General features: G+C 60.5%; 54 protein-coding genes, 5 tRNA genes and 2 pseudogenes (2 of these 61 cut by a window edge). 44 read left to right on the plus strand and 17 right to left on the minus strand.

Annotated elements, in window-relative coordinates; genetic code table 11:
* The 6 genes from ACSEXS_RS17940 to ACSEXS_RS17965 all read left to right on the plus strand — a co-directional run.
* Positions 1–357, plus strand: the end of a protein-coding gene (locus ACSEXS_RS17940; RefSeq protein ID WP_438434615.1) for a transglutaminase family protein. The gene continues 510 nt to the left of window position 1, outside the view; only the last 357 of its 867 coding nucleotides appear in the window; its start codon lies off the left edge, out of view; it ends in the stop codon at positions 355–357.
* A 360-nt stretch (positions 358–717) separates the two neighbouring features.
* Complete coding sequence (locus ACSEXS_RS17945) at positions 718–2,073, plus strand: LolA family protein (protein WP_438434616.1); 1,356 nt, start codon at positions 718–720, stop codon at positions 2,071–2,073.
* A gap of 206 nt (positions 2,074–2,279) precedes the next feature.
* A complete protein-coding gene (gene alr / locus ACSEXS_RS17950; protein WP_438434617.1) occupies positions 2,280–3,467 on the plus strand; it encodes an alanine racemase in 1,188 nt (395 codons plus the stop codon).
* A 228-nt stretch (positions 3,468–3,695) separates the two neighbouring features.
* Entirely contained in the window at positions 3,696–3,974 is a 279-nt protein-coding gene (locus ACSEXS_RS17955) for a CopG family ribbon-helix-helix protein (RefSeq protein WP_438434618.1), read from the plus strand.
* A gap of 3 nt (positions 3,975–3,977) precedes the next feature.
* Positions 3,978–4,328, plus strand: coding sequence for a type II toxin-antitoxin system PemK/MazF family toxin (locus tag ACSEXS_RS17960; RefSeq protein ID WP_438434619.1), 351 nt, complete (start codon positions 3,978–3,980; stop codon positions 4,326–4,328).
* Positions 4,329–4,452: 124 nt separating this feature from the next.
* Positions 4,453–6,663 (plus strand): Tex family protein, encoded by a 2,211-nt coding sequence (locus ACSEXS_RS17965; RefSeq protein ID WP_438434620.1) that lies wholly within the window; start codon positions 4,453–4,455, stop codon positions 6,661–6,663.
* A 119-nt stretch (positions 6,664–6,782) separates the two neighbouring features.
* Here the strand turns inward: ACSEXS_RS17965 and cmpA are convergent, their stop codons facing one another.
* Complete coding sequence (cmpA, locus tag ACSEXS_RS17970) at positions 6,783–6,935, minus strand: cortex morphogenetic protein CmpA (protein ID WP_438434621.1); 153 nt, start codon at positions 6,933–6,935, stop codon at positions 6,783–6,785.
* 183 nt (positions 6,936–7,118) lie between these two features.
* Positions 7,119–7,472 carry a hydrolase/acyltransferase gene (locus ACSEXS_RS17975; RefSeq protein ID WP_438434622.1) on the minus strand — a complete coding sequence of 118 codons (354 nt, stop codon included), beginning with the start codon at positions 7,470–7,472 and terminating at the stop codon, positions 7,119–7,121.
* A 125-nt stretch (positions 7,473–7,597) separates the two neighbouring features.
* Here ACSEXS_RS17975 and ACSEXS_RS17980 point away from each other — a divergent pair, with 125 nt between their 5' ends.
* The 12 genes from ACSEXS_RS17980 (at position 7,598) to ACSEXS_RS18035 (ending at position 13,034) form a co-directional block, all read left to right on the plus strand.
* A complete protein-coding gene (locus ACSEXS_RS17980; RefSeq protein ID WP_438434754.1) occupies positions 7,598–8,071 on the plus strand; it encodes a SprT family protein in 474 nt (157 codons plus the stop codon).
* Positions 8,072–8,096: 25 nt separating this feature from the next.
* A tRNA-Asn gene (locus ACSEXS_RS17985) sits at positions 8,097–8,172 on the plus strand.
* 6 nt (positions 8,173–8,178) lie between these two features.
* Positions 8,179–8,267 (plus strand) — tRNA-Ser (locus tag ACSEXS_RS17990).
* 170 nt (positions 8,268–8,437) lie between these two features.
* A tRNA-Glu gene (locus tag ACSEXS_RS17995) sits at positions 8,438–8,512 on the plus strand.
* Between the two features lies 1 nt (position 8,513).
* A tRNA-Lys gene (locus ACSEXS_RS18000) sits at positions 8,514–8,589 on the plus strand.
* A gap of 69 nt (positions 8,590–8,658) precedes the next feature.
* A tRNA-Leu gene (locus ACSEXS_RS18005) sits at positions 8,659–8,741 on the plus strand.
* A 252-nt stretch (positions 8,742–8,993) separates the two neighbouring features.
* Positions 8,994–9,608 (plus strand): DUF4352 domain-containing protein, encoded by a 615-nt coding sequence (locus tag ACSEXS_RS18010; protein WP_438434623.1) that lies wholly within the window; start codon positions 8,994–8,996, stop codon positions 9,606–9,608.
* 41 nt (positions 9,609–9,649) lie between these two features.
* On the plus strand, positions 9,650–9,982 hold the full coding sequence (locus ACSEXS_RS18015; protein ID WP_438434624.1) for a hypothetical protein: 333 nt from the start codon (positions 9,650–9,652) through the stop codon (positions 9,980–9,982).
* 112 nt (positions 9,983–10,094) lie between these two features.
* Complete coding sequence (locus ACSEXS_RS18020) at positions 10,095–10,247, plus strand: hypothetical protein (protein WP_438434625.1); 153 nt, start codon at positions 10,095–10,097, stop codon at positions 10,245–10,247.
* A gap of 168 nt (positions 10,248–10,415) precedes the next feature.
* Entirely contained in the window at positions 10,416–11,684 is a 1,269-nt protein-coding gene (locus ACSEXS_RS18025) for a methyltransferase domain-containing protein (RefSeq protein WP_438434626.1), read from the plus strand.
* The gene (locus ACSEXS_RS18030) at positions 11,681–12,616 is read left to right on the plus strand and encodes an NAD-dependent epimerase/dehydratase family protein (RefSeq protein ID WP_438434627.1); all 936 of its coding nucleotides are present in this window, start codon (positions 11,681–11,683) and stop codon (positions 12,614–12,616) included. The genes ACSEXS_RS18025 and ACSEXS_RS18030 overlap by 4 nt, the downstream gene beginning before the upstream one ends.
* Before the next feature lie 79 nt (positions 12,617–12,695).
* Complete coding sequence (locus ACSEXS_RS18035; RefSeq protein WP_438434628.1) at positions 12,696–13,034, plus strand: DsrE family protein; 339 nt, start codon at positions 12,696–12,698, stop codon at positions 13,032–13,034.
* 73 nt (positions 13,035–13,107) lie between these two features.
* On the opposite strand, the gene ACSEXS_RS18040 is transcribed toward ACSEXS_RS18035, so the two are convergent.
* Positions 13,108–15,459: a glycoside hydrolase family 99-like domain-containing protein gene (locus ACSEXS_RS18040; RefSeq protein WP_438434629.1), complete on the minus strand. Its 2,352-nt coding sequence runs from the start codon at positions 15,457–15,459 to the stop codon at positions 13,108–13,110.
* A 424-nt stretch (positions 15,460–15,883) separates the two neighbouring features.
* Here ACSEXS_RS18040 and ACSEXS_RS18045 point away from each other — a divergent pair, with 424 nt between their 5' ends.
* Entirely contained in the window at positions 15,884–17,215 is a 1,332-nt protein-coding gene (locus tag ACSEXS_RS18045; protein WP_438434630.1) for an N-acetylmuramoyl-L-alanine amidase family protein, read from the plus strand.
* 121 nt (positions 17,216–17,336) lie between these two features.
* Here the strand turns inward: ACSEXS_RS18045 and pdxK are convergent, their stop codons facing one another.
* From pdxK to ACSEXS_RS18065, 4 genes are read right to left on the minus strand one after another with little or no spacing between them, the layout of a single operon-like run.
* Positions 17,337–18,155, minus strand: coding sequence for a pyridoxine/pyridoxal/pyridoxamine kinase (gene pdxK, locus ACSEXS_RS18050; protein ID WP_438434631.1), 819 nt, complete (start codon positions 18,153–18,155; stop codon positions 17,337–17,339).
* A gap of 51 nt (positions 18,156–18,206) precedes the next feature.
* Positions 18,207–18,686 (minus strand): free L-methionine (R)-S-oxide reductase MsrC, encoded by a 480-nt coding sequence (locus tag ACSEXS_RS18055; protein WP_438434632.1) that lies wholly within the window; start codon positions 18,684–18,686, stop codon positions 18,207–18,209.
* 58 nt (positions 18,687–18,744) lie between these two features.
* Positions 18,745–19,443, minus strand: a complete 699-nt coding sequence (locus ACSEXS_RS18060; RefSeq protein ID WP_438434633.1) for a Crp/Fnr family transcriptional regulator — start codon at positions 19,441–19,443, stop codon at positions 18,745–18,747.
* A 51-nt stretch (positions 19,444–19,494) separates the two neighbouring features.
* Positions 19,495–20,178 (minus strand): Crp/Fnr family transcriptional regulator, encoded by a 684-nt coding sequence (locus tag ACSEXS_RS18065; RefSeq protein WP_438434634.1) that lies wholly within the window; start codon positions 20,176–20,178, stop codon positions 19,495–19,497.
* Between the two features lie 134 nt (positions 20,179–20,312).
* Between ACSEXS_RS18065 and ACSEXS_RS18070 the strand changes: the two genes are divergently transcribed.
* The 4 genes from ACSEXS_RS18070 (at position 20,313) to ACSEXS_RS18085 (ending at position 23,475) form a co-directional block, all read left to right on the plus strand.
* On the plus strand, positions 20,313–21,125 hold the full coding sequence (locus ACSEXS_RS18070) for an ATP-binding protein (protein WP_438434635.1): 813 nt from the start codon (positions 20,313–20,315) through the stop codon (positions 21,123–21,125).
* Between the two features lie 25 nt (positions 21,126–21,150).
* A complete protein-coding gene (gene hcp / locus ACSEXS_RS18075) occupies positions 21,151–22,803 on the plus strand; it encodes a hydroxylamine reductase (protein ID WP_438434636.1) in 1,653 nt (550 codons plus the stop codon).
* A gap of 115 nt (positions 22,804–22,918) precedes the next feature.
* The gene (locus tag ACSEXS_RS18080; protein WP_438434637.1) at positions 22,919–23,152 is read left to right on the plus strand and encodes a ferredoxin; all 234 of its coding nucleotides are present in this window, start codon (positions 22,919–22,921) and stop codon (positions 23,150–23,152) included.
* Positions 23,153–23,310: 158 nt separating this feature from the next.
* Complete coding sequence (locus ACSEXS_RS18085; RefSeq protein ID WP_438434638.1) at positions 23,311–23,475, plus strand: hypothetical protein; 165 nt, start codon at positions 23,311–23,313, stop codon at positions 23,473–23,475.
* 105 nt (positions 23,476–23,580) lie between these two features.
* On the opposite strand, the gene ACSEXS_RS18090 is transcribed toward ACSEXS_RS18085, so the two are convergent.
* Positions 23,581–24,726 (minus strand): zinc-dependent alcohol dehydrogenase, encoded by a 1,146-nt coding sequence (locus ACSEXS_RS18090; protein WP_438434639.1) that lies wholly within the window; start codon positions 24,724–24,726, stop codon positions 23,581–23,583.
* A 166-nt stretch (positions 24,727–24,892) separates the two neighbouring features.
* A complete protein-coding gene (add, locus tag ACSEXS_RS18095) occupies positions 24,893–25,954 on the minus strand; it encodes an adenosine deaminase (RefSeq protein WP_438434640.1) in 1,062 nt (353 codons plus the stop codon).
* A 188-nt stretch (positions 25,955–26,142) separates the two neighbouring features.
* Here add and ACSEXS_RS18100 point away from each other — a divergent pair, with 188 nt between their 5' ends.
* From ACSEXS_RS18100 to tkt, 7 genes are all read left to right on the plus strand, one after another.
* Positions 26,143–26,430, plus strand: coding sequence for an alpha/beta-type small acid-soluble spore protein (locus ACSEXS_RS18100; RefSeq protein WP_438434641.1), 288 nt, complete (start codon positions 26,143–26,145; stop codon positions 26,428–26,430).
* A 134-nt stretch (positions 26,431–26,564) separates the two neighbouring features.
* The gene (gene lepB / locus ACSEXS_RS18105; protein WP_438434642.1) at positions 26,565–27,116 is read left to right on the plus strand and encodes a signal peptidase I; all 552 of its coding nucleotides are present in this window, start codon (positions 26,565–26,567) and stop codon (positions 27,114–27,116) included.
* Between the two features lie 147 nt (positions 27,117–27,263).
* Positions 27,264–27,731 (plus strand): hypothetical protein, encoded by a 468-nt coding sequence (locus ACSEXS_RS18110; protein WP_438434643.1) that lies wholly within the window; start codon positions 27,264–27,266, stop codon positions 27,729–27,731.
* A gap of 112 nt (positions 27,732–27,843) precedes the next feature.
* On the plus strand, positions 27,844–28,146 hold the full coding sequence (locus tag ACSEXS_RS18115) for a hypothetical protein (RefSeq protein WP_438434644.1): 303 nt from the start codon (positions 27,844–27,846) through the stop codon (positions 28,144–28,146).
* An 18-nt stretch (positions 28,147–28,164) separates the two neighbouring features.
* Positions 28,165–28,620 carry a type II toxin-antitoxin system VapC family toxin gene (locus ACSEXS_RS18120; RefSeq protein WP_438434645.1) on the plus strand — a complete coding sequence of 152 codons (456 nt, stop codon included), beginning with the start codon at positions 28,165–28,167 and terminating at the stop codon, positions 28,618–28,620.
* A gap of 214 nt (positions 28,621–28,834) precedes the next feature.
* Positions 28,835–29,962 carry a deoxyribonuclease IV gene (locus tag ACSEXS_RS18125; RefSeq protein WP_438434646.1) on the plus strand — a complete coding sequence of 376 codons (1,128 nt, stop codon included), beginning with the start codon at positions 28,835–28,837 and terminating at the stop codon, positions 29,960–29,962.
* An 84-nt stretch (positions 29,963–30,046) separates the two neighbouring features.
* Complete coding sequence (gene tkt, locus ACSEXS_RS18130; RefSeq protein ID WP_438434647.1) at positions 30,047–32,068, plus strand: transketolase; 2,022 nt, start codon at positions 30,047–30,049, stop codon at positions 32,066–32,068.
* Between the two features lie 204 nt (positions 32,069–32,272).
* On the opposite strand, the pseudogene ACSEXS_RS18135 reads toward tkt, so the two are convergent.
* Both ACSEXS_RS18135 and ACSEXS_RS18140 read right to left on the minus strand, forming a co-directional pair.
* Positions 32,273–32,614: pseudogene (locus ACSEXS_RS18135) on the minus strand (PilZ domain-containing protein); the annotation flags it as partial.
* A gap of 42 nt (positions 32,615–32,656) precedes the next feature.
* Positions 32,657–33,550 (minus strand): annotated as a pseudogene (locus ACSEXS_RS18140) (NAD(P)-dependent oxidoreductase); the annotation flags it as partial.
* Between the two features lie 309 nt (positions 33,551–33,859).
* Between ACSEXS_RS18140 and ACSEXS_RS18145 the strand changes: the two are divergent.
* Both ACSEXS_RS18145 and ACSEXS_RS18150 read left to right on the plus strand, forming a co-directional pair.
* Positions 33,860–35,215 (plus strand): glucose-6-phosphate isomerase, encoded by a 1,356-nt coding sequence (locus ACSEXS_RS18145; protein WP_438434648.1) that lies wholly within the window; start codon positions 33,860–33,862, stop codon positions 35,213–35,215.
* A 205-nt stretch (positions 35,216–35,420) separates the two neighbouring features.
* Positions 35,421–36,602, plus strand: coding sequence for a winged helix-turn-helix domain-containing protein (locus ACSEXS_RS18150; protein ID WP_438434649.1), 1,182 nt, complete (start codon positions 35,421–35,423; stop codon positions 36,600–36,602).
* Here the strand turns inward: ACSEXS_RS18150 and ACSEXS_RS18155 are convergent.
* Positions 36,589–36,909: a hypothetical protein gene (locus ACSEXS_RS18155; protein ID WP_438434650.1), complete on the minus strand. Its 321-nt coding sequence runs from the start codon at positions 36,907–36,909 to the stop codon at positions 36,589–36,591. The genes ACSEXS_RS18150 and ACSEXS_RS18155 overlap by 14 nt on opposite strands.
* Before the next feature lie 275 nt (positions 36,910–37,184).
* On the opposite strand from ACSEXS_RS18155, the gene ACSEXS_RS18160 reads away from it, so the two are divergent.
* The 6 genes from ACSEXS_RS18160 (at position 37,185) to ACSEXS_RS18185 (ending at position 43,493) form a co-directional block, all read left to right on the plus strand.
* Complete coding sequence (locus ACSEXS_RS18160; protein ID WP_438434651.1) at positions 37,185–38,885, plus strand: ABC transporter ATP-binding protein; 1,701 nt, start codon at positions 37,185–37,187, stop codon at positions 38,883–38,885.
* A gap of 101 nt (positions 38,886–38,986) precedes the next feature.
* Entirely contained in the window at positions 38,987–39,187 is a 201-nt protein-coding gene (locus ACSEXS_RS18165; protein WP_438434652.1) for a CLI_3235 family bacteriocin precursor, read from the plus strand.
* An 81-nt stretch (positions 39,188–39,268) separates the two neighbouring features.
* Positions 39,269–40,708 (plus strand): Cys-rich peptide radical SAM maturase CcpM, encoded by a 1,440-nt coding sequence (ccpM, locus tag ACSEXS_RS18170; RefSeq protein WP_438434653.1) that lies wholly within the window; start codon positions 39,269–39,271, stop codon positions 40,706–40,708.
* A 23-nt stretch (positions 40,709–40,731) separates the two neighbouring features.
* Complete coding sequence (locus tag ACSEXS_RS18175; RefSeq protein ID WP_438434654.1) at positions 40,732–41,850, plus strand: TIGR04066 family peptide maturation system protein; 1,119 nt, start codon at positions 40,732–40,734, stop codon at positions 41,848–41,850.
* Positions 41,851–41,890: 40 nt separating this feature from the next.
* Positions 41,891–42,187: a hypothetical protein gene (locus ACSEXS_RS18180; RefSeq protein ID WP_438434655.1), complete on the plus strand. Its 297-nt coding sequence runs from the start codon at positions 41,891–41,893 to the stop codon at positions 42,185–42,187.
* Positions 42,177–43,493 carry a S8 family serine peptidase gene (locus ACSEXS_RS18185; protein WP_438434656.1) on the plus strand — a complete coding sequence of 439 codons (1,317 nt, stop codon included), beginning with the start codon at positions 42,177–42,179 and terminating at the stop codon, positions 43,491–43,493. The genes ACSEXS_RS18180 and ACSEXS_RS18185 overlap by 11 nt, the downstream gene beginning before the upstream one ends.
* Positions 43,494–43,613: 120 nt before the next feature.
* Here ACSEXS_RS18185 and ACSEXS_RS18190 read toward each other — a convergent pair whose 3' ends face one another.
* Together ACSEXS_RS18190 and ACSEXS_RS18195 are read right to left on the minus strand one after the other, a co-directional pair.
* Entirely contained in the window at positions 43,614–45,401 is a 1,788-nt protein-coding gene (locus ACSEXS_RS18190; protein WP_438434657.1) for an ABC transporter ATP-binding protein, read from the minus strand.
* The gene (locus tag ACSEXS_RS18195; RefSeq protein WP_438434658.1) at positions 45,398–47,152 is read right to left on the minus strand and encodes an ABC transporter ATP-binding protein; all 1,755 of its coding nucleotides are present in this window, start codon (positions 47,150–47,152) and stop codon (positions 45,398–45,400) included. The genes ACSEXS_RS18190 and ACSEXS_RS18195 overlap by 4 nt, the downstream gene beginning before the upstream one ends.
* Positions 47,153–47,374: 222 nt before the next feature.
* Here ACSEXS_RS18195 and ACSEXS_RS18200 point away from each other — a divergent pair, with 222 nt between their 5' ends.
* The 3 genes from ACSEXS_RS18200 (at position 47,375) to ACSEXS_RS18210 (ending at position 50,355) form a co-directional block, all read left to right on the plus strand.
* The gene (locus ACSEXS_RS18200) at positions 47,375–48,031 is read left to right on the plus strand and encodes a YigZ family protein (RefSeq protein ID WP_438434659.1); all 657 of its coding nucleotides are present in this window, start codon (positions 47,375–47,377) and stop codon (positions 48,029–48,031) included.
* A gap of 372 nt (positions 48,032–48,403) precedes the next feature.
* Positions 48,404–50,092, plus strand: coding sequence for an ATP-binding protein (locus ACSEXS_RS18205; protein ID WP_438434660.1), 1,689 nt, complete (start codon positions 48,404–48,406; stop codon positions 50,090–50,092).
* Between the two features lie 41 nt (positions 50,093–50,133).
* On the plus strand, positions 50,134–50,355 hold the full coding sequence (locus ACSEXS_RS18210) for a DUF1128 domain-containing protein (RefSeq protein ID WP_438434661.1): 222 nt from the start codon (positions 50,134–50,136) through the stop codon (positions 50,353–50,355).
* Here the strand turns inward: ACSEXS_RS18210 and ACSEXS_RS18215 are convergent.
* A complete protein-coding gene (locus ACSEXS_RS18215; RefSeq protein WP_438434662.1) occupies positions 50,328–50,759 on the minus strand; it encodes a hypothetical protein in 432 nt (143 codons plus the stop codon). The two genes, ACSEXS_RS18210 and ACSEXS_RS18215, sit on opposite strands and share 28 nt — an antisense overlap.
* 144 nt (positions 50,760–50,903) lie before the next feature.
* Here ACSEXS_RS18215 and ACSEXS_RS18220 point away from each other — a divergent pair, with 144 nt between their 5' ends.
* A complete protein-coding gene (locus ACSEXS_RS18220) occupies positions 50,904–51,257 on the plus strand; it encodes a helix-turn-helix domain-containing protein (RefSeq protein WP_438434663.1) in 354 nt (117 codons plus the stop codon).
* A gap of 83 nt (positions 51,258–51,340) precedes the next feature.
* On the opposite strand, the gene ACSEXS_RS18225 is transcribed toward ACSEXS_RS18220, so the two are convergent.
* Complete coding sequence (locus ACSEXS_RS18225; protein ID WP_438434664.1) at positions 51,341–52,306, minus strand: hypothetical protein; 966 nt, start codon at positions 52,304–52,306, stop codon at positions 51,341–51,343.
* Positions 52,303–52,485, minus strand: a complete 183-nt coding sequence (locus ACSEXS_RS18230; RefSeq protein ID WP_438434665.1) for a hypothetical protein — start codon at positions 52,483–52,485, stop codon at positions 52,303–52,305. Before ACSEXS_RS18230 ends, ACSEXS_RS18225 begins: the two co-directional genes overlap by 4 nt.
* Before the next feature lie 362 nt (positions 52,486–52,847).
* On the opposite strand from ACSEXS_RS18230, the gene ACSEXS_RS18235 reads away from it, so the two are divergent.
* Entirely contained in the window at positions 52,848–54,635 is a 1,788-nt protein-coding gene (locus ACSEXS_RS18235; protein ID WP_438434666.1) for a VWA domain-containing protein, read from the plus strand.
* Positions 54,636–54,688: 53 nt separating this feature from the next.
* On the plus strand, positions 54,689–55,965 hold the 5' portion of the coding sequence (locus ACSEXS_RS18240; protein WP_438434667.1) for a tubulin-like doman-containing protein. The gene runs 2,113 nt beyond the window's last position; the window shows 1,277 of its 3,390 coding nt (coding positions 1–1,277); its start codon is at positions 54,689–54,691; its stop codon lies beyond the right edge, outside the window.

The following is a 55,965-nucleotide window of genomic DNA, read 5'->3' on the forward strand; positions in this document are numbered from 1 at the left end:
GTCCGCCGTACCCTGCGGCTGAAGCGCGGGGTCTGCCAGGATTACGCCCACCTGATGATCGCCGTCTGCCGCTCGCTCGGCGTGCCGACGCGGTATGTGAGCGGGTACCATTATGTCGGCGACCTGCAAGGGGGCAACGCCGATTTCGAGCAGGCCTCGCACGCCTGGGTCGAGGTTCACATTCCCGGAACCGGCTGGCTCGGCTTCGATCCGACCAACAATACCGAGGTCAACTGGCGCTACATCAAGCTCGGGCATGGGCGGGATTACCAGGATATCGTTCCGGTGAAGGGCGTTTATCGGGGCAGGAGCGGCGAGCTCGACGTGACCGTGGACGTCCGGCGGATGGAGCAGTGAGCTCATGATCTATTGATCCTACAGAAACAGTCTTGCGGCCTCTCGTACGGGAGAACGGCAGGGCTGTTTTTTTGCTGTCGGCGGGGAGATCGGCTCAGGGAATGAACCCGGATGAAGGAAAGGCCACGGAAAAAGCGGGCGGGGTGCGGCACTAATCATTCCGGAAAAGCGAAGACGAACCAAGAACGGTCCGGACGCGGGGCGACGGCTTTTCCAGCGGCTCGCAAGGGGCGATGCAGTTCTTTATCGGTTAACGTTCCGGAGGGAAAAGCGGGGCAGCCCGTCTGCATAATGGGTCAAGTTCTCTCATAGACATGGTATCAAGTTGAATAAGCCTATGCGAAGAGAGGATGGATGGGAATGCGGCGGATGAGGTGGATGGCGGCAATCGTCGTCTTGTGCCTGGCGGTTGCGCTTGGCGGCTGCGGCGGAAAGAAGGATGCGGGGTCGGTCGTACAGGATTTGAGCCAAAAGCTGGGCAAGCTGGACAGCTACAAGACGAGCGGCAAAATGGTGCTGCAGAACGGGCAGCAGCCGCAGGAATATCAGCTCGATGTGTGGTATCAGAATCCGCATTATTACCGGATCGCGCTGACGAATCAGAAGCAGGACATCACCCAGATCGTGCTTCGAAACGATGACGGGGTCTTCGTGCTTACCCCCCACCTGAACAAGAGCTTTCGGTTCCAGAGCGATTGGCCGGAGAATCAGGGGCAGTATTACCTCTATCAGTCCCTCGTGAGCAGCATCGTGTCGGACAAGGAACGCAAGTTCACGGCGGAGGGCAACGACCTGGTCTTCGACGTGGCTGCCAATTACGCCAACACGACGCTGTCGCGCCAGAAGATCTGGCTGAACAAAAAAGACTACAGCCCGAAGCGCGTGGAGGTTCGGGATTCGAACGACACCACGCTGGTCACCGTCGATTTCACCGGCTTCTCCTTCGGAGAGAAGTTCACGGACAATTCCTTCGATACCTCGCTTAACCTGAAGAACGGCGCCGGCAAGGTGGACCCCTCGACGGGCGACCCCGTGTCGCTGCTCGACAGCGCGAAGCAGGAACCGGACACCTTGGAGCAGGCAGCCAACGCCGAGGCGAAGAACGGAGCAGGCGGCGCGGAAGGCCAAAAGGCGGCATCCCCCGACAGCGGCGACGCCAGCAAGCCCGTGACCGGTCAGCCGGCCGGCGAGGACACCGATGCGGCGAAGGCCGGAGATGCAGCCAAGACGGATGGCACGGCCGCCGCGGACAAGGCTGACAAGCCGGACGGCGCTGCGAAGGACGCCAAAACGGGTACGGCAACCGGTGCGGACAGCGGCAAAACGGCACAAGCCGCAACCGGCAGCGAGACGGACGGCCCCCTGGTCGTCGGCGAAAGCGGCATCGAAATCTACCAGCCGCAGCTTCATATCGAAGGCGTGGCGTTTGCCGGGGCGGACGATCTGAAGCTGGGCGAAGACCAGGCGGTGCTGCTCCGCTTCACCGGCGCTTACAATTACACGCTGCTCGAATCGGAGCCGAAGGCGCAGGAGGTCATGCTGCTTCCCGGCGCGAGCGTAAGCCTGGGCTACACGATCGGCACCTTCACCGGCGAAGACAAGCGGACGCTCACCTGGACCTATAACGGGCGGCTGTACCGGCTCTCCAGCTCCGACCTGCCGACCGAGCTGATGGTGCAGGTGGCCCAGAGCTTGCAGGACGAGGCGGAAAAATAACCGATTCGTTCGGGTTCCGCCGAGAGCCTGCCGGAAGCCGCAGCCATGCGCCAAACGGGGTTTGACACCCGTATCCGATCCGTATAACATGATAACGTAGCGGCCGCGACCCGGCCGCTATTCTCCTTATCGGATTGGATGCGCCCGGAGCGCCCGCTCGCGCAAACGCGGGCGCCCGGCAAACTTCAGAAGAAGGTGGACTTTTCGTGGATACGTTTTATCGGTCGACTCGTGTGGAGATTTCCCTGGACGCGCTGCGTCACAACATTGAAGCGTTTCGCCGAGCGCTGCCCGAGCAAATCGCGCTTATGGCCGTCATCAAGGCGGACGCTTACGGACACGGAGCGGTGCAAGTGGCGCAGGAAACGCTGGAGCACGGCGTCAGCTACCTGGCGGTGGCGTTCCTGGATGAGGCCATCGAGCTGCGCCAGGCCGGCATCGAAGCGCCGATCCTCGTGCTCGGGCATACGCCGGTCAAGGGAATCGAGCTGGCGGCGCGCGAAGGCATCACGCTGACCGTGTTCAGCGAGGAGATGCTGGAGGCGCTCGCTCGCCGTCCGCAGGACGCGCCGGAACTGACCGTTCATATAAAGATCGATACCGGCATGGGCCGGCTCGGCCTGCAGACTACCGAGGAGGCCGTTGCCTATATCGAGCGGGCCATGGGGCTATCCGGCGTGCGGGTGGAAGGGCTTTTCACCCACTACGCCTGCGCCGACGAAGCCGACAAGGCGGTCACGCTCGCGCAGTACGACCGGTTCAAAGCGGTCGTGGATTATTTTACGTCGAGGGGTGTCAGCTTCCCGTACCTGCATGCCGGCAATACGGCGGCGGCGATCGATACGCCGGAGCTGTCTTATAACATGGTCCGGCTGGGGATCGGCATGTACGGCCTCTATCCTTCCGAAGAGGTGCGCAAGGACAGCGTCGATCTGCAGCCGGTGATGAGCATCAAGACGGAGATCGTCCATCTCAAGCGGGTGAAGGCGGGGGCGGGCATCAGCTACGGCCACCGCTACCATGTGCGGCGCGACGAGGAAAGCATCGCCACGCTGCCGATCGGCTATGCCGATGGCTATTCGCGGATGCTGACCGGCAAGGCGGAAGCGCTGATCCGCGGCAAGCGCGTGCCGGTGGTCGGCTCGATCTGCATGGACCAGTGCATGGCGGAAGCGACGGACGTTCCCGGCGTATCCGTCGGGGACGAGGCCGTCCTGCTCGGCTGCCAGGGAGAGGACCGGATTTCGGCCGAAGAGCTGGCGGACCGGCTCGGCACGATCAATTACGAGATCACCTGCATGATCTCCCACCGCGTCCCGCGCATCTACATCCGCGGCGGCCGGATCGTCCATATTCTCAATCACCTGCGGCATGAGCAGCATACCCAGGACTAGGTCCGGGCAAGCTGTTGAACACCTCGGCCATTGGCAAACGCCGGAAAAATTGGGCGGAGGACTTGCGCAGGGAAGCAATCCGGTATAACATACTTGATAGATGGAACGCTATCACCAACCCTGTACGGATGCGCCCGGCGGAAACGGGAAATGCTACCTGTTGAAGGAAAAGTTGGGGTTGGATCCGTTTCTCTGGACGGTTGGAATGTCTTTGGGGGTGCGAAGCCTGTGTCGAACATGACCACGAAACGAATCATGATCAGTTTGCCGGACCAACTGCTTCAAGAGGTGGACGGAATCGTCGAGTTGGAGAATTCCAACCGCAGCGAATTCATCCGTCAGGCCATGAAGCTCTATCTCCTGGAGCGGAAGAAACGCTTCTTGCGCGAATCCATGCAGCGCGGCTACATGGAAATGGCCAAGATCAACCTCGGCATCGCGGCGGAGTCGTTTCAGGCCGAGGAAGCTGCAGGCAGCACCGTGGACCGCTTGGTTAGCGGGGTGTAACCGTTGATAGTTAAACGTGGCGATGTTTTTTTTGCCGAGCTGTCTCCCGTCGTCGGATCGGAGCAGGGCGGTCTGCGGCCGGTGCTGGTGATTCAGAACGACATCGGCAACCGGTTCAGCCCCACTGTCATCATCGCGGCCATCACGGCCCAGATTCAGAAGGCCAAGCTGCCTACGCATGTCGAGGTGGAAGCGGCGGCTCACGGTTTTGACCGGGATTCGGTCATTCTGCTGGAGCAGATTCGCACCATCGACAAGCAGCGGCTGACGGACAAGATTACCCATTTGGACGACGAAATGATGAAGCGCGTGGATGAGGCGCTCCAGGTGAGCCTGGGACTCATCGACTTTTAGGAGGCCCATCACGGGGCACTCGGCTTGAAACGCAGGGAACGAAACGAGGGGAAGCCCTCGTTTTTGGTTTTTTGTGGAACCTTAGGCGGCTATTATTCCTGAAATCGAGGTGGACGTTAAGAAGATGGCGGAGCTCGTGAATTCGACGGAAGGCTACATAGAAGAAGCGCCCGGCCAGGTGCTGGAACGGATGCTCAAGCAGCTCTCGGCGGAGCTGGGGCTGGCGGGAACCAAGGTAAGGGCGGCGGTATCGCTCCTCGACGAAGGGAACACGATTCCCTTCATCGCCCGCTACCGCAAGGAAATGACCGGCGAGCTCGACGAGAACGAGCTGCGCGGGATCGAGGAGCGGCTCGGGTACCTGCGCGGTCTGCAGGAGCGCAAGAACGAGGTGCTGCGGCTGATCGGCGAGCAGGGCAAGCTGACCGGCGAGCTGGCTGCGGCTATCCGGCAGGCGGCCAAGCTGCAGGAAGTGGAGGACCTCTACCGGCCATATCGGCAAAAGCGCAAAACCCGTGCAAGCGTCGCGCGGGAGCGGGGGTTGGGCCCGCTCGCCGAGTGGATTCTGCGGGAGCCCCGGCGGGGTTCGCTCTCCGAGGAAGCGGCGAAGTATGTAACGGGCGAGGAAGGGGTTCCGAATGCGGAGGAGGCCATCCAAGGCGCGCTCGATATTGTCGCCGAGCAGATGGCCGACGATGCCAAGATTCGCGCCTGGGTGCGCCGCTTCACGCAGGATCACGGCGTTCTGACCACGGCGGCCAAGAACAAGGACCAGGAATCCGTCTACGAGATGTACTATGCCTACAGCGAGCCGCTTAAGAAGCTGCCTCCGCATCGGACGCTGGCAATCAACCGCGGCGAGCGGGAGGATGTGCTGAAGGTGAATCTGGAGGTGGCGCCGGACCGAATTCACGATTTCATCGCCCGGCAGTACATCCACGGGGAATCGGCGGTGAAGGATGCGCTGCGGCAAGCCGCGGAGGACGCTTACAAGCGGCTGATCGCCCCGGCGATCGAGCGCGAGGTGCGCGGCCTCCTGACGGAGCAGGCGGAGGAGCAGGCGATCCGCATCTTCTCGGAGAACCTGCGCAACCTGCTCCTGCAGCCGCCGGTCAAGGGCAAGGTGGTGTTGGGCCTCGATCCCGCTTACCGCACCGGCTGCAAGCTCGCCGTCGTCGACGAGACCGGGAAGCTGCTGGAGGTGGACGTCATTTACCCGACGCCGCCCCACAACCGGATCGCGGAAGCGAGCGCGAGGGTTTCGGGGCTGATCCGCCAGTACCGGGTCGAGCTGATCGTCATCGGCAACGGCACGGCCTCGCGCGAGACGGAGCAGTTCGTGGCCGACCTGCTGAAGGAGTCCGGCCTCGGATTGCCCTACAGCATCGTGAGCGAGGCCGGAGCGAGCGTGTATTCGGCCTCGAAGCTCGCGCAGGAGGAATTCCCCGACCTCGATGTCGCCGAGCGCAGCGCCATCTCCATCGCCCGCCGGATGCAGGACCCGCTGGCGGAGCTGGTCAAGATCGATCCGAAAGCGATCGGCGTGGGGCAGTATCAGCACGACGTCTCGCAGAAGCGGCTGGAAGAGTCGCTCGGCGGCGTGGTGGAGTCGGCGGTTAATCATGTCGGCGTCGATGTGAACACGGCGTCGCCTTCCCTCCTCGGGTATGTGGCCGGGATCAACGCCACACTGGCGAAGAACATCGTCAAGCACCGCGAGGAGAGCGGCAAATTTGCCCACCGCAAGGAGCTGCAGAAGGTGCCCCGGCTTGGCGCGAAGGCTTACGAGCAGTGCGCCGGCTTCCTGCGCATTCCCGGCGGCTCCGAGCCGCTCGACGCGACGCCGATCCATCCGGAGTCGTACGCGGTGGTGGAGCGGCTGCTCCGGCTCACCGGACTCACCCGCGCGGACATCGGGAGCGCGCGGATGAAGGAGGCACTCTCGGCGGTGAAGCCCGAAGAATTGGCCGAGCGGCTGGAGGTCGGCGTGCCGACCCTGCGCGACATCGTCGAAAGCCTGCTGCGGCCCGGCCGCGACCCGCGTGAAGAGCTGCCGCCGCCGATCTTCCGCACGGACGTGCTGAAGATCGGCGATCTGCGGCCCGGCATGGAGCTGACCGGCACCGTCCGCAACGTGATCGATTTCGGCGCGTTCGTCGACATCGGCATCAAGAACGACGGGCTGGTGCACATCTCCCAGCTCAGCGACCGGTTCGTCAAGCACCCGATGGATGTCGTCTCCGTCGGAGACACGGTGACGGTCTGGGTGCTGTCCGTGGACGAGAAGAAGGGGCGCGTGGGGCTGACCATGCGCAAGCCCGCCGACCAGGAATAATGCGGGAGGAAGACAGGCAGGCCATAGAAAAAGCGGAGTCTTCGCCGGGATGGGCGAATCTCCGCTTTTTTGCACAGGTGAAGGGGAACCTCGATGCGATGCGGTCCCGCAAAAGGCCGTTACCGGTTCTGGCTGGGCGCGTCGGGAGACCGCTGCTCTTGCCCCAGCCCTTGGATGCGGTAAAAATACCAGCAGTCGTTCAACAGCTTGATTTTCCTCACGTTCTTGGTCTGGAAAGCCCTCAATAACTGGTTGCTGAGCCATTGCGGCATCCGGCATCCGCTCCTTCCCTGGTCGGTTTGCTCCATGATATGAAGCGGGCGGGCGGATGGTGCCGGACGGACGAGCGGCCAACCGGCACCGAACCGGCGATAGGGGGCTTGAAATTCGGTAGTCCAGAGGATGTCCCGATTGGAAGCGGGAACCGGCTGAACAGCCGCGGCAGGATCAGCCGATCAGGCGCCTTCCTCCTCGTACCACTGCTCCAGCTGAGCTTGAAGGGCACGAATCTCTGTCAGCAGCGAAATGAGCGGATAGGCCCGTTCGGGTAGCGAGGCGAATTCCTGTTCCAGGCGATTTATGTAGGTGAGACCGTCCATGACGGCAAGGCTGCGGTCGATGAGCTCGAGGTTGTCGAATTCCGCAACCGCGTCGGGGAGCACCGGTTTAGGTTCGGCGGTGAGCTTCTCCGCTTCCTTGTGCAGTCTGCCGAGCAGAGCGGTCAATTGATACAGGTAATCGGCCGGCATGGATACGAATTCGAGCCGGTCTTCCTTACGAAGGAGTGCATAACGCAAAGCGGAGGCCATGGGCGACTATCCCCTCTCTTGCCCCGTAGGGGGCGGTTTCTCTTGACAGTGTAGCGTAGGTTGCGGTAAAAATTCAAGAGAGACGGGCAGGGGAGGGAACCGGAATGAGTCAAGAGGAAATGGGTATGACCGATGCCGAGCTGCAGCGGCGCGTGGAGGAGATTTCGCTCTCGAGCTTCGGTAAACCGTTCCGGCACCGGGCCCGCTTCAACGGGCGGCTGCGCTCGACGGGCGGCCGCTACTTCACCAAGAGCCACCACATCGAGATCAGCCGGCGCCACCTGGAAGCGTTCGGAACGGAGGAAATGGACAAGGTCATCAAGCATGAGCTGTGCCACTACCACCTGCATCTCGCCCGGATGGGCTACCAGCACCGCGACGCCGACTTCAAGTCGCTTCTGCGGCAGGTGGGCGGAACGCGGTTTTGCCAGTCCTTGCCGGAGTCGCGGCGAACAGAGCCGTACCGCTACCGGCTGAGCTGCCAATCCTGCGGGATGGCATACCTGCGCAAGCGCCGGGTCGACCCCAAGCGGTACCGGTGCGGACGCTGCCGCGGCAAGCTAAAGCTGGAAGCGCTTGACTTGTCGGCCAAGCCGTGATACGATACTTTTTGACTTTTGATTTTCCCTGGTAGCTCAGTTGGTAGAGCACTCGACTGTTAATCGAGTTGTCACAGGTTCGAGTCCTGTCCGGGGAGCCAGTTCTTGGAGAGATACCCAAGTGGCTATAAGGGGACCCTCTGCTAAGGGGTTAGACTGAGCAATCGGTGCGAGGGTTCGAATCCCTCTCTCTCCGCTTTCCTGAAGCAAGCCGGACGTTGGCGACAACGTTCGGTTTGTTTTTTTGCTTTTGAGGCGGGTTGGATAGCCCTTTGGAGAAAAATAAAAAAGGGCTTGCCAAAGAGGGGACAAGCGATATATAATAACCCTTGTCGCTTTTGGCGGCACCTGATGAAACAGGCAGCTGGCCCGTTGGTCAAGGGGTTAAGACACCTCCCTTTCACGGAGGTAACAGGGGTTCGAATCCCCTACGGGTCACCAAGAGCCATTAGCTCAGCTGGTAGAGCACCTGACTTTTAATCAGGGTGTCGCAGGTTCGAGTCCTGCATGGCTCACCATTTTGCTTCCCAAGCGCCCCTAAAAAAGTGCTTGCAATTCCCTCGGAAGCAGAGTATAATCTTCAATATGCGGTTGTGGTGGAATGGCAGACACGCTACTTTGAGGGGGTAGTGGCCGAAAGGCCGTGGAGGTTCGAGTCCTCTCAACCGCACTTACAGGAAAGAACGAGAAAGGCCTTGCGCAGCAAGGCCTTTTTTGTTTTGTCTTTTGACCTGCAAGTGATGGGAGACGAAGACTGAAGTGAAACCATCTTATTGAAGAGACTCCTTTTACAAAAAAAGGTTCGGCAAAAAATGACACTGAATATTCATCAACTTTTCCCATATTACCCCTTTATTGAATATCTTGTATATGGTAAGCTCAAGTGAGTTGGGCATAATTACCTATAAGGGAGAGTAGTTTAGTGGAGCAAAAAAGGAAAAAAGCCATCTATAAACGCTGGTGGTTTTGGGTTCTAGTTGTCGTTGTGTTGGGAATCATTGGCGCGAATATGGGTGGCAGCAAAGATAAAACGGTAACAGGCCCTGCCCCTTCTTCTAGCGAAAAAACGAGCTCTGAGGTTGTAAAAGCTTCCACGAGCCCGGTGCCTACCGAAAGTAATCAAGAGGTGGCCATAACGGAAGTTGGACAAACCATTACGACCAAGAACTTTAAACTGACGGTTGAGAGTCTGGAGAAGCCCGAGGGTAATGACTTTGTCAAACCGGCAGAGGGTAATGAGTTTATTGATGTGACCATTCTTATTGAGAATATTTCCAAAAAAGATTATGTCGTTAGTTCAGCTTTAATGTTTGAAGCCTATCAGGATGATTTTTCGATTAATCAGAACATCATGGCCCTCACCCTAAACAAAAAGGTTGGTACGTTGGACGGCGAGCTCGCGGCAGGTAAGAAGTTACGCGGAAGGCTTGCTTACGAGGTTCCAAAGGATTGGAAGCAGCTTGAAATTAAGGTGGACCTGACCAAGCTTAGCTTCAGCAGCGATGGAGAAATTGATATTAAATTACCTAACAAATAAACTTCCGGTTGTATATACCGGTCACATGGGAGGAATAATTGATGTCGGTATCTAAAGTTTTAAAATGGGTTACAGGGGCTCTGGAACTTCTCTTAGGAATTCCTGTTTTGGGAGGACTTATCATCATCGGGACCGCCTATACGCCTTTATTCGTCATGTTGATACTTCATATTATCACACTTATTATCTCTTCCAAGAACAACGAAGTGAAGTATGGTTCCATTCTTGGGATTGTAACATCTATCTTGGCTTGGATTCCTTTCCTCGGCATGGTTCTTCACTTGGTTACGGCCATCCTGCTGATGGTGAGTGCAGCACACAAAGAGCAGCCTCAGCAGGTTATGGTGGTTCCTCCGAGCAACAATTCGTTTTAGTACATGGGCATACCCAGCGCCTCCTGGTGCTGGGTTCTTTTTTTAGAAAAACCTGGACTTTCTGTGCGATTACGCGGGCGGTGAGCTTTGCACCTCCGACGAGACGACCGAGGTGATCTGGTGCCCGCGGGAGAACGTGCTGGAGCGGATCACGAATCCGGTCACCCGAATGAGGGTACAAAACCAATTGGAGTTCTCCGGCCAGATTCATTACCAGGCCTATTCCAGCAAACCGTTCGAGGAGCATCTTCACCGGTTGGTTTAGCCCTGACCTAAGCGACGGATGCCGCGTCCGCGGGTGAGCCCGTTTCGAGAGAAACGGGTTCTTTTTCGTTGGATGAATAAATCCTGCTTGAGGGTGACGTATGGTCATCCTTTACAATGAAGCGGAGAGACATAGGAGTGCACGAAACCGATTCACGGAGGGAACGGGATGGACTCAAGAAAACGGGACGGGATGACGGCCGGGCAGTTTGCCCGCAGAGCGGGGGTGACGATTCGGACTGTCCGCTTCTACGACAAGGTCGGTTTGCTGCCCGCGAGCCGAAGGTCGGAGAACGGCTACCGCTATTACGAGATGCAGGACCTGGCCCGCTTGCAGCGGATTCTCACGCTGAAATATATCGGGCTGACCATCGACGAAATCAAGAAGGTGATCGGCGGCGAGGGACCGGAGGACCTTCGGGAGTCCTTGCGCATTCAGGCCACCATCATCCGCCGCAAGATGGAGCATCTTCGCCTGGTCCGACAGGCCGTGGAGAATACCCTCGTCAGGCTGGATGACCGGGAACAAAGCGACGCGGCGGATAAAGCCGGTGTTCCTCCGGATGAGGGCTTGGAAGAAAGCTGGGGATTGTTTACTTCGATCATCCAGGTGGTTACGCAGGAGGAACGGTGGGTGGACCAATACCGGGATGCCGCCAATCTGCATACGCGAATTCGGCTGCACGACCGGTACAGCGTGAACGCGGGAGGCTGGCACCGCTGGCTGTTCGAGCGGGTTTCGCTGCCCGCGCGGCCTTGCCGGGTCCTGGAGCTGGGCTGCGGAGACGGCAGCCTCTGGGAACGCAACCTCGAACGGATTCCGGATGACTGGGAGATTACCCTCACCGACTTTTCGGAGGGCATGCTCCAGGATGCCCGGGACAAGCTCTCCGGCTCGGCGAAGTTCCGCTTCCTCGCGGCGGATGCCCGGTCGATTCCATTTCCCGCCGATCACTTTGACGCGGTGCTGGCCAATCACATGCTCTACCACGTAAACGAGCGGCCGAAGGCGCTGAGGGAGATGCTCCGGGTGCTGAAGCCCGGCGGACGGCTGTACGCATCCACCATCGGCCAAGATCACCTGCGGGAAATGAAGGAGCTCCTTGCGAAGTTTCATCCCGATCTGGTGCTGTCGGAAAAAGACTTTGCCGCCGAGTTTGGACTGGAAACCGGAGCAGAGCAGCTTGCGGAAGCGGGCTTCAGCGACATGGCGATCACCCGCTACGACGATGCGCTTCGGGTCACGCAGGCGGAGCCGCTCCTCGAGTACATCCTTTCCACGACCGGCAACAGCCGCAGCGCCTTGTCCGAGGCCGATCTGGCCCGATTCCGGCTGATGCTGGAAAGCGAAGTGAAGCGGCGGGGCGCGGTCGATATCCGCAAGGACTCCGGGCTGATCGAGGCCCGAAAACCGATTCAAGAGGAGGAAGGGAAATGAAAATCCTGGTGACGGGGGGAGCCGGCTTCATCGGCTCGCATGTGGCGGAAGCGTATCTTCGGGAAGGACATGAAGTGGTCGTCGTCGACGACCTGAGTGCGGGGAAGCGGGAGCAGGTTCCGGAAGGGGCGGCCTTTTACCGGCTGGATATCCGTTCGGACGGGATGGACACCGTGCTGGAGCGCGAACGGCCGCAGGTCGTCAACCATCACGCCGCGCAAAAATCGGTGCCCCGGTCCGTTCGCGACCCGCTGCTCGATTCGGACGTCAACATCGCCGGCACGCTCAAGCTGCTGAACGGCTGTGTACGGCACGGGGTGAACCGGGTGATCTTCGCCTCCACCGGAGGGGCGCTTGCGTCCGTTACGGCGGCTCTGCCGACGCGGGAGGATGCGCCGCCCGCCATGCTATCTCCTTACGCGGTGAGCAAGTATGCGGTCGAGCAATACTTGCGCCTCTATCGGCAGAACGCCGGGCTCGACTTCGTCGCTTTGCGCTACGCCAATGTCTACGGGCCGCGCCAAGCGCCCGACGGCGAGTGCGGAGCCGTCCCGATCTTCATGGGCAACGCGGCGGCGGGACGCCCATCCCTGCTGTACAGCAGCCCGGATATGCCGAATGGCATGACCCGCGATTATGTCTACATCCGCGACGTCTGCCGGGCCAACCTCGCCGCGCTCGACTGTGCGGGCGGACAGGTGCTGAACATCGGCAGCGGTCGGGAGGTGCCGATCGGCGAGCTGTACGAAGCCGTCTGTGAAGCCATGGAGCGGCATCTGCCGCTCGTGTCCGCAGGCATGCGCGCCGGGGATCTCAAGCGAAGCGTTCTCGATTGCACGCGCGCCGCGGAGCTGCTTCATTGGCGGGCGGAAACGCCGCTTCCCGAGGGGCTGAAGGAGACGGCCGCCTGGTTCGCTTCCTCCGCTTCTTAAGGGAGGGCGGACAAGAGCCGGACGAGCGATACCGGCGGCCGCGCTGCTCCGCTATAATGAAGCGAGGGAGGAATGAGACATGAAGCAAAAAGTAATTCTGCTCAATACGGACCATTGGGGAAAAGAAGACCCCGAGCTGGGGCGGACGCTCCTGGAGACGTTCTTGACGCTGCTGAAGCAGGAGGAGCAGCCGCCGGCGGCCGTGTTCTGCATGCACCGCGGCGTTCTGGCGCTCACGGAGGATTCGCTTCTCTCGCTGCACCTGAAGGAGCTGGAGGACCGGGGCGTGCCGGTGCTGGCCTGCAAGACCTGCGTCGAGTTCTACGGCGTGGAGGACCGGCTGTATGCCGGTCAGGTGTCGAGCATGAAGCGGTTCATCGAATTGGCCGCCGAGTACGAGGTATTCGCCGTCCAATGAGTAAAAAAGCCGAACGCGCTCGGGAAATTCCGGGCGCGTTCGGCTTACCTATATGTCGGCTAGCGGGACGGCATCAATCCGCCAGCCGGAAGACGACATCGTCGATGTAGGCGATGTTCCGCCCTTCGCTCGCCGTCAGGAAGCGGAGGCTGGCCTTGGCCGCGCCGGATTTCGGGCGGACGGTAAAGGACACCTTCCGCCAGTCTCCGGCGGGGATGGTCTCCTTCAGCGAGAAGCCAAGGTTGGTTCGGAAGCCGGCGTCTACGTCCATCTGGGCGATGGACAGGGCTCCGGCTTCCACCTTCACCCAGGCTTCCACGATGTAGCTGCGCCCGGGCAGGAGATCGAGCCATTCCTGGCCGATGCCCCGGTTGCTGCCGTCGGCGGCAATCCGTTCGGCGCTGCCGGTTCCGTCCCGGCCGACGGCCGCGGACAGCGTCTCCTTGCCGGTCAGGCCGAACCAGTACGCCGGTGCCCCGGTCGTGCCGCTTCCGCCGGGCAGCTCGAAGCCGGCGTTCTGCAGCGCATTGCCGACGCGGAGCTGAAGCGTACCGCTGACCGTACGGCCGCCGTCCTTGGCGGCGAGGGTCCAGCGCAGCTCATACTGGCCGGCCGGGGTCCCCCTCGGCACGGTCACGCTGAGCCGCTGCACCGTGGAGCGCGGGTCCGAGCCCGCGGGCAGCGCATAGGCTCCCGCCCCGCCCGTAACGGTCCAGCCGGCCGGCGCCTCGATACGGTATTGGCCGGTCTGGTCGGCGGCGAGCCGGGTGGTCAGCCGCAGGGCGAGCGGCACGGTGTCGCCGGCCTGGACCGTTTGGCTTACCCGTTCCAGCGCGGCGCTTACGGCCGGAGTCTTGACGACGAAGGTAGCTTCGCTCGCGAGGACCGGTGTTCCCGTTCCAGCCGAAGAGGCGGCTTGCACGGTCAGCGCATGCTTCGCATAGTCGGCTCCCGCTCCGGCTTTGACGCGGAAGGTGAAGAGCTTCGTCTCGCCGGGAGCGAGGGTAACGGAAGCGCCTGCGCTGCCTCCGCTCACGCTCCAGTCTGCGGCGTCCAGCTTAACGGAAAGGCCGGCCATCGGCTTCGGGCTGCGGTTGGTGGCGCGGACGGCGACGCCGAAGGACTGGCCGGCCGCCACCGCGGAAGAATCCGGCGCGGCTTCCAAGCGGAGCGCCGGATCGAGGGAGGCGAGGCCGTCGCGGGCGACGCGGGCGGTATAGGCGGCATTGGAGAGGCCGAAGGCCTCCTGCAGCGCGTTCAGGTACCCGAACCCGTACAGCGTCGACGGCTCGATGGCACCGCCTTCGCCCCATTCGTTCCAGGCATAGAAGGTCGCCATGCCGCCCGATTCGGGATGCCGGGCGAGGTACTGCTTGACCGTATCCAGCTGTTTGCGGAATTTCGCCGGAGACGCATTCGAGTAGGCGACGTTCTCCACGGCGGCGGAATCGCCGTAGCCGACTCCCCGCCAGGGACGGGGATCGAAGCCGGACAAGCCGCCGGGAATGAGCAGCCGGCCGGCAAACCGGTCGGCCAGGGTCGGCCAGGCGGAGGTATAGGCGGAATAGTCCGTCATGGCCGAGATGCCGGTCGCCGCCAAGGTACGGGACAGACCGGCGCCGGAATAGTTGAGCGGCAGGTAGCCGTCCGCACCGAACGCCTCATCCGCGGCCGGGGAGGAGGAACCGCTCAGCAAGATGAGCGGCTCGGGCAGTCCGGCCGCCTGCGCCTGAGTGCGCAGCGCGGTCAGGGCGCGCGCCCAGGCGTCTTTGCCGCCGAGCCGGGAAGCGAAATCTCCGTAGAAGCCGATCACCGGCCGACCCTCGGCGTTTCGCTGATAGGCCGGGTCGCGCATGAACTCGATCAGCGACGGGACGATCTTGCTGTTCCAATCGGAAGCCGGCCAGCTGCCGGTGGCAACCATGTAGATATAGAAATCCATCAAGTCCTTGTAGGCCGAGCTTTGAAACCGGCGGACGGTCTGGGCGGGCTTTTCGCCGCCGCCTGCATCCTTCCAGTAGTAATAGAAGGCAAAGTGGCCGAGACCCCGGCTCGAGGCCTGCAGGATATGCGTATCCATGACGGTCTGCTCGCGGTCATCATACCAGCCCAGAAGCGGCTCGCGGTCGGGAAAAGGGCCGTATCCCCACGGACCCGGAGAGGTCAGATGGTCCTTGATGCCGCCAAACGGGTCGCCGGAGCGGCCGTAGACCATTTCGGTATTCTTGACGTAGGGGGCAGCCATCTGCTCGTTCCAGACGGGAAAATAGAACGCGCCAATTTCATAGGCGGGTGCAGAGGCCCGGGAGCCCGGACCCGCATCGGCCAGCGCCGGACGGACAACGGACGAGTTAAACGGCAGGGCAAACAGGGAAGCGAGCAGGATGAAAGCGGCGGCGGCGAAGGAAAGACGGTAGGTTTGCATCGTTGTTGCTCCTCGGTTGTAAGGTAAGACAAGGGGGACGACGGCAGGATAAGAGACTCGGTCGGCAGAAGCAGAGGCATGGACGATTTTTGCGCCGAAGGGCGCAGTTCGGGAACGGATGAGGGAGAAACGGATTAGGTCGATATGAGGAGTTAACGGCAAACGGCGGCGAAAAATGAAGAGCAAACAGGTCCTATTTTTTCCGAGATTCGAGAAAATAGGGACGAAGGCGGAGAAAAAGCCGATGTGGGCGTCATGCGCAGACAGACCTAGGAGCGGACAACAAGGGTTAAGTATACCCGAAAGGGCGCAGGACGAAACAGAATTTTCAAAAAAATTTTGTCGAACGGAGCAACTTTTGCCACGGGGACGAGTCTAACGTAAACGTCAGCCAGACAAGTCCTAAAGATTGGTAGAGGTGAAGATGAAAAAACTGATTTTGTCTTTTCTGTCGCTCGCAGCTCTCCTGTTCCTGTTGCCGACTCTGACCCATGCCGCGGCGGATTCCAAGATCCGTTTGTATCTGAACGAAACCAAGCTTGAACCTGCCGTCGCCCCCTATCTGGCCGGAAACAGCACGATGGTTCCGGCGCGCGTAATTTCCGAGGCGCTCGGAGCCCTGGTCGATTGGAACAACGCGGCCCACAAGATGACGGTGGTCGTGGACGAGAAGAAAATCGAGGTGTTCGAGAATTCGACGCTGGGCTATGTGAACGGAAAGCAGGTGACCCTGCCGGCCGCTCCGGTCGTGAAGGCGGGGACCACGATGCTTCCGGTCCGTTTCATTGCCGAGCAATTCGATTTCAAGGTGCAGTGGGATGCATCGGCCCAGGCCGTCTATCTGATGACGCCGGATGCGGTGGCGGCGGTCGCCGGGCATAACGAGCTCTGGTCGATCAACGTCGCGAGCGATTCGGTGACGATCCAGGCGGCGGAGGGCATGAAGGCCAATGTCTTCAGCCTGAGCGGTCCCGACCGGATCGTGATCGACATCCCGAATGCCGTGGCCATCGGCAGCCTGCCGAGGCTCGGAGAGGGCGATGCAGCGGTGGTGACGCTGGCGTCCGCAAATCCGTCGATCACGAAGATTCGCTACAGCCTGTTCGATCCGGAGACTTCCACCCTGCGGATCGTGCTGGATACGAACGGCAAGGTGCCTTACGAGATCGTCAGCCCGACCGGCGCGAGCAAGCTGGTGCTGTCGCTCAAGAAGCCGGCTAGCGGCAAATTCAAGGTTGTAATCGACGCCGGCCACGGCGGGTACGATTCCGGCGCCGTCTCGGTGACCGGCAAGTACGAGAAGACCTTTAACCTCTCCGTGTCCAAGAAGGTGAAAGCGCTGCTGGACAAGGAGCCGAAGATCGACGCTTACATGACCCGATCAAACGATACTTTCGTGCCCCTGGACGACCGGGCGGCGTTCGCCAATAACCTCGGAGCGGACGTGTTTGTGGCCATTCACGGCAACAACTTCTCGTCCACCTCGAACGGGACGCAGACGTACTATTACAACAGCTACAGCAAGGCCTTTGCCGACACGATGCACAAGTATCTGGTCGCCGCAACCGGCTTCCGCGACGATAAAGTGCGCAAGGAAGATTTCCGCGTCATCCGCAAGACGAACATGCCGGGGGTTCTGCTGGAGATCGGCTACTTGTCCAACAAGAAGGAGGAGGCGCTCATGTTCACCTCCTCCTTCCAGGACAAGGTGGCGGCGGCGATCGTCAAAGGCATCAAAGCCTACCTCGGCCTATAGCGCGGGCATGGTTCCCGCCCCGTAGCCCCAGAGGCTTCGGTGCAAGTGCAAAAAAGCCGTTCGGAGATTCCCTCAAGGGGAACTCCGAACGGCTTTTTCTATGGCTGGAGTTTGATCCGGCTTAGACGCCGGCGGCTTGAATGCGGGCGGCCGAATGACGGGTCGGCCCGACGAAGCCGTTCAGCGGGAAGCCGGCTCCGATGGCGGCCGTGATGAAGGCTTTGGCCGCATGGGTCGCTTCCCGGACGCTCTTGCCGCGGGCCAGCTCGGCGGTCACCGCTGCGGAGAAGGTGCAGCCCGCGCCGTGGGTGTAGGGTGTGGAGATGCGTTCCGACTCGAACCATTCGAAGGTCTTGCCGTCGTACAGCAGGTCGACCGCCTTCGGATGCTCCAGCTTCGCCCCGCCTTTGATGAGGACGTGCTTCGCGCCGCGGTCGAAGATCCGCACGGCGGCGTCCTGCATGTCCTCTACCGTACGAATGGGGGCGCGCTCGGCGAGCTGGGCCGCTTCGAACAGGTTCGGCGTGACCACGTCGGCAAGCGGTACGAGCAGCTCGCGCAGGCCGACGGCAGTCTCGGGGTGGAGCACTTCGTCGGTTCCTTTGCAGACGAGGACGGGGTCGATCACGACGCGCTTCAGGTCGCGCTTCTTGATCTCCGCAGCGACGAGCTCGATCAGCTCGATCGAGCCGAGCATGCCGGTCTTGAGGGCGTCCAGTCCGACGCCGTCGAGGACGGTGGTGAGTTGGTCCTGCACCACCGGCAGGGGAATCGGATGAACCCCGTGCGCCCAGTTGTTGTGGGGGTCCATGGTCACGATGACCGTGAGGACGGTCATGCCGTAGACGTCTTTTTCCTGGAAGGTCTTCAGGTCGGCTTGGATACCGGCCCCGCCGCTCGTATCCGAGCCGGCGATGGTGAGCACTTTGGGTACGCTCATGGGGATCAACTCCTTATAGGGTGAAATCGAAGTAAACTTAGCTTGTCCGCTTTACAGGGCTTCGGCCAAAACGGCACAGAACCATTCCAGCTCGGTTTGGTCGGTCTCGTCGAACCGGCCCTTCAGCGGACTGTCGATATCGAGCACGCCGATCAGCTCGCCGCCCTTCAGCAGCGGGACGACGATCTCCGAGTTGGAGGCGGCGTCGCAGGCGATATGGCCCGGGAACGCATGAACGTCGTCCACCCGGACGGTGGCCTTGTCGCGGGCGGCGCTGCCGCACACGCCGCGTCCGACCGGAATGCGCACGCAGGCGGGTAGCCCCTGGAAGGGGCCCAGCACCAGCTCGCCCTCCTTCAGGAGGTAGAAGCCGACCCAGTTGATATCGGCAAGAAACTGGCCGAGCAGCGCGGAGGCGTTGGCCAGATTGGCAACGCGGTCCGGCTCGTCCAGGACGAGATGCTTGAGCTGCTCCCGGACCAGCCGGTAACCGTCCGTCCTTTCGGCAGCATAGGCAACCTTTTGAAACAAATCGACCCCTCCTTTGCTATTCATCTTATCCGATTATTCCGATCATGGCGAGCGGAATTTAATGCTCTTCCTTGTGAACGCGGATGAACAAGTTCTCCTTGTCGGGAATCCGAAAACCGGTCTTGTCGGTGAGAAGGAGTCCCTCCTTGCGCAGCCCGCTCACGAGGCGGTTGACCGTTTCCCGGGTGGTTCCGACGGCGTTGGCCAGCTCCTGGTTGGTCAAGGGAATGGGAATCCGCACGGCGTCCTGTTCGTCCGGCTTGCCGTAATCCTCGGCCAGCTTGAGCAGGAACAGAACGACCCGTTCGGCGGCGTCGTGGCCGGTGAAGCTATGCAGCCGCTCCTGGAGGTTGATGATGCGCGAGCTCATGACGCGCATGAGCTTGATCGCGATGCCGGGCACGTCGAGAATGAGCTGTTCGAACGGACGCACCGGGATGGAGAGCAGCCGGGAATCTCCGATCGTCTCGGCCGTAGCGGGATAGGGAGCGTCGTCGAAGAAGCCGGTTTGCGGAAACAAATCGCCGGTCTTGAGGATGTTCATGAGCTGCTCGTGGCCGTTCTCGTCCGTCTTGAACGTCTTGACGAGGCCGCGCAGTACGAAGAATACGGCTTCCCGCTCGGCGCCTTCGTTAAAAATGATCGTCTTCTTGCCGTAGTGGCGGATGGAGGAGATGCGTTCGAGCCGAAGCAGTTCCTCCCGGTTCAATTCGCGGAAGAGAGGAACTCGCAGCAGGGCGGCGGACAGGTCGGACATAGGTGCTCCTTTCAACGGGCGCGACGGGTTCGCGTTCGCCGGACTGGGAGTTTATTCGGAAAATAGCAGGTCTTCCAGCCCCTTGCGGTCGGCCAGGGTAAAGGTGTTGCCCGCGAACGAGATCAAGCCTTTGCCCTGCATCAGCGCGAGCTCGCGGGAAAGCGAGGGGCGGGCCGCATTCAAGTGCTCGGCCCAGATTCGCTTGTTGTAGGGAAGCGTCACCACGGAGGACTCCTGCTCCCGGGAGAGCTTCAGGAGATCGTGGGCGACTCTCTGACGCAGGGAGCCGAGCGACAGCACCTCGATCTTGCGGTTCAGAAGGACGAGCCGCTCCGACATGTTCTCCATGAAGCGGGCGAGGATGCCGGTGTCCTCGGCGAACAGCGCGAGCAGCGGGTCTCGGCCGATGAACAGGACGGAGCAGGCATCGCCCGCGACGACCGTCGCCGGAAATACGGCGGAGCGGCTGAACACCACGGCCTCTCCGAAGGTTTCGCCGGGACCGAGCCGGGCGATGGTCATGCTCCGGCCGGTGGGGTGAATCTTCTGCACCTCGACCCGGCCCTCCAGCACGATGCCGACCCGATCGGCGGGATCGCCCTCGGTGGCGATCAGGTCGTTCTTGCGGCAGACGCGCGTCTGGCAGGGGACCCGTCCGAGCAGGGCGGAGATTTCCTCCGCGGTCTTGCCGCGGAAGAACAGGCAGGACTTCAAAGCCTCGAGATTCGGGATCATGTCAGACGTCTCCGGTTCGGATAATTTTCCAAAAAAACGGCAGCGGTAACATCCGTTACCGATTGAATTGACGTCAGTCTACTACAATCCAGGTAGGCTGTAAAGAGAGAAGCAAGAGGAACGGAGGCCCCTGAATGAAACGAAAGATCATCACCATCCACGAAGAGCTTTGCACCGGCTGCGGCATCTGCGTCGACGCCTGCCATGAAGGCGCAATCGAATTGGTCGATGGCGTCGCCCGCCTGGTCAGCGACAGCTATTGCGACGGCTTCGGCGACTGCCTGCCCGAGTGCCCGACGGGGGCCATCGAGATGATCGAGCGCGAAGCGGACGATTACGACGACGAGGCGGTTCGGCGGCGGATGGCGGAGCGGCAAGCGGCGCATGCCGGATCAAGCGGCGCTTCGCACGGAGAAGCAACGCAACCCGGCCACGCGCATGCGCACGGCGGTCACGGGCATGATCACGGCGGCTGTCCGGGCAGCATGGCTCGGATGTTCCGCCGCGAGGAACCCGCATCTGCTCACGCTGCTTCGGCGCCGGCCGTTGACCGCGCAGCCGAGAATGCCACCGCACCCCGGCCGTCGGAGCTTCGGCAATGGCCGATCCAGATTCATCTGGTCAATCCGGCCAACTCCTATTTCGACGGGGCGAATCTTCTGGTCGCGGCGGATTGCACCGCCTTCGCGTACGGAGATTTCCATAAAGATTTCATCAAGAACCACATCACGCTGATCGGCTGCCCGAAGCTGGACGACAATGCCTATTACGCCGAGAAGCTTACGGAGATTCTGCTGCAGCACGAGATTCGCAGCATCACGGTGGCTCGCATGTCGGTGCCGTGCTGCGGCGGCATCGTGCAGGCGGTCAAGCAAGCCATGCTGGCGTCGCAGACGATCGTCCCGTACCGCGAGGTCACGATCAGCTTGGAAGGCGAATTGGTATAACCTTTAACCCCAAGGAGGAGAAGGCATGAGCGAAATGTTTTGTTTTCAATGTCAAGAGGCGGCAAAAGGAACGGGCTGCACGATCCAGGGGGTCTGCGGCAAGACGAGCGAGACGGCGGCGCTGCAGGATCTGATCGTGTATACCCTTAAGGGAATCGCGATCTTCGCCGCTCCGGCGAGAGAGCGGGGCATGGAGATGGCGCCGGTCGACAAGCGCATCCGCGAGGACCTGTTCGCCACGATCACCAACGCCAACTTCGACGATGCCGCCCTGCTCGACCGCATCCGCGCGGGCCTGGCCTGCCGGGATGAACTGAAGAGATGGCTTGCGGAGCGGGAGATCCCCGTATCCCTCGCCTCCCACGACGCCGCGCTCTGGACGGCGGATTCCGCCGAGGCGCTGGCCGCCAAAGCCCGCACCGTAGGCGTGCTGGCCACCGGCAACGAAGACATCCGTTCGCTGCGCGAGCTGCTCACCTACGGCCTCAAGGGCATGGCGGCCTACGCCGAGCACGCCGCCGTTCTGGGCGCCTATGACGCCGGCGTGAACGCCTTTATGGAAAAAGCGCTGGCCGCCACGCTCGACGATTCGCTCGGCGCGGAGGAGCTGACCGCCCTGGTGCTGGAATGCGGCAAGTTCGGCGTCGATGCGATGGCGCTGCTCGACTCGGCCAATACCTCCGCTTACGGCAATCCGGAGATCACCTCCGTCAAGCTCGGCGTGGGCACCCGTCCGGGGATTCTCATCAGCGGCCACGACCTGAAGGACCTGGAGGAGCTGCTGAAGCAGACCGAAGGAACCGGCGTGGACGTCTACACCCACAGCGAGATGCTTCCGGCCCACTATTACCCGGCCTTCAAGAAGTACAGCCACTTCGTCGGCAACTACGGCAACGCCTGGTGGAAACAGACCGAGGAATTTGAAAGCTTCAACGGGGCGATCCTGATGACGACCAATTGCCTGGTGCCGCCGAAGGAGAGCTATGCTTCCCGGATGTTCACCACCGGCAACACCGGCTATCCGGGGCTTACCCACATCCCGGACGGCAAGGACGGCGCGCCCAAGGATTTCAGCGCCGTCATCGCTTGCGCCAAGGCCTGCCCGCCTCCCGTGGAGCTGGAGACCGGCGAGATCGTCGGCGGCTTCGCCCATGCCGCGGTCATGCAGGTGGCCGATCAGGTGGTGGAGGCCGTGAAGAGCGGCGCGATCAAGCGCTTCTTCGTCATGGCGGGCTGCGACGGACGGATGAAGAGCCGCAGCTACTACACGGACTTTGCCGCCGCGCTGCCGCAGGATGCCGTCATCCTGACCGCGGGCTGCGCCAAATACAAATACAACAAGCTGGACCTCGGCGCGATCGGCGGCATTCCCCGGGTTCTCGATGCCGGGCAGTGCAACGATTCCTATTCGCTCGCCGTCATCGCCTTGAAGCTGAAGGAGGTCTTCGGCCTGGACGACATCAACGATCTGCCGATCTCCTACAACATCGCCTGGTATGAACAGAAGGCCGTCATCGTGCTGCTCGCTCTGCTTCACCTGGGCGTGAAGAACATCCACCTGGGCCCGACGCTGCCCGCGTTCCTGTCGCCCAACGTGGCGAAGCTGTTGGTCGAAACCTTCGGCATCGGGGGGATCGGGACGGTCGAGGAGGACCTGCACGCTTTTATGGCGGTCTAAGCAAGCCTGACCGAAAAATTCAGGGAGTTTGTTAAAATTGTCACTTACTTCCCCGCACGTATCGTTTACCTTGTTGGAAGAGGGGCATTACGCATAGGGGAGGAGGAATTTTATCATGGCAAAGTACAGCGTAGTCGATAAAGGAGAATGCATCGCTTGCGGTTCCTGCGGGTCTGCAGCTCCCGAAATCTTCGAATATGACGGCGAAGGACTTGCGGAAGTTATCTACGAAGGCGATAACAACCAGGGGTTGGCCGCCATTCCGGACGATATGGAAGACGAACTGCAGGAAGCATCGGACTCCTGTCCGACCTCTTGCATCAAGATCCAGGACGCTCCGTTCAACTGAGATTCGGATGCAGCCGGAAACCCGGAAGCCTGACGGCTTCCGGGTTTTTCGTTATGGCCCGGCGGCCGGTCCCTCGGCAAGCGTGCTTGGCGAAGGCCGCAATCGGGCATACTGAGAACAGGCCAGAGCGCCGACGTTTGCAGAAAGGACGGCGTCCCATGGGAACGCGCAAGGATCGCGGAGGAACGGTCACCTGCAGCAACTGCCGCAAATGGACGGGTAAAGGACTGACAGGCTGCCACTGGATTTGCCGGGATTGCCAACTGGAGCCAGGAAAGGGAGAGGCCGAGGCGGAGCTTACGGCCCGCACGGACCCGTTCTGAGTCCGCCTGATTGGCCCCATTCAAACGGGAAAAAGGAGCCTGGTCGCAGCCCATTCGGGCGGCTGCGACCAGGCTCCTCCGTTTTAACCGGACCGTCACAACCCGCTACGGTTTCAGCACCACCTTGATGCAGTCCTCCTGCTTCTCGCTGAACACCTCATAGCCGCGCCCCGCTTCGGTCAAGGAGAGCCGGTGGGTTATGATGTCGCGCGGGTCGATGGTTCCGGCCTTTAATTGCCGGTACAGCTCCGGCATAAAGTGAATGACGGGGGCTTGTCCGGTCCGGATGTTGACATTTCGGGAAAAGAGATCGCCGAACGGGAATTGGTTGTAGTTGAGCCCATAGACGCCGGTGACCTGGATGGTGCCGCCTTTGCGGACGACGCGGGAAGCGGTGCGGAAGGCTCCGAGCCCACCGCCTTGCAGCTTGAGCAGAGTCTCGGCCTTCTCCATAAAGGTCTTCTCGGCATCCAAGCCGACGCAGTCGATGACGACATCGGCTCCGCCGCCGGTCGTCTCGAGCAGCTTTCCTTCCAGCTCGTCGCCGAGCTCCTTGAAATCGTAAGTCTCGACTTGGTTGGTCCGCCGGGCGTGCGCCAGCCGATAATCGACGTGATCCACGGCAATGACCCGCTTCGCGCCCATTTGCCAGGCGAACTTTTGCGTCAACAGCCCGACCGGGCCGGCTCCGAGGATGATCACGGTGTCGCCGGGCTTCACGCCTCCGTTCAGGACGCTCCAATACGCCGTGGGAAGGATGTCGGACAAGAAGAGGATATGCTCATCCTCCAGGCCGTCTTCTTCGGGCACGGGGAAGGGGGCGAAATTACCGTAAGGCACGCGCAGCAGCTCGGCCTGCCCCCCGTAATAGCCGCCGAAAGTATCGGAATAGCCGAGGTAGCCGCCGGTATACCCGTCCAGCGCGGCGTTGGCGTTGTCGCATTGGCTCTCTAACTCATGCTGACAGTACCAGCACTGGCCGCATGCGACATTGAAGGGGATGATAACCCGGTCGCCCTTCTTGACGCGGGTAACTTCCGGGCCGACTTCCTCGACGATGCCCATCGGCTCATGGCCGATGACGTATCCGTGGGGAAGGCCGGGGATCTCGCCGTTGTACAGGTGCAGGTCCGAACCGCAAATGGCGGTGGTGCTCACGCGGACGAGGATGTCGTCCGGTTTTTCGAGACGGGCGTCCTCGACCTCGCGAACTTCTACCTTTTTCATACCCTGATAGGTGACTGCTTTCATCGATGGCTCACTCCTTTTCCCGAGTAGTTTGTGCGCTCCTTCTGTTCTTATCCGAACAGACAGGGCTCCAAATAAAAAGAAAACACCGGCGAAAGCGCGGAATCGGCCGCTTTCGCGGTGCGGCGGGAAAAGGCGGGCGGATGGAAGATGCAGCCGAAACGTCGGCTCAGGCGAGCTTTCTCCACTCCTCCAGCTCTTGGCCGAGGCCCGCTTTCAGCTCGGCTTTGTCGCGGTCGTTCAGGAAGGCTGCGTCGGCTGCGTGGAGCACGAGCTGGGAAAGCTCCGGCCGGGTGAAGCCGAAGAGCTCGCTCAAGATCCCGTATTCGCGGCTCAGACTGGTGCCGGAAACGCCGGGGTTATCGGTGTTGACGGTAATCGGGATGCCCGATTCAAAATACTCGCGGATCGGATAGCGGCTCCAGTCGGGCACCGCTTTCGTCTGAATGTTGCTGACCGGGCACATTTCCAGGGGGATGCCCCGGCGGCGGATCAGTTCGCGGATGGCAGGGTCCTCCTTCAGCCGGACCCCGTGTCCGATCCGGGAGGCGCCGAGCTTCATGACGGCGGCGTAAATATTGTCGGGACCAGCCGCTTCGCCCGCGTGGATGGTAACCGGCAACCCCTTGCGGTGGGCCAGAAGGAAGACGTCGCGGAACAGCGATGCGGGGTAGCCGGCCTCGTCGCCGGCGAGATCGACCGCGGCCACTCCGCGTCCGGCATAGACGGCGGCCGCCTCGACGGCCTCCTTGTTGAGCGCAGAGGAGTGATGCCGCATGCAGATCACGATGGCCTGGGCACGGCAGCCGTAAAGCTCCTCGCCCCGCCGGAGCCCGGCAGCGACGTGATGGATCGCTTCCTCGCAGGATAGCCCGCGCTCCCGGTGAAGCTGCGGAGCGAAGCGCACCTCGACGTACCGGCAGCCCTCGGCAGCCGCTTGCTCGACGGCTTCGCACGCGGCCCTCTGCAGCGCTACGGGCGTCTGCAGGAACAAGCAGGTAAAGGCGAACTTGCCCAGGTATTCGGCGAGGCTGGAGCAGCCGCCGTCGACCTGCATATAGGGCAGCAGGCTTTGGGGATCGGCGGCGGGAAGGGGAATCCCCTGTTCCGCCGCCAGCTCCAGCACCGTCTCGGGGCGAAGGCTGCCATCGAGGTGCATGTGCAGCTCCACCTTGGGCATCTGCCGGATCCAGGACCCCATCCCAGGGACTTGCTCGATAGGACGAACCATCTCCATTCCTCCTGTCACATTTATGTTATATAATATAACTCACTCATAGCTTTGTTGAATTTTATGTTATATAATATTACACATAACCGAATGATGGCAATCTTTTTTGGCTTATTTTCAAACGGTGGGACGGATAAAAGAAGGGGGGCGGCGAACGCTAAGGAAAAACGGAAGGGACATGGTGACCGATGAGCGGAAGAAGCCGCAGAAAGCCGCTGGTTTCCGGGGCGGAGCAAGCGCTTGATCGTCTGAAGACGGACGTGATGAGGGAGCAAGGGTACCGGGTCGAAGCCGACAAGCCGGAGCAGGTGAAGTTCGAGGTGGCCCGCGCCCAAGGCATTCCGCTTGGCACGGGCAACAACGGAAGCCTGACGACCTCCGACGCCGGACAAGTGGGCGGGCCGATCGGCGGAGCGATGGTTCGGGAGCTCGTGCGCTTGGCCAAGGAAAGGTTAAACGGCCGGGACTCCGGCTGACTGATCCGCGGCAGGGCGAACAGGCTTAGGATGACTTTTCGGCGGCTTGCCAAGCCGCGAGTTCGTCTTTTGCCTGCATTTCCTGTATAATACAGGAAGAACGAGCTTTTGAACCCTGAGCGGGAGTGAATCCAATGGGACGTATTTGGAGCCGGACCTCCGGCTGGTTGTTTTCGATCTTCGCCGCCTTCGTGCTCAGCCTGCTGATCAGCACCTTCGTGATCCAGCCGACCAAGGTGCTCGGCCATTCCATGGAGCCGACGCTTCAGAATCACGACCGCATTTTCATCGCCAAATGGACCCGTTCCCTCGGGGAGTCGCCGGATTACGGAGACATCGTCATCATCGACAGCCGGGTCGACCGCAAGCGCACGCTGCGCGACGATCTGCTGGATTACCCGCTGTTTCAATGGCTGGGCGGGCGCGGAGGAAAGGATATTTTCTGGGTCAAACGGGTCGTCGGCAAGCCGGGCGACGTCTTGGAAATCCGCGACCATCAGGTTTACCGCAACGGCCTCGCCGTGAACGAGCCTTATCTTAAGGAACGGATGGAAACCGGTGAGGAGCGAATCATCACCGTACCCAAGGGCTGCGTCTACGTCCTGGGAGACAACCGCAACCACAGCCGCGACAGCCGGTTCATCGGCGCCGTTCCCCTCGGGCATGTCATCGGCAAGAAGCTGTAGCTTTCGCGAACGGTTCGATAAGGTTCGGGAATGAGGCTGTCCCTCTTTGTTGATAGCGCTTTCTTTTTTGTTTGAAAGTCTATTGGGCAGGGGTATCTCATAGATATCAGTCTGATTGATGATCTCCGCCAAGAAAGGAAGGATCCTATGGCCATACATGAACCGATCTGCGCGCTTATGGAGCTGTACCTCTCCATCCCCGTCACCTGCCAACGCAAGTCCCAGGCGCTTGCCGCCGCGAACGCCGAGCTGAACGAGCGCAATGTCCGCTTGTCGTTCCTGCAGCTGTACGATCCGGAAGGGGCCGCTTACGGCTTTCAGGTCCGCAAGGTGAAGGATGTTCAATGGCTGCATGTCGTGCCCTCGGATTACAGCCGCATGTTCCGGGCCTTCGGGCGCATGGAGCTGATGCTCGTGGGACTCGGCGGCGACGAATGGGCGGCGGACGCGCCGGTCTACCGGGAGCTCAGCTTTCCTGCGTCGCGGCTCAGCTCCAAGCCTGTCCTGTCCATCCCCACGATCTCCAATCCGGTCAATGCCCGCATCGAGCGGCATCTGATCAAGTGGATGCCGGGGGAATCGAAGAATTCTCAGCCTTTTTCCGCCGAGGCCTAGTCTTTCGGGAGGATAGCCGGGTTGCCCCGCCTGGCAATTCCCGTTATCATGGTAACGGGCCCCGCCGAAACTTCCGGGACTACTTTCGAATCGGAACAGGATGGAATTTTCAGTGGACAACAAGTTGAAGGAGTACATGAATCGACTCAGAGACTCCGCTTCCCACCTCCTGTCGGACAAGCGCGAGGATGAGGCTCTGGTGATCGAGGTGGAATTGGAACCTCGGGAGTACGAACGGCTGCAGGAGCGCGCCGAAGAGTGCCGAACGACGGCAAAGGAGCTGGCGAACGAAGCGGTTCGCGAATTTCTGGACCGGGACGCAGCCTTTTTGCCGGAGGAGGAGCCGATCTCCGAAGAGCGCAAGCGCAGCAATCCGCTGCTCGCCCTCGCCGGGATCGCCCGACACAGCCATTAATCCACTCGGAGGTTCAACATGACGGACAACGCATACGGGAACGCCGTTTTTGTCGACGACACCGCCTTTAAGGCATTCATGGACCCGACCCACGGGCAGCACGGCAGGGCGCGGTCGTTTTTTCTCGATTTGGATGATTTGGAGCGGGATTTCGTCTCCACCAGCTATATTGTGTTCGACACGCATGAGTGGCTGAGCAACCATTATGGTCCGGGCCCGGCGGAAGCGTTCTTGGGCGCCGTCGAACAGGCGATGACGATGGGGAAGCTGTCGCTCATCTCCGGTAACGACCAGTTGGAGCGGGAGGCGAGGAACCTGCTCGCCGGCTGCCCGCAGCTTGGACTGACGTTCGCCGAAGCCGTGACCTCGGTGGTCATACTTGCCTATCGGATCAACCGGCTGTTCACCTTCAACCGAAGCTTCGCGGCGCTCGCCGAGCTGCAGCCGGCACTGCGGCTGCTGCCCTCACGCTAGTAGACGCAAGCCCGCCGCTGCCGGAAAGCAACTGGCGTTCCAATCGCCGGCCGAACTCATTTTTCATTAAGGCTTGCCAAGAGGAGCCCGCTTCGTGCGGCGCTCCTCTTGGCTTTTTGTAAGGGGAACGGGAGAGAGCCCAAACTGGAAAACGGTCGCTTGTCCCTGTACAATGGGAGGCAGAACGCTCGCGAGAAAGGAAGGCTTGGGCTTTATGCTGAAGATCGGATCGCATGTGTCCACCGCGGACAAAGGGCTGCTCTGCGCCGCCCGGGAGGCGGTGTCGTACGGCTCCAGCACTTTTATGCTGTACACGGGGGCTCCCCAGAACACGAAACGCAAAGCCATCGAGGAATTCTATGTGCCGGAAGGGCGTCAGGTGATGGAGGAGAACGGGCTGACCGACATTGTCGTCCATGCCCCGTATATCATCAACCTGGGCTCCTACAAGGATTGGACCTATCAGCTCGCCGTCGATTTTCTGCAATCGGAAATCCGCCGCACCCATTACATGGGCGTACGCAACATCGTCCTCCATCCCGGTGCGTTCACGGAGAAGGATACGCAATATGGCTTGAAACGCGTGGCGGAGGGCTTGAACGAGGTGCTGAACGGCATCCGGGAGACCGATGTCAACATCGCTCTGGAGACGATGGCGGGCAAGGGCTCGGAGCTCGGCCGGACCTTCGAGGAGCTGGCGGTCCTGATCGACAACGTCGAGCTGAACGACCGGCTGACGGTCTGCTTCGATACCTGCCATACGCACGACGCCGGCTACGATCTGGTCAACGACCTGGACGGGGTACTGGAGCAGTTTGACCGCACCGTCGGGCTGGACCGGCTCGCCGTGATTCACATCAACGACAGCAAGAACCCGCGGGGAGCCGCCAAGGACCGCCACGCGCCGATCGGAGCGGGGTATCTCGGCTTCCGGACGATTCAGAAGATGACGCAGCACGAGCAGTTGAAGCACCTGCCGTTCATCCTGGAGACGCCCTGGATCGGCAAAACGGACAAGACCTCCGCCCCCATGTACGAAGCGGAGATCGCGCTCCTCCGGGGCGACGCCGAAGCCCGGCTTGGGGCAGACTATGTGGAGGACGTCGCCCGGCTAACCCGGTTCTTCGCCGAACGGGACATCGACCGCCGCGGGTATGTCGAATCGGTTTGGGAGACGCTGCGCACCGATCCGAAAGCGAAGAAGGCGGACAAGCGCGAGCCTATGGAACGGCTGTACGATCTGGTCGCGGAGGCCGAGCTGTTTCCGGAGCTGTCGGAGAAGGAAATCAACCAGCGGCTGATCGGTTTTTTTGCCGGAAAAGACGGGCTCCCGCTTGCATGAAGGGGCCTCCTTATAGCATGATAGAAGTAGCTTTCGCGACATGGTACAATGAATGAACTAAGTTACGGGAGGTCTTTCTCGAAAATGGCGACAACACCGAACCAACTGCTGGAGAAGCTGGCGGTCAACACGATCCGCACGCTTGCGATCGACGCGATCAACAAAGCCAACTCCGGACACCCCGGCATGCCCATGGGCTCCGCTCCCATGGCCTATGAGCTGTGGACCAAATTCATGCAGCACAACCCGGCGAATCCGAAGTGGTTCAACCGCGACCGCTTCGTCCTCTCGGCTGGACACGGCTCGATGCTGCTGTACAGCCTGCTGCATCTGACCGGCTACGATCTTCCGCTCGAAGAGCTGCAAAGCTTCCGGCAGTGGGGCAGCAAGACGCCCGGCCATCCGGAATTCGGCCACACGGTCGGCGTGGACGCGACGACGGGGCCGCTCGGACAAGGCTTTGCCATGGCGGTGGGCATGGCGATCGCCGAGGAGCATCTGGCCGACACCTACAACAAGGACAGCTTCCGCGTGGTCGACCATTACACCTACGCCATCTGCGGCGACGGCGACCTGATGGAAGGGATCAGCGGCGAGGCGGCCTCGCTCGCCGGTCACCTGAAGCTGGGCAAGCTGGTCGTGCTGTACGACTCGAACGACATCTCGCTGGACGGCGAGTTGAACATGTCGTTCTCCGAAGATGTGTCGAAGCGCTTTGAAGGGTATGGCTGGCAGGTGCTGCGCGTGGCCGACGGCAACGATCTGGGCGCCATTCATCAGGCGATCGCAGAAGCGCGCGCCGATTACCGGCCGACGCTGATCGAGGTGAAGACGGTCATCGGCTACGGCAGCCCGAACAAATCCGGCAAGGGCGGCGAGCACGGTGCCCACGGCGCTCCTCTGGGGCTCGACGAAGCGCTGCTCACCAAGCAGTTCTACGAATGGCCGGGCCGCGAGGACTTCTACGTGCCGGTTGAGGTGAAGGAGCTGTTCGCCGGAGTCAAGAACCGCGGCATCCAGGCGGAAGCCGAATGGACGAAGCTGTTCGACGCTTACCGGGAAGCCTATCCCGAGCTCGCCGCCCAACTGGAGCTGGCGATTGCCGGCGGTCTGCCGGAGGGCTGGGACTCCGAGCTGCCGGTCTACTCTCCGGCGGACAAGGCCGTGGCCTCCCGCGCCTCTTCGGAAAGCGCACTGAACGCCATCGCCAAGAACTACCCGATGCTGATCGGCGGCTCCGCCGACCTGGAAACCTCGACGAAGACCGGCATCCGCGTCTCCGGCAAGCTCAGCCCGGCCGATTACAGCGGCCGCAACATCTTCTTCGGCGTCCGCGAGTTCGCGATGGCCGCGGCGGTGAACGGCATGACGCTGCACGGCGGCGTGAAGGCCTTCTCCGGCACGTTCTTCGTCTTCTCGGATTACATGAAGCCGGCGATCCGCCTCGGCGCGATCATGGGCATTCCGGCCATCTACCTGTTCACGCACGACAGCATCGCGGTCGGCGAGGATGGCCCGACGCACGAGCCGATCGAGCAGCTCGCTGGCCTGCGCTCCATTCCCGGCCTCACCGTGCTCCGTCCGGCGGACGGCAACGAAGTGAGCCAGGCTTGGGCTTACGCCGCGGCCAATACCGGCGGCCCGGTCGTGCTGGTGTTCACCCGCCAGGCGCTGCCGAACCTGGAAGGCACGGCGGAGCTGGCGCCCGAGGGCGTGCGCAAGGGCGCGTATGTGCTGTCCGACGCCAAGGACGGCAAGCCGGCGGCGCAGATCATCGCGACCGGCTCCGAAGTGGCGCTGGCCGTCGAAGCCCAGAAGAAGCTCGCCGAGGAAGGCATCCAGGTGCGCGTCATCAGCATGCCGAGCATGGAGCTGTTCGAGCGGCAGCCGAAGGAGTACCGCGATTCGGTCATCCTGCCGGACGTGCGCGCCCGGGTGGCCGTGGAGATGGCCGCATCCTTCGGCTGGCACAAGTACATCGGACTCGACGGCGATTCGGTGACGATCGACCACTTCGGGGCGTCCGCTCCGGCCGGCGTCGTGCTGAAGGAATTCGGCTTCACCGTCGACAACGTCATCGCCAAAGTGAAGGGCCTTCTCCGCTGATTGCATCCCCCGGGGGAATTCCCGCACTATACCCAAAACAGAAGGACCTACCGTTTCCGCACATGCGGAACGATAGGTCCTTTTTTACGGGTTCGAGTAGAGGCACCCGTGCTCGGCCTCTGGGCAGAAGCCATGCGGCGGTCCGTTCTTCAAGCGCCGCTTTCGGCCCCAGCCTGCTGGAGGGGGGCCTCCTTCCGAGTTGAGTTACCGGCCAACCCGATTGCGGACGTCCTCGATATATTCCACGAGGCGGACGCGCACGACGGGGGCGAGCCCGGACATCATGCAGCCGTAGCGGAACAGATCGGCTTCTTCGTCCTTGTCGACGCGGATGATCTTGGCGGTGATCGGCGGCAGCGACGCCTCCTTGGGAAAGTGGACGACGACGAACATATCCTGGGCGAGCGGCGACTCGGTCGCAATCTGCAGGCCGTCGCCCGAGAGGTCTTGGAGCGTCACCTCGATGTTTTGGCCGGAAAATGCGCCTTCGAGCTGCCACTGGTAGATCGACATCTGCAGCCGGATGCCGAGGTTGACCCGCTCCGCGCGGCGGCGTTCCGGGACGGCGCTCTCCGCCCGCGCCGCCGGCTTGTAGCCGACCGGACGGCCGAGCCAGTCCTCGTAGCATTGCACCACGGACGAGAGGTCGCGCTCGCCGTTGCCCTTGGACAAGCCCATCTGGTAGAGGGCGGCGGCGTTGTTCAGCATGGGCGAAGGAAGCTGGAAGCCGGCCGTCTCGCGCATGGCGAGCAGGAGGTCCTTCAGCATGAGCTGCAGGGAGAACTGAACGTCGAAGTTCCCCTCGATGATCTTGCGGCCCTTCAGGTCCGCCTGCTTGCTCGCCGCTCCGCCGGCCTGGACAATTTCCAGGAACTTGTCCAGGTCGAGCCCGGCCCGGGCGGCGAAGGCCATCCCTTCGGCGAGGGCGGCGGAATTGATGCCGACGATCAGGTTGTGCGCCAGCTTGGCGTACGAGCCCGAGCCGTTCGCTCCCATGTGCAGCAGCTTCGATCCGAGCGCTTCGAACAAGGCGCGCTGCTCCTCCAGCGCTTCGGCGTCGCCGCCGACCATGAAGACGAGCGTGCCGTTCTCGGCGGCCGGCTTGCTGCCGGTGACCGGCGCGTCCAGGAAGCGGGCGCCGCGCGCAGCCAGCTCGTCCGCCGCGCGGCGGCTCGTCTCGGGGGCGACCGTGCTGCAGTCGATCACCGTGAGCCCCTCGCGAGCCTCCTCCAGCACGCCGTCAGGCCCGAGCAGGACGTCGAGGAGAGCGGCGTCGTTGCTCACGTTGGTGAAGACGACGTTCGATTGCCGGGCGGCTTCCGCCGGGGTGGAGGCGGAAGCGGCTCCCGCCGCGACCAGGCTGTCGGCCTTGTCCGGCGTGCGGTTGTACACGGTGAGGGGGTAACCGGCTTTCAGCAGATTCTGCGCCATCGGCTTGCCCATGGTGCCGAGTCCGATAAATCCAATCCGTTTTTCGTTCATGCGAACACCGTCCTTTTGCCTTCATCATACCATTCGATCCGGCCGTTGGGAATGCGGAGCGGCGCGCGTGAAATGTGCGGCGGATCACTTGCTTTTCCGCTCTAATGAAAGTATTCTTAGGGATAGTCAACACGCGGCAAGGGCACCCGTCTGCCTTTTCCCCCACGGATTCGCCGCGATCCGGGAGCTTGCGGCTTCCCGCCGTCAAGGAATTCTAGCGCTTTTCACGGCGATGCCCGATTCATCCCCCAACAAGCTTTCGTTCACGCTGACGATTCCGAAACTTTTTTCGCATAGGAGGATTCTCACATGGCCAACAAGCTTCATTTCGATTATTCCAAGGCCCTCGGCTTCATCGGCCAGCACGAAGTGGATTACCTGGAAGGCGCCGTGCGCGTGGCGCACGAGCAGCTTCACAACGGCACGGGAGCCGGCAGCGATTACCTCGGCTGGATCAACCTCCCCCTGTCCTACGACAAAGAAGAATTCGCCCGCATTCAGCAGGCGGCCAAGAAGATTCAGTCCGACTCCGAGGCGCTCGTCGTCATCGGCATCGGCGGCTCCTACCTGGGAGCGCGCGCCGCGATCGAGATGCTCACCAACAGCTTCTATAACCTGCAGTCGAAGGAAGCCCGCAAGACGCCGCAGATCTTCTTCGTCGGCAACAGCATCAGCTCGACCTATGCGGCTCACTTGATCCAGCTCCTGGAGGGCAAGGACTTCTCCGTCAACGTGATCTCCAAGTCCGGCACGACCACGGAGCCGGCGATCGCCTTCCGCCTTTTCCGCGAGCTGCTGGAGAAGAAGTACGGCAAGGAAGCGGCCCGGGGACGCATCTACGCGACGACCGACAAAGCGCGCGGCGCTCTGAAGAAGCTGGCGGACGAAGAAGGCTACGAGACGTTCGTCATTCCCGACGACGTCGGCGGCCGCTACTCCGTGCTCACTGCGGTAGGTCTGCTGCCCATCGCGACGGCGGGCATCGCCATTGACGAAATGATGCGCGGCGCAAGCGACGCCATGATGGAATTCGCCAACCCGAACCTGGCCGACAACCTCAGCTACCAGTATGCGGCTGTCCGCAACGCCTTGTACCGCAAGGGCAAGACGACGGAGATCCTCGTCAACTACGAGCCTTCCCTGCACTATGTGTCGGAATGGTGGAAGCAGCTGTTCGGCGAAAGCGAAGGCAAGGACTACAAGGGCATTTATCCGGCGTCCGTCGATTTCTCCACCGATCTGCACTCGATGGGGCAGTTCATCCAAGAAGGCAACCGCACCCTGTTTGAAACGGTCATCCAGGTGGAGAAGGTGCCGGAAGAGATCGTCATCGGCGAAGATGCCGACAACCTCGACGGCCTGAACTTCCTGTCCGGCAAGACGATGGACTTCGTCAACAAGAAGGCGTTCCAGGGAACGATGCTGGCCCACACAGACGGCGGAGTGCCCAACCTGATCGTCACCATTCCGGACATGAGCCCGTATACCTTCGGCTACATGGTGTACTTCTTCGAGAAGGCCTGCGGCGTGAGCGGCTACCTGCTCGGCGTCAATCCCTTCGACCAACCGGGCGTGGAAGCCTACAAGAAGAACATGTTCGCCCTGCTCGGCAAGCCCGGCTTCGAGAAGGAGAAGGAAGAGCTGGAAGCCCGCCTGAACGACTGATCCCCGGCCTTGGCCGAACGAACCCGCAATGAAGCAAAGCCTGCTGAACGGATAAGAGGCGACTCTCTCCAGACGGCAGGCTTTTTTTGAACCCGGCTGCGGGACTGCGGCTCTGCTTGCATCGGAAAAACGCCGCTTCATCGGCGACAGACAGGTGTCGGAATTGACGTGCTACACTGGCCATATACGAGACAGGAGGACAAGCATGGATAACCGAATGGGTTTGACCGTTGAGGAGGCGCGCCGCTTCCTGCTGCTGAAGCATGGCCTCGCGGGCGAGTACCGGTTCAAAGGCAAAGCGGGCATTCTCGAATTCGTCCGCCAGGCGGGCTGCATCCAGTACGACCCGATCGATGTCTGCGGCAAGAACGCCGAGCTGGTGCTGCAGGCGCGGGTGCCCGATTTCACCAAGCCGATGCTGGAGGAGCTGCTGTACCGGGATCGCCGGCTGGTTGACTATTTCGACAAGAACCTGGCGATTCTGCCTATCGAGGATTGGCCGTATTTCTCCCGAACGCGCGAGCAATACCGAACGGATTCCCGCAGCCGCGAGCTCGTCGAGCGGTGGAGGGACGACATCCTGGCGGCGGTAAGAGGGAAGGCAGGCGTATTCGCCAAGGACCTGGGACTGAAGGAAAGCGTGGATTGGTATTGGAGTCCTTCGTCGCTCGGGCGGGCGGCCTTGGAAACGCTGTACTTCCGCGGCGATCTCGTGGTGCATCACAAGAAAGGGACCGCGAAGGCGTACGGGGCGGCGGACGAATGGCTCGACCCGGCTCTCCTGGCGGCGCCTGACCCGAATGGGACGGAGGAAAGCTACCGGAAGTGGCAGGTAGAGCGCCGGGTCGGGGCCGTGGGACTGCTGTGGAACAAGCCATCCGACGCTTGGCTCGGAATACGCGGCTTGAAGAGCGCGGAGCGGATGGAGGCATTCGCAGCGCTGCTTGCGGAGGGGAGGCTGGTTGAAGTCCAGGTCGAAGGGATGCGCGAGCCGCTCTATCTGCGGCAGGAGGACCTATCGCTGGCCGAGCGGGCCAAAGCGGCGGGCAAGCTGAAGCAGCGAGTCGAATTCATCGCCCCGCTGGACAACCTCCTGTGGGACCGGAAGCTGATCAAAGCTCTGTTTGACTTTGAATACAAATGGGAAATCTATACCCCCGCCGCCGAGCGCCGGTACGGCTACTACGTGCTGCCCGTCTTGTACGGCACCCGCTTCGCCGGACGGATCGAGCTCATTGCGCACAAGAAGCGCGGGGAGCTGGAGCTGCGCCGCTTCTGGCCGGAGCCGGACTTTCCGGGCGGGGCCGGGTTCGACCGCGCGCTGGCCGAGCGGTTGGAGCGGTTTGCCGCTTTCCATGGATGCGGGCGGGTGTTCAGAGAGACTTGATCTTGCGGACGATCTCGACCCGCATCACCTTGAGCTCCCATACGCGCTCCCGGAGCTCCGCTTCCCGGTCGTGGTTCTTCTCGTCCCGCATCTGGCCGAACAGCTCCAGCATCTTCACGTTGATCTGATCGAACATCCGCCAGAGGTCTTGGCGCAGCAGTTCGACCGTAACGGCGCGGAAATCCTCCTCGCGGGCGAGGAAACGCGCCTTGATCTCTTCCTGCCAGCCGGTGTCCCCGAGGGACCCGGCATAATTGTACAGATCGAGATGATCGTTGATCCAAGCCTGCTCGTAAACGTCATACATGGAAGGTGTCCCCCCATCTTCCTTAAGGTTTATACCGAGTATTATACTAGGTATTATAGGAAAAACAATGGGCTCTTTTCGGCTGTTTTTCTCGCGAATCCGAGGGTGGATAGGGGATGCCGGAGTAGAGTGGGAAAATATGATAAATCTATAAAAATATAAACTACTTGCATAAAAAGGGTATGAAACGATAGGAAATGGCTGTAAGATAACGCTAACCCTGCTATGTGAAATGAAACACAAACTTTTCCTATTACTCTCCTAAGAGGTTGAATATGCCATCGGAAACCAAACAGCTGCTTCACCGGCTCGCTCGCTTGCTGCTCCCCTTCCGAAGACAAATCATCGTTCTCTTCGCCACTCTTCTGGCCTCCTCCGGAATTCATCTGATCCTTCCCTTGCTCAACAAGCAGATGATGGATCAGGGGCTTTTGAAGCATGACATGGGAACCGTCGCTGTGTATTGCCTGTATACCATTCTATTGTTGCTTGCGGATCAAACGATCGGGCTTCTGGAAACCAAAAATTTGTCGTATGTAAATTCCATGTTTCACTATTCCTTAAAGAGTTTGGCCTTCAAGCATTCGCTGAAGCTGAAGCTGGATTATTTCAACCAAAAAAATGCCACGGAAATCATCGGTACGGTGAGCATGGATGCGGCGAATCTGTCCAGACTGTGCGACAGGGGGATCTTCTCCTTACTGACGCAATTCATTCGGCTTATCGGCGGAGCGATCGGCCTCTTCCTGATTGACTGGCGGCTCACTCTGGTCGTGCTCTTCTTTATGCCACTCCGGTATCTGGCGACCCGGTATCTTGCCCGCAAACGAAAAAAGCTCATGGAAGAGTTGATTGAATACAGCCGCAGCTACTCTGCTTGGTATGGAGAGGTTTTAAGCGGGATTAAGGAAGTCAAGCTGTGGGGATTGTACTCGGAGAAAACCGGCCAGTTTACCAACCTGCAGCGCAAGCTGATCAAAACCAATATCAAGATGGCCTTCATCGATAAATGGAACGAATACGCGGACAGCCTGCTGCTTCAACTCATCACGAACGTCCTCTACATCCTTGGCGCTTACCTGGTATTTGGCAGCAGCCTGACGATCGGCGGGTTGTTCGCCTTTATGACGTACAGCATCTATGTGGTGGCTCCGATCTCTTCCCTGATCAACGTCAAATACCTGTTTGCCGATATTCTGCCCTCGGCCAGAAGATTTTTTGAATTCCTGGATACCGAGACGGAACAGCAAGCTCCGCTTTTTCAAGCGAAGCGGGAAATTGCCCAGGAGCCGTTAACGGGCCGCATCAGCTTCCACAACGTCAGCTTTTCCTACGGGAATGACGCTTCTATCCTCGTGCATGCTTCCTTTCAAATCCATCCGGGGGAACTGGTCGTTTTTACGGGAGCCAATGGCTCGGGCAAAAGCACGATCCTGAATCTGCTGGCGAGGTTTTACGCTCCGCAGAAGGGCGAAATTCTCCTGGACGGGGTGAATATCCAGGATATGAAGCTCAAGGTCTACCGTCGATTGGTAGCGGTTTCAAGCCAAGAGGCCTTTCTGTTCGATGCAACCATCGAAGAGAATGTCGCCGGCGGGCTCCGGCTGAGGGAGCATCAAGTCAGGAAGGCGTTGGACGATAGCGCCGCCGCTTCGTTCGTCGAAGAATTGCCGCTGACGGTCAAGAGCCGGGTTGGGCGGAACGGTTCCGGTCTCTCCGGCGGGCAAAAGCAAAAAATCGCCATGGCCCGGGCCTTCGCCAAGGATGCCCCCATCCTCCTCCTGGACGAAGCGACATCGGGGTACGATGCGGAGTCGGAATGCCTGCTTAACGAGCGATTAGGTCTGCTTAAGCAAAGCGGAAAAACCATTCTGGTGGTTTCCCATAAACCGGAGTCCGTGAAGCATGCAGACCGCTTTTTCCGCGTAGAGAACGGGACCGTGAGCGAATATCAGAGACAGCCGCTTCCGATTTGACGTAACTCTCCTTGTAACCGCGGACAAGGGGCCGTTATTTCAAATACATGCCACTCCACGGATTCATGAAGGCAAACCAATCGAACGAAGGGAGAATGAACATGAGAAAATTGGGGAAGAAGCTTTGGGCAGCGGAGGAAACCATCGAAAGCTATTGCCGGTCCTGCATGAGTTGTTCCTGTTGGTCCTCTTGCAAATGCACGGATTCACAGAATGCGGCTACCAACAGTGTGATCTCAGCTAACGAGTACGCTTCCATTTCGAATGCTTCTATCAATTCTATGGCCAGTAACCATAATTAATCGTTAGTTAGGTACTCACCAATCGGTGAAGTCGACTCCCGATTGGTGAGTTTTCCAACGTTTAGGGACAGGAGAGATCACATGAGTAAAACGGAGCCGTTTATCCATTCCTTTAAGACGCCAGGATCTCATTATGTTTATGATGTCAACCGAAATGCGATTTTACGGATTAACCCAAAGCTTTGGAACCGAATCGCAAATGAAGGAAATATAGAGACAGGAACCGGCGAAGATCTTGCCCAAACCCAAAAACAGTTGGATAAGCTCCGCGAAAATGGTTTTCTTTCTGCGAACCGCGCCAAGAAAGTGCTCCATCCCACCGACGAATTGCTGGAAAATCATCTTACTGGCCGAGTGGAAAAGCTTACACTCCAGGTCACTCAGCAATGCAACATGCGCTGCGAGTATTGCGCTTATTCCGGCAACTATTACAACCGATCCCACCAGAACAAAACCATGACCTTTGAGACCGCCAAAAAAAGCATTGATTTTTTGTTTGACCACTCCCGTGACAGCGCTACCGTGTCGATCGGCTTTTACGGGGGAGAGCCTTTGACGGAATTCGATCTTGTGAAAACGTGCATCGATTATTGCAACCTTCGGGGGGAAGGCAAGGAGATCCAATTCACGCTCACTACAAATGGCACCTTGCTGAACCGGGAAATCGTGAGTGAACTGGAAAAGCGCGCTGTCGCCTTGGTCATCAGCTTGGATGGGCCAAAGGACGTGCATGACGGGACAAGAAAATTATGCGGAAACGAAGGCTCCTTCGATCGGGTGGTGCACAACCTTCAAGAGATCCACAATAACTTCCCGGACTATTTCAAAAAAATCTCGATTAATGCCGTTGTAAATCCGGAAAACGATTTTTCCTGTGTCACCCGGTTTTTTAACGAATTTGAAACCGTGAAGGACATGCACACGATGATGTCTCTCATCGCAGGACAATATTCCAAGCAAAACCTTAAACAAAACGAAAAGTTTATCCAGGACAATGAATACGAGTATTTCAAAATTATGCTGTTGAGATTAAAAAAGCTGAATGCAAAGCATATTTCTCGGCTGGTGGAGAAAAAATTCCAGGATTTGATCAGAACCTATGAGCTCTTGCAGTTAACTGAAAAAATTCCGGAAGCGATTCATCATGGCGGACCCTGCATTCCGGGAGCCCTGAGGTTGTTTATAGACATTGAAGGGAACTTTTTCCCTTGCGAAAGAGTCAGCGAAACTTCCGAAAACATGAAGATTGGCAACATTCATTCCGGATTTGACTATGAAAAAATTAGGGGAATTCTGAATATAGGAAAACTGACAGAAGAGCGCTGCAAGGATTGCTGGTCCTTCCGGTTTTGCTACTTATGCGCAGCCTTTGCGGATACCACTACGGAACTGTCGGCCAAAGAAAAAGGCAAGCATTGCGGTTCGGTACGCGCCAACACGGAAAGCTTGCTCAAAGACATTTGTGTCATGAAAGAATTAGGGTATGATTTCCATGCCTTTTATCCACTGGCCCATGAATAACCATGCCAAGGAAGGAGCGGCCGATGAATTATCAAGCGGTGGTTTTCCCTTATAGCCTGGAGTCTGCCCCTTTACTCAGACATCGGACATTGTTGAAGGAAATTGAAGTTCGGGGATTGGTTTCGTTGAAAGGCTGGGGATTATCCGGTAAGGATGCTTCTTATGCGGATGGCGGCAAACCTCTGAATAGGATCGTCCGACACCATTTTGAAGAGATCGGCGAGGAGTACAATGCTGTGCTGTTCGTGGAATCCAACCCGCCGGTCGATATAGCAAAAGTCATCTTACCTCAAATGGTAAAAACGGCGGAGGCCCGCAAGCATGTGCTCAGCACAGTGGAGCTTCCGCTTGATATGGAAGAGCAAGTAATGGGGGTATGCGCCCAAAACGGGGTGGATTATAAGAGTTACGCCGACGCAAGTTCCAGGATGATGACCATTTCTGCGGTTGACCAGTCCATCCTTAAACTCGATACCCCGGTTATTTTTGTTATGGGCTTGTCCGATCGATGCAATAAGTTTGAGATTCAATTGGGCTTACGGGAATCCTTGCTTAACGAAGGGTATAAGGTAAGCCAGATCGGGTCGCGAAGCTACTGCGAATGCTTGGGGTTTCATTCCATGCCGGGTTTTATGGTTGAACCGGGTTATATGGAGACGGAAAAAATCATTCGCTTCAACCGATATGTAAAGGATTTGGAAAAGAGTGAGCAGCCCGATGTAATTCTGATCGGCATTCCGGGTGGCGTCGCCATGTTGAATCACAAGCTTCCCAATTATTTTGGCATTCTGGCCTACGAGATTTCGCAGGCGGTAAGACCGGACGCCGTTATCTTGAGCGCCTTTTACGATGCGTTTACTCCCGAGTATTTTGAGAAAGTCCGCAATTTGGTTCGTTATCGCAACGGCTTTGAGATCGATCATTTTGCATTGGCCAATACCCGCTTTCAGTGGGATAACGCGAAAATCTTCGAGAAGGAGGAATACCTAACCTTATCGTCAGATTTTATTGATGCCAAGATCCCTTCCTTCCGGGAGATGGGATTATCCATTTTTAATAGTATGAACGAGTCCGATTTAAGAGAGATGTACAACCGGGTCATTGAGGATTTGGAGGAATGCTCCGAAATCGAACTCGTCTAGCGAGGGAGAGACCGGGGAGGAGATCAGGAGGGAACGGCATATGGAAGCTTGGAATTTAACGTCGGTCACGCTGCAGATGGAAAAGATGATGGAGGAGCGCTTCGGCTTTCCTGCGGGGGAATGGAGCGAGGCCAGACGGGAAGCGCACTTCCTCGGAGCGAGCCTCAGGCTGCAAGCCCGGGATTTGCTGTACCTTTATACGGACATTGAACGGATATTCGGCATCTCGATTCCGGGAGAGGAAATCGCCAACGGCACGTTTACTTCGTTTACGGGCGTTATCTCTCTTATCATGGACCAGATCAAGGCCAAGGAGCCGGTCAGGCATGGGAGATAAGCATGTTGTCGTGATCGACGACGGCATCAACGAAGGCTATTATCAATGCGGGGACCTGCTGTACAACATGGAAGTCGGTCCTGATGGGACGATGTTCACTCGGACGGGATATGACCCGTATCGGATTTCCCACGGCACCACCTGTGCGGGCATTATCCGTAAATACGCCCCCGGGGTTGTCTTATCGAGCGTCAAAATCATCTCCGACGACCGCAGCACGACCAGCAAAAAGCACTTGCTGCAAGCGTTGACCTGGTGCTTAAGCATACCGGCGGACTTGATCCATATGAGCCTCGGCACCCGCTGCTTTGCCGATTTCGACGGGATTGCGGGGATCATCGGCAAGCTGGCCGAGCGGGGAACGCTTCTTGTGGCGGCTTGCGACAACTTGAACCGGGTATCCTGCCCCGCGTCTCTGAACACGGTGATCGGCGTGAAATGCGACGAAGAGGGTCTGCTTCAAGATGGGCAGCATCTCTTCCATTCCAAGCCCTATGACGGGATTGAGATTACGGCTCGAAGCGGGCACTCGCTGGTGAATTTCCGGGGAGAAACGTCGGTGACCTCGGTGTGCAACAGCTACGCCGCTCCTTACGTCAGTGCCCTCCTCTGCCGATTCATGCAGAATAGCCCGATGCTTAGCCTGGAGAAGGCCAGAAGGCTGCTGGAAGGCGCTGGACTCCGGCAAAGCGGGAGAGTATCGCCGGTTCCGGTCGATGCGCCGCCCCTATCCGTTCCCATCCTTGGGGTACTGGGCGAAGCGGAAGCGGCGCATCTCTGGGGTATGCGGTTAGGGAGGTTGTTCCGGGAGGACGGCTATTACAGCGTTGTCGTCTCCGCGAGTGCCCTTGTGGACGATCCCTGTGGAGGAATCGTCTCGCTTCCCTATCACCAGGCGGAAGAAGATTACCTGCTGCAGGCCGTTGTCGCCGCCTATGATCCCGACCTCATCCTCCTGTGCCTGGGAGAAGGCACCCACGAACGGGATTTTGCCCGAGAGGCGGAAGAACGGTACGGGATCGACATCAAGATTGCGATCCATCCAGGCAACGGCCGTACGGCGGAACCCACTTCGATGGACGGACCGGGACGCAGCCTTGCCGGTGCCGGCGGGTCTCCGACAACCAAAGACGGCGGCTGTCTGTCGTTGGAAGGAGCGATGCCGATGGAGCCATCGGGGCCGCCTCTTCTCGACGATGCCGCCCTATCCCGCCTGTATAAGGCAATCGTCGAGCGGTTGGAGGCGGCGGAAGCGGATGAAGGACCCGGAACCCCTCTCGTTCAAGTGTGGCCGCAGCCCATTTGAGGGGAGGTTTTTTATTTTCCGCGCCGGAAAATAAAAGAGGCCGCCTCCACGGGAAGGTCCCGCAGAGACGGCCTCGGGTTTGGATCGGCATGCCGTGAAGCGAAGCGCCGCAGGGGACGCTTATCCTCGGGAAGCGGGCGAGCCGCTCGGCTTCTCGCCTTCCTGGTGCCACAATCGCCGCATTTCCTCGCTCGACGCGAGCAGCTCGGCGAGCTTGCCCTCCGCCTCGATGCGCCCGTCCTTCAGCAGGATGATCCGGTCGGCGCGCTGGAGCACCGCCGGGCGGTGCGAGACGACCAGGCAGGTCGCCTGCCGCCGGTCGAACAGCCGCTCCCAGAGGAGCTGTTCCGTCTCGACGTCGAGCGCGCTCGACAGGTCGTCGAAGACGAACAGCTCGGGGTCGCGGACGAACATCCGCGCCGCCGCCGTCCGCTGCGCCTGGCCGCCGGACAGCTTCACGCCGCGCGGTCCGATCCGCGTGGCAAGCCCCTCGGCGAGGGCGGCGACATCCTGCTCCATGACGGCGGAGCGGATGGCGGTCTCCAGCTCCTCGGCGGTGGCCTCCTGGCCGAGCAGGATATTGTCGGCCAGCGAATCGCTGTACAGCCGCGGGGACTGCGGCGTATAGGCCGACCGGGGCGGGATGAAGAAGGCGCCCGGATCGGCGATTTCCTTGCCGTTCCAGCGGATGTCGCCCGCATCCTTCGGCAGCAGGCCGAGCAGGGTGCGGATCAGCGTGGTCTTGCCCGCGCCGATCCGGCCGGTGATGACGGTGAACGAATGCCGCGGCAGGGTCAAGGCGATGTCGGCGATCCCCCGGTCGCTGTCGGGGTAGCGGTAGCGGAGTCCGCGGACGGCGAGCTCCTCCAGCCGGTCCTCCGGCCGCAGCTTCGGAGACGGAACCGCCGGAGGCTGCTCCGTCAGGTAGAGCGGATGCGCCTCGGTGAGCCGCTCCTCCGGCGCCTCCTGAAGCAGCGAGAGCAGCCGGTCTTTGGAGACGCCGCATTGCTTGAAATCGGTGATGAACTTGCCGAAGTTCTGGATGAACTGGGTGACGAAGGTCAGGTAGTACACGAACAAGGCAAAATCGCCGACCGTGAATTCGCCGGAACGCATCTGGCCGGCAGCCAGAATCAGCACAAGGCCGGTTCCCAGGTTGACCGTGTTCGAGAAGATCGAGTCGAGCAACTGGCTCAGCACCTTGTCCTTCAGCACCGATTTGCGCCGCTGCTCCCCCAGCTTCTCGAAGCGGCGGATGACGCGGTCTTCCGCCCCGGCGACCTGAATCGCCTGGACGGTGTTGAACATCTCGCTGATCGCGCCGGTCACCTGGCTTGTCGCTTCGCGGCTTGCGGCCCGATACTTCTGCAGCAGGGTGGTAGCGAGCTGCGCCACGCTCACGACGACGACGAGCGGCAGGAACACCCACAGGGTCAGCTCGGCGTTGATCCGCACGAGAATGACGGCTGCGGCGGTGGCGAACGCCACCATGCCGAAGGCGTCGACGGACCAGCTGATCGCTTCTTCGACGTGATCTCCGTCGTCGCGGAAGGTGCTGATCGCTTCCCCCGGCGAGACGGGGATCGCCTTCGCCCCCGGCTCGCGGAGAATGTGCCGCAGCAGATTGTGTCGAAGCAGGGCGCCGATGCGGAAGCGGAAATGCACGTCCGTGACGAAGCCGAGGGCGATGAACAGGCAGCGCGCCAGGGTCGCCCCGATCATCAGGGCGAGGATCGCCGGAATGCCGAGGCGGTAGGCGGCGCCTTCCGTCAGGGCATCGAAGAACAGCTTGGTTACCAGGCCGGGCAGGACCGGCGTGAGGTAGACCATCGTCCAAGCGAACAAGTTGGCGGCGTACAGCCCGGGACGGTAGCGAAACAGCCGCCACAAAAACGAGAATGTGCTCATTCGGTCAGCTCCTCCAATCCGGTGGTCAGGATGCGGCTGAAGCGCGAGCCGGGATCGGAGGCAAGCGCCTCGCGCCGGCCGTGCTCGACGATGCGTCCGGCGTCGAGGATGAGGATGTCGTCGACGCGGCGGACGGTCGCGAGCCGGTGGGCGATGATGATGCAGGTGCGATCCCGGACGAGCCGGTCGGTCGCGCGCACGATCTTCTGCTCGGTGGCCGGGTCCAGCTTGGAGGACGCTTCATCGAGAATGACGACGCCCGGCCCCGCCAGGAAGACGCGGGCGAAGGCCAACAGCTGCGCTTCCCCGGCGGAAAGGCCGCCTCCGTTCGAGGCGAGCGGCGTATTCAGGCCGAGCGGCAGCGACCGCAGCCAGTCGCCGAGGCCGAGCTCCGCCAGAATCGCTTCGATCTCTCCGTCGGGCACCGAATCGTCGTAGAACGTCAGGTTGTCGCGGACGGTTCCTTGAAACAGCTCGATCTGCTGCGTGACCATCCCGACATGGCGGCGCAGGTCGGCCACGCGAAAGTCCGCCAGGCTGCGGCCGTCGAGCGTAATCTTTCCCCCGCGGGGGTCATGGAAGCGCAGAAGCAGCCGGGCCAGCGTCGTCTTGCCGCTGCCGGTGCGCCCGAGGACGCCGAGAGTCTTGCCCCGCTCCAGAGTAAAGTCGAGGTCCTTCAAGGTCGTGAGTTCGTCCTCGTAGCCGAACTCGACTTCCTGGAAGCGAACCTCCGGAGCCCCGGCGGGCAGCGCCGCACCCTCGCCGTCTTGAATTTTCGACTCGACGGCGAGCAATTCCCCGATGCGGCCGATGCTGGCGTCCGCCTTTTGCAAATCCTCCATCTGGGTGCGGATCTGCTCGATCGGGCGCGACAGCTGCTCCGTATAATAGACGATCATGTAGACGGTTCCCAAGGTGATGGCGCCGTGGCGGTAGAGAGAGGCGCTGACGGCAAAGGCCATGGCGCCGCCGATGGCGAACAGGACGAGCGAGGTGATCCACATCGAGGCGAAGCCCATGAACGCCTTGAACCGCAGCGGCAGCCAGCGCCGCATAATGCCGTAGAAGCGGTTCATCACGAAGCCGGCGGCCCCGTTGGCCCGGGCGTCCTCGGTTCCCTCCAGATGCTCGCCGAGAAAGCCGTAGAACTCGGCGCTGATCGCCCGCACCTTGGTCCACAGCGGGGCGGTATAGCGGCGCACGGTCTGCAGAGCGCCGATCGCCGCTGCGACGAACAGCAGCATGACCAGCCCGATCTGCCAGCCTTCCCGGAACAGCAGGACGAGAATGCCGATGATCAGGACGAGGTTCGACACCAGCATGACCGACAGCTTGGAGAAGAAGTTGGACAGCGCGTTGATATCGCCGTCCACCCGCTCGATCAGCATGCCGGAGGAATGCTGCTTATGAAAGCTCGGATCGAGCCGCAGGCAGTGTCCGGCCACGTCGGAGCGCAGCCGGTTGGTGGCGGTCCAGCCGACGTTCTCGCTCAGGTAGGTGGTAACGAGAACGATGATCTGGTACAAGAGCGAGACGCCGATGAATAAGGCTCCCGCCCGGTACAGGTCCCGCATTCCGGCGCCCGACTGGGCCGAGTCGATGAAATAGCGGACAATCTGGGGATTGACGAGCTGCATGGCGATGGATGCGGCCAAGAGCGCATAAAGCACGACGACGCGCTTCCATTGCGGCTTGAGGTAGCCGTAGAGCAAGCCGGCATAGCGGCTCATGGGGATGCGGACACGGTTCATAAACGGACCCTTTCGCGTAAGTGGAATGGCGGAGACGTTAGTGAGCGAAGGAGAACAAATGATCGTCTTTCTTCTCTCTTTCGAACTACTTTAGAGGATTCGGACGCGGGCGTCAACGGACTTTTTTACGTTTACCCAAGGTTTCCGCCGGCGCCGCCGGCTTTGCCGCGCTTCGGACCGGCATGGTACAATTTACGGAAAATGCGAGAAGGAGCGGCGCGCATGCTGGACAGCTACAAGACAGTCGAAAGGCAGGGATCGGCCGAGATCGTCATCCGGAAGTCGCGGTTTATCGGGCACGCCCGGCCGGTACGGACGGAGGACGAGGCGCTGCGGTTCATTGCGGAGATCAAGAAGGAGCACAGCGCAGCCACCCATAACTGTTCCGCTTACGTGATCGGAGAACGGGACGAGTGGCAGAAGCAATCGGATGACGGCGAGCCCAGCGGAACGGCGGGCAAGCCGATTCTCGAAGTGATCAAGAACCAGGGGCTGAAGGATGTCGCGGTCGTCGTCACCCGCTATTTCGGCGGCATCCTGCTTGGGGCGGGCGGCCTGATTCGGGCTTACACGGACGGAGCGGTAGCCGGCCTTGCGGCGGCAGGCCCCGTTCTGCAGGTCCTGCACCGGGATGTCTACCTGGAGATCGACTACACCTGGCTCGGCAAGGTGGAGCATGAGCTGAGGATGCGGGGAACGCGGCTCGGGGAGACGCTGTTTGCCGACAAGGTCACCCTGCACTGCCAGCCGGTCGCCTCCGCGGCGGAGGCGTTCGCCGCCTGGCTGACCGATATCACCAGCGGGCAGGGGCTCGTCTCTCTGGGTACCGAGCATTATGTGGCGCAGGAGATTCCCGTCGGAAAAGGTCTCGCGGACTAAGCGCGGGGGAGGAGATCCCAAGCTGCGTAGCGCAGCTTCCGTTGCGGGGGAAGGGCGGCGGGCCGGGGAGGGAGAAGCGGGCGGGCCGTCGAATGGGTTATCTTTTTGGCGGAAAACGTTGGTAAATATTAGTAGTAGTGATCGTTGGGATATTGTATCATGGAAAAAGCGGCGGCTTGTCCCGGCGGCTCGCGGGGACCGCGGATGCTCCCAAGCGTCCGGGAACGGCTTCAGGCAACCGATCCGGGAAGAAGCGAGCGAACCGTTAGGCGAATCGACAGTACTGCAGGCAGCCCCTCTCCGCCGCGAATCGGAGCTATCCTCTCATCAGGAAAGGATCAACGAATGGAACAGGGAGAAGGTCGTCATCGCATGTCCGATAGAAGAAACGAGCTTTCGCTTCATCTGCTGACGGTTAAACCGGACGCGAGACCGTCCTCTGTTCCGTTCGATCGTTCGCCGGAGCCCGATTCAAGCTCGCGCGAAGGGTTGGAGAACCGAATTCGGGAGCTGGAAGCCCGCAACCGCGAGCTGCTGACCCGCTTGGGAGAACGCGAAGTCATCGCCCGGGAGCTTCTCCGGCAGAACGCGGAGCTCATCCGGCGGGAAGACAAGCATACCCGGGAGTATGCCCGCGCTTGCCGGCAATTGGGCGAATGGCAGCAGAAATACCGGGACTGGAGCCAATGGACGAAGCATGCCCGCATCGGCGTCCTGGTCTTTGATTTTAAGCTTCGGCTGAGGCAATTCAATCCTCAGATTACCCTGGAAATCCCGCTTGCCGCCGAGGATATCGGCAGACCGCTCGGCGAGCTGGCGGACAAATTTGCATTGGACGGGTTGTGCGCCGATATCGCCTGGGCAGCCGAGAACCGGGTTCCTCTCGAGAGGGAGATCTCGAGCCGCAGCGGGCGGTGGTACAGCCTGGTGATCTATCCGAGCGGCCCGGGAGAGGAGCGATTGCGCGGGCTCCAGGTCACCTTGACCGAAATCACCGAATTCCGGCAGGCGACGGCGGAGCTGAGGAAGCTGTCCTACGCCATCGAGCAGAACCACAGCATCATCGCCATCACCGACCCGGCCGGCCGGATTGAATACGTCAATCAGAAGTTCACCGAGCATACCGGTTATTTGCCGGAGGAGGTGCGCGGGCTGGACATCGACCAGCTTCATCCGCCGGAGATCGACGGGGTGTCTTTTCAAGAGATTTGGGAGCAGGTCAAGAGCGGCAACCGCTGGGCGGGCGAGATCGAGATGGGCACGCGCGATGGCGAATGGTATTGGGAAGGCGCGACGATGCTGCCGATCAAGAATCCCCAGGGCGACATCATCCATGTGCTGAAAATGTCCCAGAACATCACCGAGCACAAGACGGCCGAGGAGCTGCTGCGCAAATCGGAAATGCTGTCCGCCATCGGCCAATTGGCGGCGGGCGTCGCCCACGAGATCCGCAATCCTCTCACCGCTCTGAAGGGCTTCACCAAGCTGCTTGAGCGGAGCATGACCAACAAGGCCTACACCATGATCATGATGGGCGAGCTGGAGCGGATCGAGACCATCATCAATGAATTTCTCGTCCTGGCCAAGCCGCAGGTCTGGTCGTTCCAAAAGAAACAGGTGGACGAAATTCTCCAGGATGTGCTGATGCTGCTGGAGCCCGAGGCGCATATGGGCAACGTGCAGTTCGTCACCCGCTTCGCCCCCGGCCTGCATCCGGTCTCCTGCGTGGAGAACCAGCTCAAGCAGGTCTTCCTCAACATCCTCAAGAACAGCCTGGAAGCGGTACCGGTCGGCGGCATGATTCATGTCGAGACCGGCTCGGAGCCGGACGGCGACATCTGGGTGCGCATCGCCGACAACGGCTGCGGCATTCCCGAGGAGAAGCTGGCGCGCCTGGGCGAACCGTTCTATTCGACCAAGGAAAAAGGAACGGGGCTCGGGCTCATGGTCAGCTTCAAAATCATCGAAAACCACCGCGGAACCTATTCCGTCAAAAGCGAGCCGGGAAACGGCACGGTCGTGGAAATCCGCTTGCCCGCCGAACGGGAGAATCGGGTATAATGACGTATCGGCCGTATTCGGCAGCGGGAGGGATGAGAGAAATGAATCTGGCAAACGCATCGAAAGAAAACGTAGAGTATATGATCGAACAGATCAAGCTGAAGCTGAGAGTCGCTTCCGGCGCAGCGATCCGCTCCGAGCACTTCGCGGAAGGCCGCTACGAGGAGCTGGTCGAGCTGTACGAGCATGTCATGTCGAAGGAAACCTTCAGCGTCAGCGAGATCGACGCGATCGTTCAGGAGCTGGGACGCCTGCGCAGGTAAGCCGGAGACAGAACGGCGGCTTCCATCTGCTCGAGCAGAGTCAAGAGCTTGGTCAGCAGCCGGCGGATCGGAATACCGGCTCCGCTGCCCGCGAGGATGTAGTCGTACTGCTCCGAGACATACCAGAGGCTGCGGAGCAGGAGCTCGTCCGCGAGGGCGAGCGCCCCTTGGTCGGCGGCGTAGCGCAGCAGGTGATAGTCGTAGGCCGGGCTTCTCGCGGGAAGACTTCTCTGCCCTTTGGCGTAATAGGCCTCCAGGAACAGCCGGGCCGAGCGCGAGGCGTAGGACAGGCTCGGCCGCGGCATGCGCTGGTCGGCGAAGGCGATGGCGGTTTCCAGATGCGTGCGGGACTCCCGCATGAGCTGTTCCGGCGAGGCTGGGCCTTCCGGCTGACAATCGGGCACGAACGGGGACTCCTTTCATAGACAGATATCCCCATTATACATAAAGATAGGATTTATTAATATCTTTTTCGACGATCATACGACTTAATTACCTATTTTTACTGGTTGCCTTCTTCTCTACACTTTCTCTATAGTGGGGTGTAGATGATGCAGAAGGATGTTTTGCAGCTTGTCGGCCATCGGGTGAGAGATCTGCGCAAGGAACGGGGCTGGTCCCAGGAGGTTCTTGGCGAAAAAGGAGGCTTCCACTACTCGTACATCGGGCAGATTGAGCGCGGGGAGAAGAACGTGTCCCTGCTCAACCTCGTGAAGATCGCCGATGCCCTCGACGTCAGCGTCACGCAGCTGTTCGCGTATCTGGACGACGAGGAGAAATACACCGAATCGGAAGCCGATCTGCAGGAGATCGTCCGGACGCTGAGGACGAAGAAGCCGCATCAGGTGCGGATGGCCCGCAATGTGGTGAGGGAATTGGTCAGCGACAGTTATGAAGTCTAAAACGATAAGAAAGAACGCCCGCGCCATGCGCGGGCGTTTTGTTATTTTGGGCCGCTGTGCAGGGGGGCGGCCGCCCGGTTCGTCTATCTCCAAGAGGCCTGGCCGATGGCGCCTGCGGCCCGTTCCACCTCTTTGTCTCCCGCATAGCGGGTGCGGGCGATTTCGGCCGTCCGGGCGGCGAGGGTCGGATAATAGCCCCGCGTCGAGGCGAGCAGGCGGCAGAGCCGGAGAAACCGGTCCCGCGGCAGAGCGACGGCATAATCGGCGAGCAGGTATTCGCAAGCGCTCAGGTTGGCCTGCGAGCGCAGGGCGGCGCTGGCGATGTTGGTCATGACCTCCGGTCCGTACGGCAGCTTCTCGATATCCCCCCGGAAGCGCAGCGCATAATCCAGGGTTCTCTCCCGGATCAGCGGCCGGTTAACCTTGGATACCTCCCACAGATAGCGGACGAACAGCTTGTTGAACCGCCGCGGGACGACGCTCTCCAGCTCCAGGTCCATGTCCTTGCGGAGCACGAAGCGGTCGAGGCAGATCACCTTGTTGTAGCGGATGCGGTCCGTCCAGATAAACTCGCCGATCTCGCGCAGCTTCTCGTAGCATTCCCGGTAGCGGTCCGCCTCGTAATCGGCTTCGGCCGCCCGCTCGTCGGTCGCCAGCCCTTCGGCGATCCGGTCGGTCTCGTCGAGCAGCAGCCGGTGAAGGCGATACGGCGCGAAGGAATCGGCGTAGCGACGCAGCAGATAGAAATACACGGACAGCGCGCCGGCGCCGAGGACCGCGACGACGGTCCGCTCGAGCGAATTCGCGGCGAGGGCGACGGCGGCGACCGCAGCCAGGGCGAGAACAACCGCTTCCGCCAGCCTCCGGAGGCGGATTCTTCCCGCTCCCATCCGGGAGAGCGGCAGCAGGGTTCCGGTCCGGCGGCAGGACGGACAAGTCTCGCCCCGCAGCGAGGTGACGGAGCCGCAGGTACGGCAGAAGCGCAACCGCTCGAACCGGTGCGCGGTCACGAGCCGCGGACTGAAGTGGACGGCCTGCTTGCCGCTCATTCGCCGGACCTCCCCGCATTGAGACGTTCGATCAGGGCGTCGTCCATCTCTCCGGGGGGCGGAGTAAGCTGTTTGAGACGGCGCAGGCGCAGGCCTTTGACCAGGACGTAGACGGCGATTCCCACCAGTATGAGGTAAGGGGGCCACGCTTCCGTGGCCTTGAGCCAGTATTCTCTCATCGTCGGCGAGCCGGGAGTTCCGGCTCTTCCTCCCAATCTACAAAGGTATGGAAATTTGCATAGGGGAACGGTATGATTACGGGGAGGAACGGCGCTCAAACGGATAGGCCGATAGGCGCAAAGGGAGCGCGCCGCCCGGGCGGTCTGTTTGAGAGAACCGACCCCATAAAGGTTGGAGCCGTTCCCGGACCAATGAAAACGAGCCGAATTTTGTAATACTTGCCTTCTTCCATTAGAATGGGAGTGCGGCCTAGCCGCTTCTGCCTTCGGCGAGTTTCGCCCGTAGGCTCATTTTACTATCCATCCGGACGCTTGAACAGGGCAAGCCTGCGAGGCGTCCTTTCCGAAAAGGAGTACCTCACGTGAAGATTACCCACCGATTGCGGTTCGCTGCCGCGGCGTTCCTGTTGGTCGCCGCCCTTCTTCTCCCACTGCTTCCCGCCTCCGTGGCCCATGCCGCCGATACGGACGAGAAGCTCGACGCGGTGCTCGCCATCGACGTCAGCAATTCCATGGCCGAGAGCGACCGAAGCAAGGTCGCCAACGAAGCGATGAAGATGTTCATCGACATGACTTCGGTTTCCGGAGACAAGGTCGGGGTGCTCGCGTACACCGACCAGATCGTCCGGGAGAAGGCGCTGCTTACGGTCAAGAGCGCCCAAGACAAGCAGGATTTGAAGGACTTCGTCGATCAGCTCGCCCGCGGCGCTTACACCGATATTGCGGTGGGCGTCAAGGAGTCGGTGAAGATTCTGGAGGCCGACATGACCCCCGGACACCGCCCGATGATCGTGCTGCTCGCCGACGGCAACAACTCGCTGAACAAGGGCCGCACGCAGGCCGAGTCCGACCGGGAGCTGGCCGCCGCCGTCGAGGAGGCCAAGCAGAAGGGGATTCACATCTACACCATCGGGCTGAACGCCGACGGCAAGCTGAACAAGGCGGTGCTGGACCAAATCTCCAGCGAAACCGGCGGCAAGACGTTCGTGACCGACACCGCCGACAACCTGCCGCAGATCCTGAGCGAGATCTTTGCGAGCGAGCTGAGGCTGAAGGTCGTTCCCCTGCAGAGCTTGACCGGCAGCGGCAGCTTCCAGGACGTGACGGTGCCGATTCCGAACGACAACGTGCTGGAAGCCAATATCTCCATCGTATCCGACCAGGCCGTGGAAGTGAAGCTCTACGATCCGTCGGGCCAGGAGATGCCGGTTCCGGGGGATGACGCGATCTACACCCGGTCCTCGTCGTATTCGCTCGTCAAGCTGATCAAGCCGGCGGCGGGCGACTGGAAATTGCAGGTCAAGGGCGCGAACCGCGACAAGATCGACATCAGCCTCGTCTTTAATTATGACATCCGCGTCGTGATGGACCCGCCCGCCGCGAGCCGCTACAAGCCGGGCGACCCGATAAGCGTCGCCGCCCATCTGGAGACGGGAGGAGCTCCGATTACGGATGAGGCGATCCTGGGGGCGGCCAAAGCCTCGCTCGTGGCGACGGACAGCGGCACGGGGAAAGAAACGCTTCAGCCGCTCGCCCTGAACGGGAACAAGTTCACCGGCAGCTGGAAGATCCCGGACAGCCGCCGCTACGAGATCAAAGTACGGGTGGAAGGCCCCGGCTTCGTGCGCGAGAGCGAGCCGGTAACCGTGGACGCGGCGGCGGGAACGGCGACGGCCGCTCCATCCGCGAAGCCTTCCGCCCCCACGCCGGTCGAGCCGAAGAAACCTTTTCCGTGGACGACCGTACTTCTCAGTGGGCTGCTCGCCCTTCTCGTCATCGCGGCCGCCGTCCTGCTCTTCCTGCGGACGAAAAAGGCGAACCGCGGCTTCTTCGGCCAACTGGTGGTCGAGGTGCGGGACGAGAACACCGGCGAGCGGCTCAGCCCGCAGTACCGCAAACTGAACGCGTTCAAAGGCCGCATCCGCCTGCACCAGTTGCTTCAGCTCGCGCCGGAATTCGCGGAGACGGACAAGATTTATTTCGAACCGGGCAAGGGAGATACGCTTGTCCTGTTCAACCGCTCCGGCTGCCGGATCGAGAAATCGGGCCGCACGGTGGACGCGGAGAAGGGCCTGACGCTGCGCAAGAACGATCGTATCCGCATTTCGCTGCAATCGGTCAATAAATCCATTCAGCTTGAGTACATTTAAGCGAGGGCGGCGGCGAAACAAGCCGACCGCTCCGGCCAGGAGGCTTAAATTCCATGAAAGCATTGGTACGCGAACATATCCAGCAGCTTGACGTTTCGCTCGGCGGCGGCATCGTCTCCGAGAAAATCCGGGTGGACACGATCGACAACCCGATGCTCGTCATCGGCCTCGGCGGAACGGGCATCGACGCCTTGCTCCGGTTGAAATACCAGATCAACCGGCGCTTCCGGCTGCCGAACGATCCCATGTCCAAGAAGAAGCGGGAGAAGCCGGACAACATCGAGTTCATCGGCTTCGAGACGAACGAAGGCGAGCTGCAGAAGAAATACAAGGGCATCGGGCTCGACCCGCTGACGGAATTCGTCCTGCTGTCGAACGCCGAGATCGGCAGCCTGCTGCAGAACCGCAGCGTGCTCGAGCCGTACATCACGGAATGGCTGTCGCCCGAGATCATCGTCACCGACGGCGTCGGCGGAGCCTCCGGCAACCGCCAGACCGGCCGGCTGCTGCTGTTCACCAAGATCGTCCAGGTCGTGCAGACGATCGAGAAGAAGATCAAGACGCTGACCGAAGGCACCAACAAGAAGCTGATGGTGTTCCTGCTGACGGGTCTCAGCGGCGGCACGGGCAGCGGCAGCTTCCTCGACATCGCCTACATCGTCCGCGGTCTGATGGAGCGGGAGTACGCCGACGCGGGCGTCGACAAGGTGAGCTTGCTCGGCTACCTGTTCATGCCGGACGTCAACCTGGCGAACAAGAGCCTGACCGACCACACCCGCGAATACATCAAGAAGAACGGCTATGCGGCGCTTAAGGAATTGGACTACTGGATGAACGCCGACGAGCGCGGCGAGCGCTTCAAGCAGCGCTACGGCAACATCCTCACTGTCAACTCGCCGCTGCCGCCCTTCAACCTCGCGCATCTGATCTCGGCGACGAACCTGGACGGCCGGCTCCTGGAGAACGCCTACGATTACTGCATGAACGTCACCGCCGAGAACATCACCAACTTCATGGCGATGGAAGAGAAGCAGTCCGGCGAAGAGTTCGCCATCCATGATTACATCAGCAACATCCGCAGCAACATCAACCAGATGCCGAAGCCGTACGCCGCCAACTACCAATACAACATCATCGGCGCTTCGTCGGCGGTGCTGCCGATCGAGGAGATGACCACCTACCTCGCCTACCGGCTGTTCCGCAAAATGGAGACGATGTTCCAGGCGGCCCCGAGCCGCGAGGATGTGGAGAAGACGGCCCATAAGCTGGGGATGGACCTGGACGCCGTCCACCGCGAATTCCTCAAGCGAGTGCCCGACCCGATTCCCGG

It is taken from the genome of Gorillibacterium terrae (genome assembly GCF_051594785.1).
GTDB lineage: Bacteria > Bacillota > Bacilli > Paenibacillales > NBRC-103111 > Gorillibacterium.

Bases quoted from the DNA above. Each gene is read 5' to 3' on its own strand.
- ACSEXS_RS18070 (WP_438434635.1), top strand. From the start codon at position 20,313: ATGAAACGAAAGATCATCACCATCCACGAAGAGCTTTGCACCGGCTGC.
- ACSEXS_RS18035 (WP_438434628.1), top strand. From the start codon at position 12,696: ATGAAGCAAAAAGTAATTCTGCTCAATACGGACCATTGGGGAAAAGAA.
- ACSEXS_RS18175 (WP_438434654.1), top strand. From the start codon at position 40,732: ATGAATTATCAAGCGGTGGTTTTCCCTTATAGCCTGGAGTCTGCCCCT.
- ACSEXS_RS18225 (WP_438434664.1), bottom strand. From the start codon at position 52,306: ATGAGCGGCAAGCAGGCCGTCCACTTCAGTCCGCGGCTCGTGACCGCG.
- ACSEXS_RS18125 (WP_438434646.1), top strand. From the start codon at position 28,835: ATGCTGAAGATCGGATCGCATGTGTCCACCGCGGACAAAGGGCTGCTC.
- ACSEXS_RS17975 (WP_438434622.1), bottom strand. From the start codon at position 7,472: ATGGCCTCCGCTTTGCGTTATGCACTCCTTCGTAAGGAAGACCGGCTC.
- ACSEXS_RS18150 (WP_438434649.1), top strand. From the start codon at position 35,421: ATGGATAACCGAATGGGTTTGACCGTTGAGGAGGCGCGCCGCTTCCTG.
- ACSEXS_RS18120 (WP_438434645.1), top strand. From the start codon at position 28,165: ATGACGGACAACGCATACGGGAACGCCGTTTTTGTCGACGACACCGCC.
- ACSEXS_RS17980 (WP_438434754.1), top strand. From the start codon at position 7,598: ATGACCGATGCCGAGCTGCAGCGGCGCGTGGAGGAGATTTCGCTCTCG.
- ACSEXS_RS18080 (WP_438434637.1), top strand. From the start codon at position 22,919: ATGGCAAAGTACAGCGTAGTCGATAAAGGAGAATGCATCGCTTGCGGT.
- ACSEXS_RS18015 (WP_438434624.1), top strand. From the start codon at position 9,650: ATGTCGGTATCTAAAGTTTTAAAATGGGTTACAGGGGCTCTGGAACTT.
- ACSEXS_RS18210 (WP_438434661.1), top strand. From the start codon at position 50,134: ATGAATCTGGCAAACGCATCGAAAGAAAACGTAGAGTATATGATCGAA.
- add (WP_438434640.1), bottom strand. From the start codon at position 25,954: ATGGTTCGTCCTATCGAGCAAGTCCCTGGGATGGGGTCCTGGATCCGG.
- ACSEXS_RS18110 (WP_438434643.1), top strand. From the start codon at position 27,264: ATGGCCATACATGAACCGATCTGCGCGCTTATGGAGCTGTACCTCTCC.
- ACSEXS_RS18090 (WP_438434639.1), bottom strand. From the start codon at position 24,726: ATGAAAGCAGTCACCTATCAGGGTATGAAAAAGGTAGAAGTTCGCGAG.
- ACSEXS_RS18155 (WP_438434650.1), bottom strand. From the start codon at position 36,909: ATGTATGACGTTTACGAGCAGGCTTGGATCAACGATCATCTCGATCTG.
- ccpM (WP_438434653.1), top strand. From the start codon at position 39,269: ATGAGTAAAACGGAGCCGTTTATCCATTCCTTTAAGACGCCAGGATCT.
- ACSEXS_RS18145 (WP_438434648.1), top strand. From the start codon at position 33,860: ATGGCCAACAAGCTTCATTTCGATTATTCCAAGGCCCTCGGCTTCATC.
- ACSEXS_RS18230 (WP_438434665.1), bottom strand. From the start codon at position 52,485: ATGAGAGAATACTGGCTCAAGGCCACGGAAGCGTGGCCCCCTTACCTC.
- hcp (WP_438434636.1), top strand. From the start codon at position 21,151: ATGAGCGAAATGTTTTGTTTTCAATGTCAAGAGGCGGCAAAAGGAACG.
- ACSEXS_RS17945 (WP_438434616.1), top strand. From the start codon at position 718: ATGCGGCGGATGAGGTGGATGGCGGCAATCGTCGTCTTGTGCCTGGCG.
- ACSEXS_RS18200 (WP_438434659.1), top strand. From the start codon at position 47,375: ATGCTGGACAGCTACAAGACAGTCGAAAGGCAGGGATCGGCCGAGATC.
- ACSEXS_RS18065 (WP_438434634.1), bottom strand. From the start codon at position 20,178: ATGATCCCGAATCTCGAGGCTTTGAAGTCCTGCCTGTTCTTCCGCGGC.
- ACSEXS_RS18180 (WP_438434655.1), top strand. From the start codon at position 41,891: ATGGAAGCTTGGAATTTAACGTCGGTCACGCTGCAGATGGAAAAGATG.
- ACSEXS_RS18085 (WP_438434638.1), top strand. From the start codon at position 23,311: ATGGGAACGCGCAAGGATCGCGGAGGAACGGTCACCTGCAGCAACTGC.
- ACSEXS_RS18025 (WP_438434626.1), top strand. From the start codon at position 10,416: ATGGACTCAAGAAAACGGGACGGGATGACGGCCGGGCAGTTTGCCCGC.
- ACSEXS_RS18100 (WP_438434641.1), top strand. From the start codon at position 26,143: ATGAGCGGAAGAAGCCGCAGAAAGCCGCTGGTTTCCGGGGCGGAGCAA.
- ACSEXS_RS17965 (WP_438434620.1), top strand. From the start codon at position 4,453: ATGGCGGAGCTCGTGAATTCGACGGAAGGCTACATAGAAGAAGCGCCC.
- lepB (WP_438434642.1), top strand. From the start codon at position 26,565: ATGGGACGTATTTGGAGCCGGACCTCCGGCTGGTTGTTTTCGATCTTC.
- ACSEXS_RS18165 (WP_438434652.1), top strand. From the start codon at position 38,987: ATGAGAAAATTGGGGAAGAAGCTTTGGGCAGCGGAGGAAACCATCGAA.
- pdxK (WP_438434631.1), bottom strand. From the start codon at position 18,155: ATGAGCGTACCCAAAGTGCTCACCATCGCCGGCTCGGATACGAGCGGC.
- ACSEXS_RS18205 (WP_438434660.1), top strand. From the start codon at position 48,404: ATGTCCGATAGAAGAAACGAGCTTTCGCTTCATCTGCTGACGGTTAAA.
- ACSEXS_RS18160 (WP_438434651.1), top strand. From the start codon at position 37,185: ATGCCATCGGAAACCAAACAGCTGCTTCACCGGCTCGCTCGCTTGCTG.
- ACSEXS_RS18045 (WP_438434630.1), top strand. From the start codon at position 15,884: ATGAAAAAACTGATTTTGTCTTTTCTGTCGCTCGCAGCTCTCCTGTTC.
- tkt (WP_438434647.1), top strand. From the start codon at position 30,047: ATGGCGACAACACCGAACCAACTGCTGGAGAAGCTGGCGGTCAACACG.
- ACSEXS_RS18060 (WP_438434633.1), bottom strand. From the start codon at position 19,443: ATGTCCGACCTGTCCGCCGCCCTGCTGCGAGTTCCTCTCTTCCGCGAA.
- ACSEXS_RS18030 (WP_438434627.1), top strand. From the start codon at position 11,681: ATGAAAATCCTGGTGACGGGGGGAGCCGGCTTCATCGGCTCGCATGTG.
- ACSEXS_RS18220 (WP_438434663.1), top strand. From the start codon at position 50,904: ATGATGCAGAAGGATGTTTTGCAGCTTGTCGGCCATCGGGTGAGAGAT.
- ACSEXS_RS18190 (WP_438434657.1), bottom strand. From the start codon at position 45,401: ATGAGCACATTCTCGTTTTTGTGGCGGCTGTTTCGCTACCGTCCCGGG.
- ACSEXS_RS18185 (WP_438434656.1), top strand. From the start codon at position 42,177: ATGGGAGATAAGCATGTTGTCGTGATCGACGACGGCATCAACGAAGGC.
- ACSEXS_RS18195 (WP_438434658.1), bottom strand. From the start codon at position 47,152: ATGAACCGTGTCCGCATCCCCATGAGCCGCTATGCCGGCTTGCTCTAC.
- cmpA (WP_438434621.1), bottom strand. From the start codon at position 6,935: ATGCCGCAATGGCTCAGCAACCAGTTATTGAGGGCTTTCCAGACCAAG.
- ACSEXS_RS18040 (WP_438434629.1), bottom strand. From the start codon at position 15,459: ATGCAAACCTACCGTCTTTCCTTCGCCGCCGCCGCTTTCATCCTGCTC.